Source organism: Myxococcus sp. MxC21-1 (assembly GCF_032612255.1).
Classification (GTDB): domain Bacteria; phylum Myxococcota; class Myxococcia; order Myxococcales; family Myxococcaceae; genus Myxococcus; species Myxococcus virescens.
In genome coordinates this window covers 5,928,186-5,985,856 of the sequence record NZ_CP123278.1, presented here as the reverse complement: position 1 = coordinate 5,985,856, position 57,671 = coordinate 5,928,186, and the positions used below count along the sequence as shown (strand labels likewise).

The window sequence follows — 57,671 nt, the reverse complement described above, 5'->3', positions numbered from 1 at the left end:
GCGGACCGGGGTTGGCTCGACGAGGCCATCAAGGAGTTCAAGAAGGCCATTGACCTCGACCCGAGCTCCGCGCACGCCCACGACAACCTGGCGACCGTCTACGCGGAGAAGAAGCTCTTCCGCGAGGCCCTGTCGGAGTACCTCACCGCCCTGAAGCTGGAGCCGGAGAGCGCCACGGCGCACTACAACCTGGCCTGCTTCCTCTCCACCCACGCGGGGGAGATGGCGGTGGAGGAGTACAAGGAAGCCATCGAGTTGGATCCGGAGTATCCGGATGCCCACCTCAACCTGGGCCTCACCTACGCGGACCAGGGCCGCGTGGAGGAGGCGATGCGCGAGCTCCAGACGGCCATCGAGCTGGACCCCCAGGATGCCTTCCCCCGTCACGAGCTGGCCGCGCTGATGATGGACGAGGGCGACTACCGCTCCGCCATCACCCAGCTGAAGGAAGTGGTGCGCCTGGAGCCGGACAACTTCGAGGCGCAGCTGGATTTGGGCATCTGCTACGCGCAGAAGGGCTTCTACGCAGAGGCGGAGCGCGCCTATGAGCGGGCGCGGGCGCTCAATCCGGAAGACCTGCTGCTCAACTACAACCTGTCCGCCCTGTTCGCGCTGTGGGGGCGTCCCAAGGACGCCGTGCAGTACCTGCAGAAGTCGCTCACCGCGGACCGGCCGAAGGTCATGGGGTGGCTCTCCACCGACCCCATGTTCGACGCCCTCAAGGGTGACCCGGACTTCGAAGCCTTGTTCTGAGCCATGGGCAACGAATGGTTGTTCCTGGGGTTGGCGATCCTCCTCGTATTCGCCAACGGCTTCTTCGTGGCGACCGAGTTCGCCATCGTGAAGATTCGGGCCACGCGGCTCCAGGCCCTGGTGGACGAAGGTGCGCCGGGCGCGCCCACGGCCATGAAGATGGTGGAGAAGCTGGACGCGTACCTCTCCGCCACGCAGTTCGGCATCACCCTGGCCTCCCTGGGCCTGGGCTGGCTGGGTGAACCGGCCTTCGCGCGTTTGTTGGAGCCGGTGCTGGTGCAGCTGGTGCCGGAGGGCGCCGCCACCACGTTGGCCCACTCCGCGGCGGTGGTGATTGGCTTCAGCATCATCACCTTCCTGCACATCGTCCTCGGTGAGCTGGCGCCCAAGAGCCTGGCGATTCAGCGGCCCGAGGACACGACGCTCGCGGTGGCGCTGCCCATGCGGGTGTTCTACGTCCTGTTCTATCCGGCCATCGTCCTGCTCAACGGGCTGGCGGCGTGGGTGCTGCGCGTCTTCGGCCTCCAGGCGGTGGGGGAGGCGCACGAGGCGCACAGCGAGGATGAGCTGCTGGTCATCCTCCACAGCTCGGCGCAGGCGGGCGCGATCACGACGGCGCGCGCGGAGCTGCTGGAGCGCGCACTGGAGATGGCGCAGAAGACGGCGCGGCAGGTGATGGTTCCGCGCAACCAGGTGAAGTTCCTGGACGTGGAAGAGCCGCTGGAGAAGTGCATCGCGGATGCTCGCGCGTCAGGCCACACGTGGCTGCCGGTGTGCCGGGGCAATCTCGATGAGGTCGAAGGCGTGGTGAACGCCAAGGACCTCTTCTTCCTGCTGTCCCGGGGCGAGCTGCGCAGCCTGGCGCAGGTGCAGCGGCCGGTGCTGTTCATCCCGGAGGGCGCCACGCTGGAGCAACTGCTGGCGGAGTTCCGGCGCCGGCGCCGGCAGACGGCGCTGGTGGTGGACGAGCACGGCGGCACGTCCGGGCTGGTGACGATTGCCGACGTGGTGGCGGAGGTGGTGGGCGACGTCGCGGAGCTGGGCCGCCGCATGGACGAGGTCCGCGCGCTGCCGGGCGGCCGCTTCGAGCTGCCGGGCACCGCGCAGCTCGATGACCTGGAGGAGCGGCTGGACGTCAGCTTCGACCTGGACGAGGACGAAGAGGGCGAAGTGACGACCATCGCCGGCTACCTCATGACGCGGCTGGGCCGTGTTCCCGTGAAGGGGACACGCTGCGGCTCGACATGTGGCGCATCGTCGTGGACGCGGTGGAAGGGCCACGCGTCGTGCGTGTCACCGTGGAGCCGCAGTCGCGGACGGCGCCCGCGCGCAACGTGTCGGACGGCTCCGGTGAGCCGCCCCCGAGCGGCTCGAACGAGTCCTGAGCCCGGAGGCGCTGGTTCCTGGCTGGGCTTCTTCGCTGCGGGCGACCCGCGTTTCACGACGCGGCGGTTCTGTCTCACCCTTCCCCTGGTCATGATGCGCGCGTGAGGCACTCCCGCACCGCGTCGGCACGCCTGCCTGTCAGGTGGGCATGGGCGGCGCGTTCGTGTGGGCTCGGGTGGGGCCATGCCGAGCGCATGTCAGACCGGAATGCTACGTCCCGCGGAAGGTCACGCGCTCGCGTGGCGCAACAGGACTCAACAGGGCTGAAGCAGCCACACCGGCGGGAGGACGTCATGGGAGCGTAGAAGCGCGGTGCACATGCCGCCGCCTCGCAGTGCGCGCGCTACAGCTACAGAGCACGTCTGCTCTGTCGCAGACCAGGCAACCGAACGTATGGCGATGCGTGGCATGGCCATGCTTGATCGCCCGGAAGGTGGCTGGTACTCCTTTCTGCTGAACGCTCCGAGGCCGATTTTTCGGCCTCGCGCGCGATTTTCTCCTCGTACCGAGCCCGCTCTAGGAGCCCGCTGGCATGCGAATCAAGCGGTTGGACATCACCGGCTTCAAGTCCTTCATGGAACGGAGCGTCTTCACGTTCGACGAAGGCGTGACGGGCATCGTCGGGCCCAACGGCTGTGGCAAGTCCAACGTCGTGGACGCCATCCGCTGGGTGATGGGTGAGCAGAGCGCGAAGAACCTCCGTGGCCGCGGCATGGAGGACGTCATCTTCAACGGCTCGGAGAACAAGCCGCCGCTGTCCATGGCGGAGGTGTCGCTTACGTTCATCGTGGATGACACGGACCAGCTCGCGCCCCAGTACCAGGGCTTCTCCGAAGTGACGGTGACGCGGCGCCTGTTCCGCAACGGCGACTCCGAGTACCTCATCAACAAGACGCTGTGCCGCCTGCTGGACATCACGGAGTTGTTCCTCGGCACCGGCGTGGGGACGAAGGCGTACTCCATCATCGAGCAGGGCCGCGTGGGCCTCATCGTGTCCAGCAAGCCGGAGGACCGGCGCCACCTGCTGGAGGAGGCCGCGGGCGTCACCAAGTACAAGGCCCGCCGCAAGGCCGCCGAGCGCAAGATGGAGGCGACCGACGCCAACCTGCTGCGCGTCACCGACATCACCAACGAGCTGGAGAAGCGGCTCGACGCGCTGTCGCGCCAGGCGAAGAAGGCGGAGAAGTACAAGAAGCTCAAGGCGCGCATGCGGGACATCGACCTGCACGCGGCCACGCACCGCCAGCTGGAGCTGATGGCGGAGAAGAAGATGCTCCAGTCGCGGCTGGAGAACCTGGGCTCCGAGGAACGGGAGAGCCTGGACCGGGTGAAGGAGCTGGAGGAGACCATCACCCGGCGCCGCACGGAGCTGGAGGCGGAAACCGCCGCGCTCCAGGCGCTGGCCGCGGAGGTGCACACGCTGGAGAGCTCCCTGCAGCGCGACACGCAGGAGATGACCTACGGCAAGCGCGACCTGGAGGAGACGCGGGCCCGCGTGGCTGCCGCCCAGGTGGAGCTGGACGGGCTCCTGGCGCGCAAGGCGGAGATGTCCGAGGCCATGGCCGCCCGCGAGGCGGAGCTGTCGGGCATCGCCGGCTCGTGGAAGGAGGACGAGGTCGCGATGCAGGTGGCGCAGGAGGAACTGCGCCGCGTGTCCCAGCTCCAGACGGAGGTGGCGCTGCGCCTGGAGCAGGAGCGCGCCGGCCTGGTGGCCGTGGCCACGCGTCTGGCCAACCACGAGAGCAACCTGGTCAACCTCGCCCGCCAGCGGGGGATTTGGGCGCCCGCCGCGCGAAGCTCCAGGGCGAGCTGGAGACCCTGCGCGCCCAGGAGCAGACGCTGGAGAACGTCCGGGGCGACGTGGCGAAGCGGGTGGAGGACACCCGGCACCTCGCCGCGGAGCTGGCCGAGCGCAAGGGCCAGGAAGAGGACGCGCTCACCCGCACCCGCGCGGCCTTCACGGAGAACGAAATCGAGGTCATCGCGCTGCGGGAGGAGCTGAGCGACAAGCGCAGCCGCCTCTCCACGCTGGAAGACATCCAGAAGAACTACGACGGCTTCGACCGCGGCGTGCGCGCCGTGATGACGCGCGCCGGTGTGCAGGCCCGTGAGCAGGGCATCTTCGGCCTGGTTGCGGACGTCATCAACGTCACCCCGCGCTACGAGCGCGCGGTGGAGGCCGCCCTGGGAGAGCGGCTCCAGCACGTCATCGTCGAGAGCCGCGACAAGGGCGTGGAGCTGGTGGACTACCTCAAGGGCCACGCCGAGGGCCGGGGCAGCTTCCTCCCGGTGCCCGCGCTGGACGCGCTGCCGGCCCCGCTGGAGCCGGACTTCAGCCAGCCCGGCGTGCTCGCGCATGCCCTGCGTGAGGTGACGTGTGAGGAGGCGCTGACGCCGCTCGTCCAGCTGCTGCTGGGGGACGTCGTCATCGTCCAGGACGTGGCCACGGCGCGCGCGTGGACCGAGTCGGGCGGCCCGAAATGCACGCTGGTGACCGTGGAGGGCGAGGTGTTCCGCCCGGACGGCACCATCGTCGGCGGTGAGAGCGAGGGCGCGGCGGTGGGCGCGCTCCAGAAGAAGCGCGAAATCGCCGAGCTGGCCACCGAGGTGGCCCGCGTGGAGGAGCGCTACAACGAGATTCTCACCCGGCACTACACGCTCCAGAAGCAGATGGGGCACGCGGAGGGCGTCCTCAAGGGGCTGGCGAAGAATCAGCACGCCGAGGAGCTGAACCTCGCCAGCCAGGAGAAGGACCTGCACAAGGCGGGCGAGGACCTGGCCCGCGTGCGCGAGCGGGTGCGGGCCCTGGAGGTGGAGGAGGGGCAGCTCGCCCAGAGCCACCAGCCCTGGAGCACGAGGAGGAGGCGAGCCGCGGCGAGGTGGCGCACGGCCAGGCGGACCGCGAGGGCCGCGAGGAGCGGGTGAAGCAGCTGGTGTCCGAACAGGAGTCTCTGCGCCTGCGCGCGGAGACGGCCAACGGCGAGCTGACGGGCCTGCGCATCAAGGTGGCCGCCGGCAGCGAGCGTGGCGAGTCGGCCCGCAAGGAGCTGGACAGCCTCGTCTCCCAGCGTCAGGACATGGAGACGCGCATCGCCCGGCTCCAGGCCACGGTGGTAGAGGGTGGGGCGCGCGTCGAGGAGCTGGCGCGGCGCACGACGGACACCGAGGGCGGCCTGTCCCAGCGCGCCGAGGAGCACCGGCTCGCCGCGGAAGGGCTGGAGGCGCGCCGCGCGGCGCATACCGCGGCCTCCGCGGAAGTGCGTGAGCAGGACGCGACGTTCCGCGAGCTGCGCGGCCGCGTGGACGAGCTGATGCAGGGCCTGTCGCAAATCTCGCTGCGGGAGCGCGAAATCGCCCTGGAGCTGGAGCACCTGGCGGCGGGCATCCGCGAGCGGCACCAGGTGGAGCTGGCGAACGAACTGCACAAGTACCACATGCTGGCCGCGCTGGCCCCGGAGACGGAGGCGGAGCTGAAGGACCTGCGCGCGCAGGTGGAGAAGATGGGGGAGATCAACCTCACCGCCATCGACGAGCACGCGGAGCTGTCCAAGCGCTACGACTTCCTCACCGCGCAGAAGAAGGACCTGCAGTCCTCCATCGAGCAGCTGAAGGAGGCCATCCAGCGCATCGACGCCACCAGCCGCGAGCGCTTCAAGCAGACCTTCGACGTGGTGAACGAGAAGTTCCAGGCCATCTTCCCGCGCCTGTTCGGCGGTGGCCGGGCCAGCCTCATCCTCACCAACGAGGGGCCGGGTGGGGAGCCGGGCGTGGAAATCGTCGCCCAGCCGCCCGGCAAGAAGCTGCAGAGCGTCAACCTGCTGTCGGGTGGCGAGAAGGCCCTCACCGCCGTGGGCCTCATCTTCGGCATCTTCCTCATCAAGCCGACGCCCTTCTGCCTCCTCGACGAGGTCGACGCGCCGTTGGATGAGGGCAACGTGGGCCGCTACAACGACATGGTGAAGGAGATGAGCAAGCAGTCGCAGTTCATCCTCATCACCCACAACAAGCGGACCATGGAGGTCTCCAACACCCTCTATGGCGTCACCATGGAGGAGCCGGGCATCTCCAAGCTCGTCAGCGTGCGCATGCGCGAGGCGGGCGCGGCCAACGACGACAAGGTGACGGCGGCGTAGGCCCGTCCCGGGCGGGAAGGGCACCGGGCCTCCGGTGTCCGCCCCGCGGCGACGGCTTCCCCCCAGAAACACAGAAGGCGCGGGCCCCGGCTTCCGGGCTCCCGCGCCTTCGTGTTTTCCGCCGTGGGGCGGGGGACTACTTGAAGTTCTTCTTCGGGCAGGCGGCCTTGTCCTGCGCGGCCATCTTCTCCGCGTCGGCCAGTTCCTTCACGGACTCGTCGACGTTCTTCTGGGTGGCGGTGACGACGTCACCCCAGTTCTCCGCGTCCTTCGCCGCCATCTCCGTGGCCAGCGCCAGCGCGGCCTGGTCCGTGGACTGGCGGGCCTTGATGGACTCGATGACGTCCGTGTCCGCCTTCACCAGCGCGTCGCACTTGCTGGACATCTCGTCGAACAGGCGCCAGTTCTTGGTCTTCTGGTAGCGGTCCACGACCTCGGCGTAGGCCAGGGCCGCCGGGGTGCGGGCGCCATCGGCGATGGCCGAGTCCGCCGCGCGCTGGGTGCGGTTGAGGTCCAACTGGAGGAAGCGCAGCTCGGGCGGCAGGGCGGCCGACGCGGCGTCCGGCGCGGACGAGTCGAAGTGGACGAAGCGGTAGGAGAAGCCCAGCTCGTCGGAGGTCAGCTTCGCCGGCAGCGCGGCAATCTTCGGCTGGAGGCAGGCGGCCAGCTGGTCCGCCTCGGTGTTGCCGGAGGGCGCGAAGGTGACCTCGGCCGGGGTGGGCTGCGCCTTCAGCAGCTTGATCTTCGCCGTCAGCGGCGGCGGGACCTGCTCCTTGAAGTTGGCGTAGCACTCACACCAGGTCGGCTGCGCCAGGCGCACCGCGCCGGTGAAGTCCGAGCCCTCGTTGATGTTGAAGGTGACGGAGTTGAGGCCGCTGGTGGTGTGCTCGAAGGGGATGGCCGCCTCCACCGGCTGCGCGCCCTTGGGCAGCGCGGACAGCTTCACCTGGCTGTCCACCACCTTCTGGATGCAGGCCTGGCCTTCCGGGGTGAGGTTCGTCCCGGTGACGGCGTGCGAGGCGCCCTGGTCCGTGACGGTCGTCTTGACCTCCACCGTGGTGCTCTTCTCCGCGCCCCGGTGCTTCGGGTCCACCAGGCACTCCATCACCTGGGGACGCGTGGTGAGCAGCGCGCCCAGCACGACGCCCTGGCTTGCCTGCTCCGGGAGCTGGAGCTCGCGCGGGAAGCAATTCACCAGGTCGAACGGGGGCTGGTTGGTGATGCGGACACGCTCCTCGGTCGACGTGGGCTGTCCGGCCTGGGCTGCGGGCTTCTGCTGGCCGGCGCAAGCGGCAGTGAAGACGACGGAGGCTACGGCAACACGACGCAACATGCGGTTGTTCTCCCTAGAGGTGGACCTGCTTGCGGACTTCTTTACTTCTCCAGGCCCTCGGCGTTCTTGAGGTCCTTGAGCCGAAGCCCGTTCTTTTTCAAAAGGCGATAAAGGCTCTGCATGGACAGGCCGGTGCGCTGCTCCGCGGCCTTCATGTCGAAGCCCACGGTTTTCATGACCTCGGCGAAATACAGGCGCTCGAAGTCGGCCAGCACCCTGTCCTTGGCCTCGTGGTAGGGCAGGGTGCCCACCAGCGTGGCCACCTGGGTGGTGGGGGGCTGTCCCTCCGCGCGTCGCGAGGGCTGGGCGAGGAAGTCCAGCCAGCTGCTGTTGCCCGTCTCCTCCATGAGGGCGCCGCGCTCCAGCACGTTGCGCAGCTCGCGCACGTTGCCCGGCCACTCATAGCCCTCGAAGAGGGCCAGCGTCTGGGGCGTGAGGGTGATGCTGGCGCGCAGCGTCTGGGCCAGGGCCTGGGCCAGCGCGGGCAAATCGTCCCGCCGGGTGCGCAGGGGCGGCAGGCGCACGCGCGCCACCGCGAGCCGGAAGTACAGGTCCGCGCGGAAGCGTCCCTGGCGCACGTCCTCTTCCAGGTTGCGGTGCGTGGAGGCGATGACGCGCACGTCCACCGCCACCGGCTGGCCGTCCAGCGACGGCACCTCGCGCGTCTCCAGCACGCGCAGCAGCTTGCCCTGCACGGGCAGCGGCAGCTCGCCCACCTCGTCCATGAAGAGGGTGCCGCCCCGGGCCGCCTCGAAGACGCCCCGCGCCTCGCGGTCCTCGCCGTCACCCGCGCGCAGGCCACCGAAGAGCTCGCGCTCGGCCTTCTCCTCGGAGATGAGGTTGCAGTCCACGACCTTGAAGGGGCCGTGGCGCCGCGCCGAGTGCTGGTGCACCGCGCGCGCCGCCAGCTCCTTGCCGGTGCCCGTCTCACCCTCCACGAGCAGGCTCATGTCCTCGCGGGCGATGCGGCGCAGCTCCGTGAAGACCCAGCGCATCTTCTCCGAGGCGCCCACCAGCGCGCCGAAGGACTCCGCCCCCGCCACATCCACCTCGGTGGGACGCGGGGCGACCTTCACGGAGAGCTTCGTCTTGCCCAGCTCGACCTTGTCGCCGCTGGTCAGGTAGGCCTGCAGCACCTGCCGGCCGTCCAGGAAGGTGCCGTTGCGGCTGCCGGTGTCGCGCAGCAGCAGCCCGCGCGAGGTGCGCTCCACCTCCAGGTGGCGGCGGCTCACCGTGGCGTCAGTGAGGACCAGGTCGCAGGCGCTGTCGGAGCCCACGCGGACCAGTCCGTCCTGCGTCTTCACCTTCTTGCCCTTGTCAGGTCCGGCAACCACCTCCACCGTCCATTCGGGGATGGGGATTCGGGTGGTGCGGCCTTCCTGCTCCGTCTGAGTGGTCTGGGTGACCTCGGGCCTATCCATATCGGGTCCTCTTTAGGTGCGAGTCGCATGGGCGGGCAAGCCCGACGCGAGCCTCTTCACATCGGGAAAACTCAAGGCAGTACGAGTGGAACAATCCTGCCTGAGGGTTGTTGAACGCGCGCTTCGACTGGCACGAGCGCCAGTCGTGCGCGGGCAAGTGTCTGGGGAAGTGCGGGGCGGCCGTCGAGCGTGAGCACCAGGTCCCCCGTGGAGAGCTTCGCGCCCTCGGGTGCGGCGCGCACATAGAGGCCGCCGGGGCGCCGCGCCAGTGTTTCCAGCAGCGCGGCGTCCGCGTGCGGGTTGGCGAAGCGCAGGCGCTGCATGCGCAGGCTTCGCGGGTCCTGCCCGGCTTCTGTGCGCAGCGGCGCTTCCAGGTCGGTCATGTCCTTGGGCATCCACGCCGCCGTGTCGAGCACGTCCCACGGCGCCCACGCCAGGGAGGTGGCCAGCGCGGGGGATGGCGCGCGGGGTGGCTTCAGGTGGCTCGACAGGCCGCGGAGTGCTTCGCGCGTGAGCTCCTCCATGAGGCTCGTCAGCGCCGGAGCCGGGTCCGCGTCCTCATCGAGGATGTCTGCGTAGGGATTCACGGTGGCCTCCCCGAAGACCTCCATCACCACCTCGTGCGTGGCGGGGTGGAGGACCTCGACACGGCCCACGTACATCACCACCTCGGTGGCGCTCTGGCCCACCGAGTAGCCCTCGGTGTCAATCAGTTCACGTTCACCGGACTGGATTCGTTTCTCCGCCGAGGGGCGGAGGACCATCAACCCGTCAGGCCGGACGCCGTAGGAGGCCAATGCCGCCACCACGGCGCGCGTCAGCCCATGACCGCCGTCCTCGCCGGGCCGCGCCACCTGCAACTCGGTGGGGCCGAAGAAGAGGGCCGCGTCACCCGTCTGCGCCAGGGCCACATTCACCAGCCGCTGTGACAACTCCACGGCGCGCCAGTCGGGCTCCGCCCACTGGAAGTCGAAGGGCTGGACGACCACCGCGGACGCGCCCAGCGATTCGGGCACGGCGCCCCGTACCTGGAACGGCGTGCTCCGGCAGGCCGCGGCCAGGATGGCCACCATGAGCAGCATCAGGCGCGGGCAAGGGAAGGGAGCGGTGTGTTTCACGACCCCCCATACAAGACGAACGTTCGGCCAGAATCCAGAGTCCTGCGTCACTCCCTCGCGGAAGGGCGCAGGAATCCGGATGGGGACTCAGTAGCGGGCCGGCGGGTCGCTTGCGGGAAAGCTCTCCAGCAGCTCCTCGTCCACGGCGTCGCGCGTCGTGTCATTGCCGCCCGATGCGACGCTCGCGTTGGTGGGTTGCTTCTCCACCGAGTCCGCGCCGCGCCTGCCCCCTTGGGCCGAACGCTTGCGGCCGGTGCCCGCCCTGGAGACGCCCGCCATGCGGGCGCCGAGCAGATTCTTGGCCCGCTCGGCGAGGTTTCGCTGCTCCTCCTGCCAATCGCGGAAGAACTGGGCGAGCTCGGGGTCGCCGATTTCCTCGGCATCCCGGATGTACGCCTCACTGGTCGAGGCCCCCTTGAGCAGGTGGTACAGGACGCTGATGAGGTTGTACTGCTCGTCCCGGGTCCCCGTCTGCCGCTCTTCGCCTGCCATGCCGCCTCCCGTGGATGAGTGAAGTGCCACGGAGAAAAAGCTATGCACGGCGAGCCGGGAGCCTTGGCGGGGGCGGCTGCCCGCCTGCCTGGGGTGCTCAGGCCTGGAGCATCGGCTCCAGGCGGCCCTCGGTGTCCAGGCGGGACAAGTCGGAGTAGCCGCCGACGTGCGTGTCGCCAATGAAGATTTGCGGCACGGTGCGCTGGCCACCGCTCATCTCCACGAGCTTCGCGCGCAGGTCGTCGTCTCCGGTGACGTCCACCTCTTCGAAATCCACGCCCTTGCGCTTGAGCAGGTCCTTGGCGCGGACGCAGTAGCCACAGTAGGTGGTCGTAAAAATCTTCACGGGCTTCACGGGTGTCTCCTCCCTCGTATTCACCAAAGTAAGGGCCAGGAGGGCGTGCCGCCACCCAGCCCGCAAAGACGACGGCCCCCGGATCCCCATGAGGGAGCCGGAGGCCGCGTTCAGGACGTCACCCCGGACGGATGCCGGGGTGAGGGGCGCACTACATGCCCATGCCGCCCATACCGCCCATGCCACCCATCCCGCCCATGCCACCGCCGGCGGGGAGGTCCTTCTCCTCCTTCGGACGCTCCGCCACCATGGCCTCGGTGGTGAGCATCAGCGAGGACACGGACGCCGCGTTCTGCAGCGCGGTGCGGCTGACCTTGGCCGGGTCGATGACGCCGGCGGCCAGCAGGTCCTCGTAGGTGCCCGTGGCGGCGTTGAAGCCGAACGGACCGGAGGACTCCTTGACCTTGTTCACCACCACGCTGCCCTCCAGGCCGCCGTTGCCGACGATCTGGCGGAGGGGCTCCTCGACGGCGCGGCGGATGATGTCCACGCCGAACTTCTCACCGCCGGTCAGCTGCAGGCCGTCCAGCGCCTTGAGGCAGCGGATGTAGGCCACGCCGCCGCCAGGGACGACGCCCTCTTCCACGGCCGCGCGGGTCGCGTTGAGCGCGTCCTCGACGCGGGCCTTCTTCTCCTTCATCTCCGTCTCGGTGGCCGCGCCGACGTTGATGACGGCCACGCCGCCCACGAGCTTCGCCAGGCGCTCCTGGAGCTTCTCGCGGTCGTAGTCGCTGGAGGTCTCCTCGATCTGGGCGCGGATCTGCTTCACGCGCGCTTCGATCTCCTGCTGGCCACCGGCACCGTCGACGATGGTGGTGTTGTCCTTGTCCACCGTGATGCGCTTCGCGCGGCCCAGGTCCTGGAGGGTGATGGTGTCCAGCTTGATGCCCAGGTCCTCGGCGATCATCCGGCCGCCCGTCAGGGTGGCGATGTCCTCGAGCATGGCCTTGCGGCGGTCACCGAAGCCCGGGGCCTTCACCGCGCACACGTTCAGCACGCCGCGGATCTTGTTGACCACCAGGGTGGCCAGGGCCTCGCCCTCGATGTCCTCGGCGATGATGAGCAGGGGCTTACCGGCGCGGGCGACCTGCTCCAGGATGGGCAGGAGGTCCTTCATCGAGGAGATCTTCTTCTCGTTGATGAGGATGAGCGCGTCGTTGAGCGCCGCCTCCATGCGCTCCGGGTCCGTCACGAAGTACGGGGACAGGTAGCCGCGGTCGAACTGCATGCCTTCGACCACGTCCAGCGTCGTCTCCAGGCCCTTGGCCTCTTCGACGGTGATGACGCCTTCCTTGCCCACCTTCTCCATCGCGTCCGCGATGATGGTGCCGATGGTCTCGTCACCGTTGGCGGAGATGGTACCGACCTGGGCAATCTCCTTCTTGTCCTTGGTCGGCTTGGCCAGCTTCTTCAGCTCGGCGACGATGGCGCCCACGGCCTTGTCGATGCCGCGCTTGATGTCCATCGGGTTGTGGCCCGCGGCGACCAGCTTCGCGCCCTCGCGGAAGATGGCCTGCGCCAGCACGGTGGCCGTGGTGGTGCCGTCACCGGCGACGTCAGACGTCTTGGAGGCAACCTCCTTGACCATCTGCGCGCCCATGTTCTCGAACTTGTTCTCGAGCTCGATCTCCTTGGCGACCGTCACACCGTCCTTGGTGATGGTCGGGGAGCCGAAGCTCTTCTCGATGACGACGTTGCGGCCCTTGGGGCCCAGGGTGACCTTGACCGCATCGGCCAGGATGTTGACGCCGCGGAGGATGGCCTCACGCGCGCGCACGTCGAAAAGAATGTCCTTCGCCATTTGGATGGTTCCTTGAAGGAAGAGTGGGGGAAGCCGGATTACTTCTCGATCACGCCGAGCACATCCTCTTCACGGAGGATGAGGTGCTCCTCGCCGTCGAGCTTGATCTCGGTGCCCGCGTACTTGCTGAACAGGATGGTGTCGCCGGCCTTGATGTCCAGCGGACGGACCTTGCCGTCCTCCTGCACCTTGCCGTTGCCCACGGCGATGACCTTGCCCTCGAGGGGCTTCTCCTTCGCCGTGTCGGGGATGAAGAGGCCGCCCTTGGTCTTGTTCTCCTCGGCGACGCGCTTGACGATGAGCCGATCCTGCAGGGGACGAATCTTCATGGCCTGCTCCTTACGTGTCGCTTCCGGCGCCGTTTCCGTTGGCAACCGAAAGCTGCTTGGGGGTTGAAAAAGGGCCTCGCGACCCATGGGGTTAGCACTCGCACCTCATGAGTGCTAACGCCCAGGCGCGGCGGATAATAACCACCGAAGTCGACCCGTCAAGCGACGCTGGCTGACCGCTCCCGAACGTGCCAACTGCGCGGCATTGCTGGGGTTTTTCCGTGACGTCCTCGACCCGTGGCTTCATGCCCGGCGGGCTGCCGTGGGCGCTGGATTGGCACTCTCGATAGGAGAGTGCTAACGCAAGTGCCTGGAATCACTGAGAGTGGCTTTTGCCGCATCCGCACCCGATTGCTACGCTTCCCAGGTCTCCTCCGGGCGACGTCCGCCCGGGGAATGACGGGAGGTGTCCATGAGTGGACTGGTGGCGTCCCTGTCTCTGAAGGAGTTCTTCAAGTCTCTTCTGGGCGAGGTCACGGGGCGGCAGCGGGTAGAACTGGCGGAGGTGACGGAGTTCTACCTGGTGAACCTGCTGTCCGAGTTCGCCGTCACCGACAAGCTGTTCACCCGCGAGGAGGACGGGCGCAAGGACCACGAGCCCCTGGCCATCCTCTACCACCAGGCCTTGCAGCAGGAGCGCGCCGAGCGCATCCGCACGCTGCGCCGGCTGGGCGACGTGTCGCTGTACACCGTGGGCTTCTTCTCCGGCGCGCTGGAGGGCGGCGTGGTGGGGCCGGACTACTACATCCAGATGGGTGGCACGGCGTATGGCCACGTGGCGGAGCTGACACCGGCGGCGGGCTTCGCGCAGGTGTACCGGGAGCTGTGCGAGAAGTTCCGCAAGGTGGTGGAGGTGCTGGAGGAGATCTCCGCGCGGGGCATGGTGAGGGCCGGCCCCAGCGGCGTGCTGAAAGTCTATGAGGCGTGGGTCCGCACCGGAAGTGACCGGCTGGAGCGCGTGCTGCTCGACGCTGGGATGATGCCGCGGCCCAAGGGACAGCTCGCCAACTAGCCGGAGGTGGGGATGATTGGCCGCGTTCAGGACCACCTGGAGGCCATCTACGGCTTCACGTGCGAGGCAAGGGCGGAGGTCTTCGTGGTGGACACGGAGGCCGCCGCCCAACTGGGAGGCACCGGCCGCGCCGACGAGGAGCTGCTGGTGCACGAGGCAGGCGACGCGCTGGAGCTGGCCCTCTACCTGTCACCGGCGCTGCTCGACAGGCTCAAGCCCTACGAATCCGGTCCGCTGGGTTACGTGCTGGACAGCGACCTGGCCGGTTACTGCCAGCTGGCCGAAGGCGTGAGCCACTTCCTCTACGTGGCCCACACGGCGGCCCACGGCCGGACGGTGTCGCTGCTGGAGCTGGAGGCGCAGGCGGAGGTGGACAAGTTCGCGGTGTGCCTGCTGCACAGGTGGGGCGAAGGCGTGGGGGCCTGGGCGCGGGAGCTGCTCCAGCGTCTCTTCGACCGGGTGTCCTACCGCAAGCAGCTCTCCGTCCAGGAGCGGTGGCGCTACGAGGAGGCGAACCGGCTGTCACGCCGCTTCTGCTCGCGGCTGATGGGGCACGTCGCCGCCCGGCGGTTGGACCGGCTGCTGGGGGACCTGCGTTACGCCTACCGGCTGGGGGCGGAGGCCAAGCTTCGCCATTTCGCGCATGGCGGGTGAGCACCTTTCCTTCCGCATCGGGTAGGGTGGGCGGGTATGCCACGCGAGGCGTCCGCAGGAGGTGTCGTCATCCGGGAGAGCGCCGGCCACTGGGAGGTGGCCGTCATCCGTCCCCATGGCCGCACCTTGTGGGCGCTCCCCAAGGGGCACGTGGACCCAGGTGAGTCGCCGGAACAGACGGCGAGCCGCGAGGTGCGTGAGGAGACGGGGCTGTCCGTGTCGCTCATGGCCCCGCTGGGCGAGATTCGCTACGTGTACCAGTTCCGCGGACAGCGCATCTTCAAGCGCGTCCACTTCTTCCTGTTCCGCTATCAGGAGGGAGAGCTGGGGCCGCTGCCGGGACCGCGCATCGAGGTGGACGAGGTGCGCTGGGTGCCGGTGGTCCAACTGGTGCCACTGCTGGGCTACAAAGGAGAGAAGGCCGTTGCCTCGCGGGCGGTGCGCTGGTTGCGCTCCCAGGGCCTGCTCCCCGAGGCCCCCTCCCCGGCGAGCATTGCCGGGAAGGAAGGGGGCTGAAGGGAACGGCGGGGGCTACTTGGGCTCGTCGCCCGTGTACTTGCCGGACAGCGCCTCGCGCACGTCACGGTCGAACTTCACGCGGCCGGTGGCCACCTCGCGCAGGGACAGCACGGGGGCTTGTTCTTGGACTGCTCGAGGATGGGGCGGGCACCCGCCATCAGCTGCCGCGCGCGCTTGGCGCCGAGCAGCACCAGCGCGAACCGGTTGTCGACGAGGGGGAGGCAGTCTTCGACGGTAACGCGAGCCATGGAACGTCCTTCGGATTTCGGTGGGGCTACTGGAAGCCTCTGAAATTAAAGAGCACCCCCCTGCGAGTCAAGGAAGGACGCACCGGAGGGCAGCCGGGCGGGCGGCCCGGCTCAGGTGTACCACCAGGCCCAGAGGATCAGGACGGCCTGCAGGGGCAGCCGCAGCCAGAGCAGGGCCGGGGGGATTTTCCGGAACCGCTCCGGGTGCTGCGCCATGTAGAGGTTGGCCGGAAGGACGGCGATGAACAGGGCGATGAGGCCCCTGGCGGCCAGCGGGCTCGTCTGGGGGATGACCAGGCCCACGCCCAGCAGCACCTCCGCCACGCCGCTCCAGAACACCAACGGTCCGTGGAAGGGCAGGTACGGGGGCATGATGCGCTCGTACATGCGCGGGGCGCGGAAGTGGTTCAGCCCCGCGCCCACCATCAGCAGGGCGAGCACGTACAGAAGGACGAGCTTCACGCCGCTCAAGTCGACGCGAACGCCTCGCCGACGATGGCGCGCGCCTCCTGGAGGATGTCTTGGAGGTGGGCTTCGTCGCGGAAGCTCTCCGCGTAGATTTTGTAGACGTCCTCGGTGCCGGAGGGACGCGCGGCGAACCAGCCGTTCTCCGCCACCACCTTGAGCCCGCCGATGTCCGCGTCGTTGCCGGGCGCGCGGGTGAGGCGCTGGAGGATGGGCTCACCGGCCAGCGTGGTGGCCTTCACCGCCTCCGGGGACAGCTTCTTCAGCGCGGCCTTCTGCGCGGCGGTGGCCGGCTGGTCGATGCGCGTGTAGTGCGGCGCGCCGAACTTCGCCGCCAGGGATTGGTAGTGCTCACCAGGGTCCTTCCCAGTGCGCGCGAGGATTTCCACCGACAGCAGGTCCAGGATGATGCCGTCCTTGTCCGTGGTCCACACCGTGCCGTCTCGGCGGAGGAACGACGCGCCAGCGCTCTCCTCGCCGCCGAAGCCGAGCGAGCCGTCCAGCAGCCCGTCCACGAACCACTTGAAGCCCACCGGCACCTCGACGACGCGGCGGCCCAGGTCCTTCGCCACGCGGTCGATGAGGCTGCTGCTCACCAGCGTCTTGCCCACCGCGGTGCCGGGCTTCCAGCCGGGCCGGTTGCGATAGAGGTAGTCGATGGCGACCGCCAGGTAGTGGTTCGGGTTCATCAGCCCCATGCTTCGGGTGACGATGCCGTGCCGGTCTGAGTCCGCGTCGTTGCCGAACGCGATGTCATACGCGTCCTTCAGGCGCACCAGGTTCGCCATGGCATGAGGGGACGAGCAGTCCATGCGAATCTTCCCGTCGTGGTCCAGCGGCATGAACCGGAACGTCGGGTCCACCGTGGGGTTCACCACGTGCAGGTTCAGCCCGTAGCGCGTGGCGATGGGCTCCCAGTACGCGACGTTGGAGCCGCCGAGCGGGTCCGCGCCGATGCGCAGCTTCGCGCCGCGCAGGGCCTCCATGTCGATGACGGTGCCCAGGTCCTCCACGTACGGGGTGATGAAGTCGTACGGCTTCACCGTGGCCGCGGTGCGCGCGCGCTCGTGGGGGATGCGCTGCACGCCCACGTTGCCCGCGCCGAGCAGCGCGTTGGCGCGCTTCTCGATGACGGAGGTGACGTTCGTGTCCGCGGGGCCGCCGTTGGGCGGGTTGTACTTGATGCCACCATCTTCCGGCGGGTTGTGGGACGGGGTGATGACGATGCCGTCCGCGAGCCCCGCCGTGCGGCCGCGGTTGTACGTGAGGATGGCGTGGGAGATGACCGGCGTGGGCGTGGCGCCGTCGGTGAAGCGCACCTGGACGCCGTTCGCCGCCAGCACCTCCAGCGCCGTCTGCTGCGCGGGGGAGGAGAGGGCGTGGGTGTCCATTCCCAGGAAGAGCGGCCCGTCGATGCCCTGCTGCTGGCGGTACTCGCAGATGGCCTGCGTCACCGCGAGGATGTGGCCTTCGTTGAAGCTGTTGCGCGCGGAGGAGCCGCGGTGCCCGGAGGTGCCGAAGGCGACGCGCTGCTCGGCCACGCCCACGTCGGGCCGGCCGGAGAAGTAGGCGGCGCGCAGCTTCTCGGGGTCGATGAGGAAGTCTTCCGGTGGGGGCTTGCCAGCGAGCGGGTGTGCCATGGCCGCGGAACATAGTCATGCCGCAAGGAGGACGGCTCAACGATTCTGGCGAGCGTGCACCGCGTTACATCCGGGCCGTGCCGGCCCCGGGATTCAGGTGGCGATTCAACGGGCCACGGCCGCCGCGCTGGATGAGGACTCGCCTTGGGGCGCGGGCTCCGGGGCTCCTCGGCCGGGGTGGCGGCGTTCTCCGGGAGGAACGCGAGCAGCACCAGCGCGGGCACGGCGAGCAGCACGGTGCCGGCGAAGAAAGTGGGCCAGCCCAGCCACTCAGCCAGGTAGCCGGAGGAGGCGGAGATGAGACGATTGGCCACCGTGCCCAGCGCGGACAGGAGCGCGTACTGCGTGGCGCTGAAGCTCTTGTGGCACAGCGACATCAGGTAGGCGGCGAAGGCCGTTACCGCCAGACCGCCGCAGAGGTTGTCCACGGTGATGGTGGCCGCCAGCATCAGGTCGTTCTTCCCCACCAGCGCCAGCCCCATGAACATCAGGTTGGTGAGGGCCTGTGCCGCGCCGAAGACGAAGAGGCTGCGCCGCGTGCCCAGCTTCACCATCAGCACGCCGGCCAGCAGTCCACCCGCGATGGTGGACACCATGCCCAGGCCCTTGCTGAGCGCGCCAATCTCCGTGTTGGAGAAGCCCAGCTCTTTGTAGAAGGGCGTCACCATTCCGGCGGCGATGGCGTCTCCCAGCTTGTAGAGCACCAGGAAGAGGATGACGGCGACTGCGCCCTTGCGCGTGAAGTACTCCACGAAGGGCTTCACCACGGCGTCCGTCAGGTTGCGCGGCGGCTTCGAGCCCTGGGGCTCCGGGGCCAGGAGCGTGGCCACCACACCCACGGCCATCAGCAGGCCCATGATGAAGTACGTCTGGGACCAGCCGGCGATGTCCGACAGCGTCAGGGCCAGGGCGCCCGCGGTGAGCATGCCCAGGCGGTAGCCGGTGATGTACGTGGAGTTGCCGAGGCCGCGCTCCTCCACGGTGAGGATGTCCGTGCGCCACGCGTCCGCGACGATGTCCTGACTGGCGGACAGGAACGTCACCAGCACCGCCATGGCGGCCATGGTCACCGGCGCGTCCTTGGGATTCACCAGACCCATGGCGGCAATGGCGCCCATGAGCAGCACCTGCGTCACCAGCATCCACCCGCGCCGCCGGCCCAGGAAGGGCAGGGTGTAGCGGTCCATCAATGGAGCCCAGAGCACCTTGAAGGTGTACGGCATGCTCACGAGGCCGAAGACGCCAATCGTCTTCAAGTTGACGCCTTCGTCCTTCATCCACGCCGACAGCGTGACGCCCGTCAGCCACAGGGGCAGGCCCGAGGCGAAACCAACGGCCACGAGCAGCCAGATGCGCGGGCTCTTGAGAACTTCGAGGATGGAGGGCTTGGACATGGAGGGCGCGGGAGAACAGCGGCCAGCATAGAGAATCCACCCCGCGCGTCACCATTCATGCGCGGGAATGTCCGCTCGGCTGCCCTCCTGGCCGTCCGGCGCGGAGAAGTCTGGCCAGGTGGCGCGCTCACCCTCGGTGGGATTGAAGAAATCCCAGCTCCGAGCCGTGGCGGAGCAGGAGCGGGTGCATTCTCCGGGCGTCGTCCCGAGCGAAGCGCGGCGGACGCGTGTCGGCGCCGCCCTGGTCATTGCCGGCCACCAGCGCGAAGCAGCGCAGCGTGTCCGCGTCCGCGGCGGACGCGGACAGGGCGAGCACCCGCGCCAGGGCGCGCGTGGGGCAGGGCAGACGGCTCATGGCTTCTGCAGCACCCAGTGCGTCTGCGCTCCGGGGACTTCCAGTTCGGCCATCCGGCCGACGTCGCCATCCGCCTGGGCAAAGGCGCGCCGGGCGGCTTCCACCAGCGTCTCCTGGGGCAGGGGCTCGTCACTCAGCACGACGATGACGCGCTCAGCTCCGGAGCCGGTGAACTCCCATCCTCCGGGCAGCCAGTGCTGTCCGCTGCCGGGTGCCACGGGGGCGCTGGCTCCCGCCTCCGGAAATAGCGGCGTCACCTCGCCAATGGCGTCCACCGACAGCGCCGCCACGTAGCGGTGCGTCCCCGCCTTGTAGCCCACCGTCACCCGCTCACCCAGGTCGAGCGCCTCGGGCCTGCCCGGAATGGCCTCCCGCTGTGGCCCCAGCCCCCGCCGATGAGCAACTCCGCCGTCGCGCCGCCCTTGAGGCGGTTGAGTCCCTCGATGGCGCCCGACTCCGCGCTGGAGCCCAGCAGCGGGCGCACCAGCACCACCACCAGCAGCGACGCGGCGATGGCCACCGTCGTCGCCACCCAGCGTCGCGGCGGTGGCCGGGCGGAGTCCTGCTGCCGCCGCAGGGCCTGCTCCACGCCGGCCTCGAAGCGCCCGAAGGGGCCTTCCGCTTCGAGCCGTGTCTGGGCTGCCTGGATGCCGCGCAGGGCCTGGGCGCAGGACTCGCACGAGGCCGCATGGGCCTGGACGCGGGCGGCCTCGGTGGTGGTCAGCTCTCCGGCGCTCAGGCGGCGCAGCGTCCATTCCGATTCGTGCGCGCTCATGGGACCTTCAGCTCCTCTCTGCCCAGCGCCGCGAAGTGCTCCAACTGCTTGCGGCTGGTGGGCACCGAGCGGCTCCGCAGCGCGGCTACTTCATCCAGCGTCATTCCATCGACGTGGTGGTGGATGGCGGCGGCCTGTGTCTCCACGTCCACGCGCACCAGTTCCCGCGTCTCCATGGCCTCCTGCCCGCCATGGCCTGCAGGATGGTACCCGGCCCGTTGGCCTTCACCGTAGGAGGCCGTCAGCCCCTGCCCGTTGTTCCTGGAGGGCGAGCGCATCTCCACCATCGCCTTGGAGGGCAGTCCTTCCCGGAAGGTGTCTTGGTCGCTCGTCGCGTTGTCACAGCCCGTCACCAGCAGGGCGGCACATAGCAGGCTCATGGTCCACGATCCCTTCGAACGGCCCCCGGCGGGCCGTGCAGCAGCGTGTCTGCCTGTATGGACACAGCTCGGCCGGAAAACGGAAAAGGCGCCTGCAGGGTGCGTGAAACGTCCGGAATCACGATGCTTGTAGGTTGGCTGCCCGCTCCCCAGGCATCTATTCCGCACCGGCGGACGGCTGAAATTCTCAGTCCTACCTTTCGGCCATGGAAAAGAGACACCCCAACCATCCCGGCGAGATGGGTACGGACGCGCAGCTGGCAGAGCGTGAGCGGGCCCCGGACGAACTCAACGCCCGGGCCAGGGCCGTCGGGTTGCTGATCGACGCCGGGGTGCCCTTCGTCGTGGGCGGTGCCTACGCCTATGCGACGTACACCGGCATCTACCGCGACACGAAGGACCTGGACCTCTTCCCCCGCAAGGCGGACGCGCTCCGCGCGCTGCAAGTCCTGGAGAAGGATGGCTGGCGCACCGAGCGCGCGGACGAGGTCTGGCTCTACAAGGCCTTCAAGGGCGACTACTTCGTCGACTTCATCTTCTCCTCCGGCAACGGCGTGGCGGTGGTGGACGACGAGTGGTTCGAACACGCCCCGCGCGCCACCATCTTCGGGCACGAGTGTCTGGTGGCTCCCGCCGAGGAGATGATCTGGTCCAAGGCGTTCGTGAACGAGCGCGAGCGCTATGACGGCGCGGACGTGAACCACCTGCTGCTGAAGGCGGGCCGGAACATGGACTGGGAACGGATGATGCGCCGGTTCGACCGGTACTGGGAGGTCCTGCTCAGTCACCTGATGATGTTCCGCTTCGCCTATCCGTCCGAGCGGGACGCCATTCCCGAATGGGTGATGGCGGAGCTGATGAGCCGCACGCTGCACACCCTGCGCGAGGGGTGCTGGGAAGAGAAGCTGTGCCGCGGCAACCTGATTTCCCGCGTGAACTATCACGTGGACATCCACCACTGGGGCTTCAGTGACGGGAGGTCCTGGGACGAGAACGAACGACAGCGAGGGGACGAGAGTGGCGCGCGATCCGGGCTCGAAAATTCGGTTGGCGGCGGTCGGTGACCTGCACTGCCGCGAGGACCACCACGGTCGCTTCCGGCAACTGGTCAAGCAGGTGAACGCCACGGCGGACCTGCTCGTGTTGTGCGGCGACCTCACCGACCGCGGAATGATTGAAGAGGGCAAGGTGCTGGCGGAGGAGCTGTCCGCGCTCCGCGTTCCCTGCGCCGCGGTGCTCGGCAACCACGACTATGAGCACAACCAGGTGAAGGAGATTTGCGGCGAGCTGGCCAAGGTCGGCGTCCACGTGTTGGACGGGGACCACTTCATCTTCGAGAAGGTGCTGGGCGTGGCGGGCGTGAAGGGCTTTGGCGGCGGTTTCGGCAACGCGACACTCCAGGCCTTTGGCGAGGGTCAGACGAAGGCCTTCGTGCAGGAGGCCGTCACGGAGTCGCTCAAGCTGGAGGCCGCGCTGAGCCACCTCGACGTGGAGAAGAAGGTGGTCATCATGCACTACGCCCCGGTGCCGGACACGCTGGAGGGGGAGAACATCGAGATTCGCCCCTTCCTGGGCACCAGCCGCCTGTCCATGCCCATTGACCACTACGGCGCGGAGGCGGTGTTCCACGGGCACGCGCACCACGGCGCTCGCAACGGAAAGACGAAGAGCGGCATCCCCGTCTACAACGTGGCCATGCCCCTGTTGGCGAAGCACACCCCGGACCAGCGGTATGTGTTGCTGGAGGTGTAGCCACCCCTCGGGGCAGCACAGTGTCGCGTAGCCGATATTGTGCGACGTGTCTGGCGGGTGGGCGCCTGAGGACCCAGCGCGGCCTGTGGTACGCGGTGACCTGCTGCGTCGACCCCCGCTACCGGACGCGTCTCAACATGACAGGTGTTCCTCAGTGCCTCAACAGCGACCTGGCTGGCCGTTCGTGCCGTCGCGGAAGTGAGCGCGCCCTCTCGACCGTGCGGGAGGTTCGATGAGCTCCTCCACCCCTCGCGTCAATCGTTTTGGACCGCCGCTGCCGCCGCCGACGCTCGCTGGCTACGTGGTGGCGGCGCTGGCGGTGTTGCTCATCGCCGTCCTGACCTACCAGGCGCTGGAGACGCGGACGAACGCAGTGGAGATGGTCCGCCACACCATGGGGGTGGTCGAACGTCTCAAGACGCTCCTCTCTTCGGTGAAAGATGCGGAGAGCAGCCAGCGCGGCTTCCTGCTGACGAGCGAGGACAGCTACCTGGAGCCGTACACCAACGCCAACCGGCTGCTGCCGACTCAACTGGCGGAGCTCCAGACGTTGATGGGCGACAACGCGCTTCAGCAGCGGCGGCTGGTGACGCTCAACGCCCTCATCACCGAGAAGCTGGCGGAGATTCAGCGGACGGTGGAGCTGAAGCAGACGGGCCAGCCGGATGCCGCGCTGGCCCTGGTCCGGACCGATGAAGGCATCGAGCTGATGACCCGCATCCGAGCCCTGGTGGAGCAGATGGAGACGGAGGAGCGGCGGCTGCTCGAGCTGCGCGATGGCGACTTCCAGCGCGCGGCCACCACGTCGCTGACCGTCACCTGGCTGGGGTCGGCGTTGCTGCTGGTGCTCATCTTCATCGCAGCGTACATGACGTCGCGCGAGTTCCGGGCGCGCTCCATCCAGGCTTGGATGCAGCAGGGACAGTCGCTGCTGAGCGCGGCGATGCAGGGCGAGCAGCGCCTGGAGCAGCTGGGCGACAACGTCCTGCGCCTGCTGGCGGAGTACCTGGATGCGCAGGTGGGCGCCCTCTACCTGGCGGATGAGGCGGAGCGCTTCCGCCGCTTCGCGGGCTATGCGCTGCCCGCGACCTTCCCGAGCTCGGGCGCGGTGCTCCAGCCAGGAGAGGGGCTGGTTGGACAGGCGCTCAAGCACCGTCGCGTCTTCCACGTCCAGGACGTGCCCGAAGGCTACCTGCCCGTCAGCTCCAGCCTGGGACAGGGGACGCCGCGGCACCTGCTGGTGGTACCCGCGCAGGTGGACGGCAAGGTCAACGCGGTGTTGGAGCTGGGCTTCCTCCACCCCATCCACCCCTCCGACCTGGCGCTGCTCGAACGGGTGGCGGAGTTGGTGGCCATCGCCGTGCGGACCTCCCATGACCGCACGCGGCTGGAGGAGCTGCTGGAGGAGACGCAGCGCCAGTCCGAGGAGCTCCAGGCCCAGCAGGAGGAGCTGCGCGTCTCCAACGAAGAGATTGAAGAGCAGAGCCGCATCCTGAAGGAGTCCCAGGCCCGGCTGGAGGAGCAGCAGGCGGAGCTGGAGCAGACCAACTCCCAACTGGAGGCGCAGACGCAGCTGCTGGAGAAGCAGAAGGACGTCCTCACCCGGGCCCAGGCGGAGCTGACGGAGAAGGCCGAGGAGTTGGAGCGCACCGGCCGCTACAAGTCCGAGTTCCTGGCCAACATGAGCCACGAACTGCGCACGCCGCTCAACAGCTCGCTCATCCTGGCCAAGCTGCTGGCCGACAACAAGGATGGGAATCTCACCGAGGAGCAGGTGAAGTTCGCGCAGACTATCTCCGCGGCGGGCAACGACTTGCTCGCGCTCATCAACGACATCCTGGACCTGTCCCGCATCGAGGCGGGGAAGGTGGAGCTCCTGCCGGAGGCGGTGAGCCTGCCGCGCTTCGTGGAGAACCTGTCGCGCACCTTCGAGGTGCTGGCGCAGGAGAAGGGCATCGGCTTCACCGCGCAGGTGGAGCCGGGAGCGCCGGCCACGGTGGAGACGGACCCCCAGCGGTTGGGCCAGGTGCTGAAGAACCTGCTCTCCAACGCGCTCAAGTTCACGGAGAAGGGCGCGGTGTCCCTGCGCGTCCTTCCCGCCGGTCCGGGCCGGGTGGCGTTCGCGGTCACGGACACCGGCATCGGCATTCCCGCTCACCTCCAGGGCCTCATCTTCGAGGCCTTCCGGCAGGCGGATGGCAGCACCCATCGCAAGTACGGCGGCTCGGGGCTGGGCCTCTCCATCTCCCGCGACCTGGCGCGGCTGCTGGGCGGCGACGTGTCGGTGGAGAGCACGCCCGGTCAGGGAAGCACCTTCACCGTGACGCTGCCGGTGGCGCTCGGCGACCGGACGCTGGTGGCTCGCGAGTCTCCTGGCGCGGTGGCCTCCTTCCGTGCGCCGGTGGCCCCGCCGCCCGCGCCCGTTCCCGCGTCGTGGGTGGAGACCGCGCCGCGCCCGCTGGCCGCCAGCGCGGTGGAGGACGACCGCGAGCAGTTGGCTCCGGACGCGCGCGTCATCCTCGTCGTCGAGGATGACCGGCGCTTCGCCCTCATCCTCCGGGACCTGGCGCGGGAGCTGGGCTTCCTGGCCATCGTCACCGACAACGGTAGTGACGCCTACCAGGCCGCCGTGCGGTACCAGCCGAGCGCCATCCTGCTGGACATGAACCTGCCGGACCATTCGGGCCTGGCGGTGCTGGACCAGCTCAAGCGCAACGCGAAGACGCGGCACATCCCCGTGCACGTCATCTCGGTGGCGGACCACTCGCGCGAGGCGCTGGAGCTGGGGGCCGTGGGCTATGCCTTCAAGCCGGTGCAGCGCGAGCAGCTCATGGATGCCGTGCGCAAGCTGGAGACGAAGTTCTCCCCCGGCGTGCGGCGCGTGCTGGTGGTGGAGGACGACGCCCGCCAGCGCGAGAGCATCCAGCACCTGCTGGAGAGCGACGAGGTGGGCATCGTCGGCGTGGCCACTGCGGGGCAGGCGCTGGAGAAGCTGCGTGAGCGCACCTTCGACTGCATGGTGATGGACCTCAACCTGCCGGACCTCAGCGGCTACGAGCTGCTGGAACAGATGGCCGCGCTGGAGAACGTCTCCTTCCCGCCCGTCATCGTCTACACGGGCCGCTCGATGACGCGCGACGAGGAGCAGCGGCTGCGGCGCTTCTCCAAGTCCATCATCATCAAGGGCGCGCGCTCGCCCGAGCGCCTGTTGGACGAAGTCACGCTCTTCCTCCATCAGGTGGAGGCGCGGATGCCCCCGGAGCGGCAGCGCATGCTGCAGGTGGCGCGCGACCGGGAGGCGGCGCTAGAGGGCCGGCGCATCCTGGTGGTGGAGGACGACGTGCGAAACATCTTCGCCCTGTCCAGCGTCCTGGAGCCGCGGGGCGCCAAGGTGGAGATTGCCCGCAATGGAAAGGAAGCGCTGGAGCGTCTGACGCGCAGCCTCGCCCAACCGTCGCAGACGGTGGACCTGGTGCTGATGGACATCATGATGCCGGAGATGGATGGGCTGACGGCCATGCGCGAAATCCGCAAGCGCACCGAATGGCACAAGCTGCCCATCATCGCCCTGACTGCGAAGGCCATGCGGGATGACCAGGAGAAGTGCCTGGCCGCTGGCGCCAATGACTACATCGCCAAGCCTCTGGATGTGGAGAAGCTGTTGTCGCTCATCCGCGTCTGGATGCCCAAGGCCTAGGGACGGGCGGGCGGCATGAGGGCATCCAAGGACCTGGACATCGAGTTGAGGCTGCTGCTGGACGCCATCTACTTGAAGTACCACTACGACTTCCGTGGCTATGCCATGGCGTCGCTCAAGCGGCGCATGACGCTGGCCGCGGACCACTTCGGCTGCCGCACCTTGTCACAGCTCCAGGGCCGCCTCATTCACGAGCCGGACCTGTTCCCGGAGTTGCTCAACTACCTCACCGTGCAGGTGAGCGAGATGTTCCGGGATCCGTCCTACTTCCGCTCGCTGCGTGAGAGTGTCGTCCCGCTGCTCAGGACGTACCCGTCCCTCAAGGTCTGGGTGGCGGGGTGCAGCACGGGCGAGGAGGTCTACTCGCTGGCCATCCTGCTGCGCGAAGAGGGGCTGCTGGAGCGCACGCTCATCTACGCCACGGACATCAACACCCAGGCACTCCAGAAGGCGGAGGCGGGCGTCTACGCCGTGGACCGCATCGCCGCCTTCACCCAGAACCACAGCCAGTCCGGGGCTTCGGCCTCGCTCTCCGACTACTACACGGCGGCCTACGGGAACGCGGTGTTCGACCGCACCTTGAAGAAGCACATCGTCTTCTCGGACCACAGCCTGGCCACCGACAGTGTCTTCGCGGAGGTCCAGCTGCTGTCCTGCCGCAACGTCCTCATCTACTTCAACCGCGAACTGCAGGAGCGCGCGCTCGGGCTGTTCAAGGACTCTCTCTGTCGCAGGGGATTCCTGGGCCTGGGGGCCCGTGAGTCCTTGCGATTCTCTCAACACGCGTCGGCTTTCTCCTCCCTCGTCTGGGAGGACCGCCTCTTCCAGAAAGTGTAGGGCGCTCGTGGACTTTGAAAGCCTCCGGGGCCGCATCGACGCCGTGGTGGTGGGCGCTTCCGCCGGGGGCGTGGAAGCGCTGGTCACGGTGTTGCCCTCGCTTCCCCGCGCGTTCCGCCCCTCGGTGCTCGTCGTCATCCACCAACCCCGGGAGCGACGCAGCATGCTGGTGGACATCTTCTCCGCGCGCTGCGCGCTCCCCGTGCGGGAAGCGCAGGACAAGGAGTCCGTCCAGCCAGGGACCATCTACTTCGCGCCGCCCGACTACCACCTGCTCGTGGATGAAGGACCTTCGCTGGCCCTCTCCGCGGATGACCCCGTGCTCTTCTCCCGGCCGTCCATCGACGTGCTCTTCGAGTCGGCCGCGGACGTTTACGGTCACCGCCTGGCGGGACTCATCCTCACGGGCGCGAATTCGGACGGTGCGCGCGGGCTTGCGGCCGTGCGGGACGCAGGCGGCGTGACATTGGTGCAGCGCCCCGACACGGCCCACGTCGCCACCATGCCCGCCGCGGCGCTGGCGCGTGGCCCCGCGGATTTCGTGCTCTCGCTCGAACAGCTGGCCGACCTGTTGCGGAGGGTAGGAGGTGGACATGAAGGTTGACGGTATCGGGAAGGACTCCGTTCCCATGACGCCCCGGGTGAAATGCCTCCTCGTCGATGACCTCGAGGAGAACCTCATCGCGCTCGCTGCCCTGCTGCGCCGTGAGGACGTCGAGGTGCTCCAGGCCCGCTCGGGCGCGGATGCACTGGAGCTGCTGCTGGAGCACGACGACGTCGCGCTCGCGTTCCTCGACGTGCAGATGCCGGAGATGGATGGCTTCGAGCTGGCGGAGTTGATGCGCGGCTCGGAGCGCACGCGCGACATTCCCATCATCTTCGTCACCGCGGGGGCACACGACCAGCGTCGGCGCTTCAAGGGCTATGACGCGGGCGCGGTGGACTTCCTCTACAAGCCGCTGGAGCCGCACGTCCTGCGGAACAAGGCGGAGGTCTTCTTCCAGCTCCACCGGCAGAAGCAGCAGCTGGCCCACCAGTTGGAGGAGCTGACGGAGACGCTTCGCCTCAACGAGATGTTCACCGCCGTGCTGGGCCATGACCTGCGCAACCCGTTGAGCGCCATCCTCACGGCCGCGGACCTGCTCTTCCGCCGCACGGAGGACCCCGCTGTCCGCAAGAGCGCCAGCCGCATGCTGACGAGCGGCAAGCGCATGGGCCGGATGATTGAGGACGTTCTCGACCTGGCGCGGGCCCGGCTCGCGGGTGGCATCCCGCTGCGCCGGAGTGAGACGGACTTCGGTCTGCTCGTCCAGCGAATCGTCCAGGAGCACCACGCGGCGTTCCCCCAGCACTCCCTCGACGTGCGGAAGGAAGGGGACCTGGTGGGGGACTGGGATTCGGACCGGCTCGCGCAGGTGGCCTCGAACCTGATTGGCAACGCGCTTCAGCACGGGGACACCAGCGAGCCGGTGCAGCTCCGGCTGGATGGCAGCCACGCGGACTCCATCACCTTCTCCGTGTCCAACGTGGGCGTGATTCCCGCCGAGCAGCAGCCCTACCTCTTCGACCCGTTCCGGGGATGCTCACAACAGCGGGCTCGCACCGGAGGCCTGGGGCTGGGGCTCTACATCGTCCAGCAAATCATTCACGCGCATCACGGCAGCGTGGACGTGGAGTCCGGCTCCGGCCGTCACACCGTGTTCCGCGTCGTCCTGCCCCGGCGAGGGACGGAGGTCATCAAGCTGTGAGCTGCGCCAGGTCCTTGTTCCGCGCCGGCGCTCGTGAAGGGATGCCGGTGACGGGCGCTGACCTGGCGTGAATGGGCGCTGTCTGATGGTGAGTCGGGGACGGGGTGCTCAGGGAGCTTGCTCCGTCTTCGCGGGCGGCTTCGGTGCGTCGGGGGCCTTCGGGGCTTCCTGCAAGTCCTCGGGCCTGGTGGGCAACGTCAGTCGTGACTCGGGCACCTCGAGGACGTCGGGGCCGGAGCCGCGGGCGTAGAGCGTGCCGGGCTCGTCGGGGACTTCAGCGCCGAGCCAGAGCCGCGCCAGTTCGCGTCCGTCCGCGCCTAGCAGCACGGCGCCGGGGGAGTCCTCCGTCACGCCATACCGGGCCCAATTCTTGGGGTTCGTCTCGCCGTAGCCCGTGGCCTTCAGACCTTCCAGCGCGCGCAGCAGCGAGGCGAGCTTGAAATGCTGTGCCTTGCCCCGCTGCGGGGACTCCATGTCCCAGTGCCCGGCGCCTTCGTTGGCTTCCGACGTGCTCACCACGGTGATGGCGGGCGCGCCACCGCCCGGATGGAACACGATGCGACGGACGTCCTGGCGCCGGAACTCCAGCACGCGCCGGTCCTTCAGTTCCCGGACGCTCACGTCCAGCACGCCGAGGGCGTCCTCGGGCACCTCACCCAGCACGGCTTGCGTTCCCTGCTCGCGCAACGCATAGGCGCGCACGGCGCCATCTTCCGTCACGCGGGACATCCGCACGCGCACCGGCTCGCCCGGGCCACCGGTGAAGCGGGCGTCCACCACCGGGGCCTCCAGACCCAACCGCTTCCGGGACTCCGGCGTGTCTTCGGGGAAGGACAGTGCCCGCTGCTCCACCAGGGCCTTCAGCAGCTCCGCGACACGCGTCGCGTTCGCGTTGGCGGCCACCGGCGCGACCAGCCGCCAGCCCGCGCCGTCCGCGTCCCGCGCCAGTTGATACGCACCCTGCGGCGCCTTCACCTCGATGCCCTTCAGCGCACGCTCGTCCAGGGGGGCAGGAGGTCCTTGGCGCGCAGGGCGAAGGTGTCCCGGTCCAGGGCCCAGCGCACCGTCCCCGCGGCGGCGTGGACCGCCGGCTCCGCGTCCCGGCGTACGTAGACGGAGCCGTCGTAGGTGTTCTCCTTGCCACAGTGCAGCGTCACCGTGCGCTGGCGAGCGGGGTCCTGCGCCCCCTGGCCTTGGGCATCTGGCACGAAGGCCCGGGCCGTGACGGTGAAGAGGGGCGGTTTCAGGCCGTACGCTTCCAGGTCAGCGTCGGTGGGCGCCTCCTTCACGGTGGCGCTGAAGCTCGAAGACGCCAGCGTGCCGAGGAGGGTCTCCACCACGGCCGCCTCCGCGCGAGCGGACACGGGCGCCGTCAGCTTCCAGGTACCGTCCTGCTCACGAACCAGCTCGGTGGTGTCGCCCCGGGCCCGCACCGTCAAGTGTGTGAAGACAGGCTTCTCGGCAGGTACCCCGTCGTCCTGTCCGCGCGTCTCCTCCGTCCCCGTGATGAAGAGGCGCTGCTGGGCGTCGGCTTTCCGCCGGGCCTCGTTCGCTTCGGATGCCTTCTCACCGGTGCATGCGGTGAGCCCCAGGCCCGCCGTGACGACGGTCAGGATGCTCCACCGCCACCTTCCGCGGGCCGGCGTCACTTGTTGCGCCTCGACAGCCAGATGGCCAGGCCCACGCCCAGCAGCGACAGTGGCATGAGGTCCGTGGCGAAGAATCGGATGCGGCTGAGCGTCGCCGCGTCCAGCTCCAGCGTGGACACCTCGCGGTCCGGCGGGCGGATGGTGATTTTCGTGAGCTGGTTGGACGCCCAGCCCAGCGCGTTCATCACCAGGTTGCGGTTGGGCTCATGGCCCCAGTTCGGGTCCAGGAGAAGCTCCGAGTCCCCCATCACCACCAGGCGCGCTTCATCAAAGCGCTTGCCCGGCGAGGCCTGGGTATCACGCGTCACGGCGGCCACCAGCACCAACTGGCCCGCCTTCTCGCCATCCGAAGGCACCGCGTTCTCTTCTGGCGTGCTCTCCACCCAGCCGTACTGGGACGTGAGGACCACCGGCTGCACCTGGACGCCCGGCGCCATCCCCATGCGCAGCAGGGTCAGGCTGCGCGGGGTGGGGAACTCCACGTTGAGTCCCCGCTGGTGCAGTGGCTTGCCAATCTCGTGGTCGCTGTAGAAGAGCGACAGCACCACGAAGGGATTGCCGCTGTTGTACTGCGCGTCCGCGACGATGCCCTCGTCCACCTGCACGCCGTGCTCCGCCAGCAGTCCGTCCAGGCCATCACGGAGACCGGCGTCAGCGAAGTAGAGCATGCGTCCTCCGGAGGCGAGATAGCGCTGGAGCAGCTCCTTCTCCGGCGCGGTGTAGGGCCCCCGGGCCCCCGCGATGATGACCAGCGCGGCGTCCCGTGGCACGTCTTGGACACCCGCGAGGTTCAGCGGTTCCGCGGTGTAGCCCTCCTGGAGCAACTGCCTCCGGAATTCGGACAGGCTGGCGCCCGGGTCATGGGGCGGCGCCTGCTCCTTGTCCAGGGGCCACTCCCCGTGGCCGGTGACGAAATAGACCTTCTGGGTGCCCACCGCGTTCAGCTTGAGGACCGCGTGTGTCAGCTCCTGCTCGGATACGGTGGCGAGCAGCGTGTGCGTGGCGTGCTCGCCCTCGCCGCGTACCAGCACCACCGCCGTCTGGCCCTCACGCACCTGGTACTTCGCGGCCAGGTCCGGGCTTCGGCGCGGGTCCTTGAAGGTGTACTCGAACTTCCCCGGCGCTTCGGCATGGTAGAGCGCGAAGAGCGCTTCCAACTGGCCGTACTGGGCATGCGCCGGGGTGATGAAGGCGATGGCGCGCACCGGGTCGGGAATGGCGGCCAGCGTGGACACCGTCTGCGGCGCCAGCGTGTGGATGCGCGCCTGCGTCAAATCCCAGCGCCGGTTCTGCTTGAAGGCCAGGGAGTTCACCGCCACCAGGACGGCGAACACGCCCAGCGTGGTGAGCACCGTGGTGGCGAAGAAGCTGCTGGAGCGGCGCGTGGCGAACTGGCCGAACTGCCGGTAGTTCGTCGCGCCGTAGATGCCCACCAGCACCAGCCCCGCGCCCGCCTTCACGGCGGCGGCGACGGCGCTGTCCGAGGTGATGAACAGGGTGAACGGACTCGACAGCAACAGCAGCAGTCCGAACGCGCCCAGGACCTTGCCGACATGCGCCGCCTTCATGTCAGGCCCACCGCTGCGCATCCACCGTGCGGTGGGTGAGGAAGAGGGAGAAGCCGATGACGGAGGCGAAGAACACCAGCGACTGCGCGTCCAGCACGCCCTTGATCATCCCCTGCAACTGGAGGTCGCAGGCGACGTAGGACAGCGCGGAGCGCAGCGGCTCCTCCGCGCGGCGGGCCACCTGGCCCAGCAGCATCCACGCCAGCAGGGCACAGAAGGTGAGGAAGGCCGCCAGCATCTGGCTCTCCGTCAGCGCGGAGATGAACAGACCCACGGCCATGCAGGTGGCGCCCCACAGCAGCAGCGCGCCGTAGCCCAGCAGGACGGTGGACCACTCCAGCACGAGCCCGGACTCGCTGTGGCCCAGCGCGGACAGCAGCAGCGGGAAGACGAGCGTGAGCGCGAGCGTGGCGGAGATGATGCCCAGGCCGCCCAGGTACTTGCCCAGCACGATTTCAATGGGCCGCACCGGGGCCGTCATCAGCAGCTCGAAGGTGCGGTTGCGCTTCTCCTCCGCGAACAGCCGCATGGACAGGAACGGCGTGACGACCAGGGTGATGACCAGGACGCTGCCCCACAGCTCCACCACCACCCCGTCCGTGAGGTTGCGGTACATGTTGAAGTCCGGGGACATCTGCGCCCAGCCCACCCGGCGCGCCACGCCCTGGACGTCGTTGAACGCCTGCAGCAGGTCCATGAAGTAGAAGGCCGTCAGCGCCGCCATCGCCGTGAAGACGGCGTAGGCCCACGGCGTGGTGAAGTAGATGGACAGTTCCTTGCGGGCAATCGCCAGGGCGGTGCGCATGGAGGCGGGGTCCTCGAAAAGGGGCCGCGCTCAGGCGGCGGTCAGCTTGATGAAGACTTCTTCCAGCGATGCGTTCTCCGCCTGCCCGTGGATGCGGGCCAGCTGGGAGATGTCGTCGTACGCGGCCATCTTTCCCTGGTGGATGATGAGCACCTTCTGGCACGTCATCGTGACCTCCGGGAGGATGTGCGTGGAGAGGATGACGGTGTGCTTGCCGGCCAGGCCCTTGATGAGGGCGCGCAGCTCGGCGCGCTGTGCGGGGTCCAGGCCTTCGGTGGGTTCGTCCAGGATGAGCACCGGCGGGGAGCCGAGCAGCGCCTGGGCGATTCCCACACGCTGCTTGTAGCCCTTGGACAGGTTCTGGATGACGCGGTCCATGACGTGCGTCACGCCCATGAGGGCGGCCACCCGCTCCAACTCGGCCTTGAGGGCGCTCCCCGACAGCCCCTTCAGCGAGGCGACGAAGCGCAGGTAGCCTCGCACCGTCATCTCCACGTAGAGCGGCGGCATCTCCGGCAGGTAGCCGATGCGGCGCTTCACCTCGAGCGGCTGGGCCTCCACGTCATAGCCCCCGACGCGGACCACCCCCTCCGACGGCGGGAGGAAGCCGGTGAGGATTTTCATGGTGGTGGACTTGCCCGCCCCGTTGGGGCCCAGGAACCCGAGAATCTCACCCGCCTCGACCTGGAAGGTGAGGTCGTCCACGGCCACCCGGTCTCGGTATCGCTTCGTGAGGTGCTGGACCTCGATCATCGGCATGGGCGCGGCATTAAACCCGACATTGGCGTGTCAAGGCGACACCGACTCCGGGTGTGGGCGTCGTTCAGCGGCTGGCCAGACTTCTGCAGGGAGGCCTGCCAGTGTGGTTTTCCGGACACGCCGAACAAGGGTAGTGAGTCGAATCATGCCAATCGTGGTCCAGAAGTACGGCGGCTCGTCGGTCGCCGGCGTGGAGAAGCTCCGCAAGGTCGCCCAGCGGGTGAAGGACAAGCGCGAGGCGGGCTATCAGGTGGTGGTGGTGGTGAGCGCCATGGGCGACACCACGGATGAACTGCTGGCGCTGGCGAAGGGCGTTTCGGTGGACCCGCCCCGTCGTGAACTGGACATGCTGCTCACGTGTGGCGAGCGCATCTCCATGGCGCTGCTCTCCATGGCGCTCCAGGAGATGGACGTGCCGGCCATCAGCTTCACCGGCAGCCAGAGCGGCATCATCACCACGGACGCGCACGCGCAGGCCCGCATCGTGGAGGTGCGGCCGTACCGCATCCACGACGAGCTGGCGCGCGGCAAGGTCGTCATCGTCGCGGGCTACCAGGGCGTCTCCTTCAAGAAGGAAGTGACGACGCTGGGGCGCGGCGGCTCGGACACGACGGCGGTGGCGCTGGCGGCGGCGCTGGACGCGGAGGCGTGTGAAATCTACTCGGACGTGGACGGCGTCTTCAGCGCGGACCCCGGGTGGTGCCGGACGCGCGCAAGCTGGAGTCGCTGAGCTACGATGAGATGCAGGAGCTGGCGAGCGCGGGCGCCAAGGTGCTCAACGCGCAGGCGGTGGAGTGGGCCAAGGCGCGGGGCATCACCATCCTCGCCCGCACCGCGCACGGCCAGGGAACGGGCACCGCGGTCCAGGAGCTGGCCGTCCCCACGGACCACCGCCTCAAGGGTGTCACCGCCGACGCGGAGATGGCCGTGCTTGCCGCCTCGGAGCCGGTCCGCCTGGCGGAGCTGCTGGAGTTCCTGGATGCGCGCGCCGTGCGCGGGCGGACGCTGGACTTCGAGGGCCCGGTGGGTGGGGCACGCAGGACGGTCATCACCGTGCCCCTGGCGGACATCCACGGCGCGGACGCGCTGCGCCGGGAGCTGGCCACGCGCTTCGGTGACGCCGTGTCCTGGCGCGAGGACCTGGGCACCGTCACCTGTGTGGGCGTGGGGTTGAACGCGGACTGGGCGCCGCTGCGCCGCGCGCTGGCTGCCGCCGAGGAGCTGGGGGCTCACGTCCACGCGGCCCGTACGTCGCCTTTGCAACTGACGCTGCTGGTGGACAAAGCACATCTGAAGGCGCTGACGGCCCGGCTGCACCGAGAGCTCCTGGGAGGTTAGGCCTTTTCCTACCCTGGGCTTTTGTCCGGGTGATCCATCCCAATCATTGCTCCAGGAGGGCACCCGCTTCCCTCCTGAGTGTTCGTGGCTACCCTCCGGTCGAAGCGCCGTGGCTTGGAGGAACGGGATGGCTCAAGCAGGCCGTTGGGCGGGCTGGGTGTGTGGGCTTGCGCTCATGTTCGGTGGCATTGGCTGTGAGGAGGCGGCCTTGCGCCCGGTGATACCGGGTGACAAACACGACACGCCTCCCCTGAACGACGGCTATGACGGCGGCGACGGCGAGCCGCATCCGGGCCTCATTGATGCGGGTGTGCCGGACGCCGGCACCGGGCAGCCCGAGCCTCCGGACGCGGGCCCGGTGGAGCTGCCCGCGCGAGACGCGGACGCCGTGCGCAAGGAGAACCGCCGCCCGGGGACCACGGCGTGGCGCATCACCCGCAACGCCCACAGCCGCGAAATCGAAGGCTATGCGCTGAAGGCCACGCTGACGCAGGGCGAGACGCTGCGCGTCGCCGTGTCGGTGTCCGAGGCCCGGACCTTCCGCTGGTACGTGTACCGGATGGGGCACTACGGCGGCACGGGCGCCCGTGAGCTGGCACGCGGAGGCCCGGTGGCCGGCGTGCGCCAGGGCGACTGTCCCGCGGACCGGTCCACGGGCCTCGTCGCCTGTCGCTGGGCGCCCACGCTGGAGATACCCATTGGTGAACACTGGGTGCGCGGCGTGTACGTGGTGAAGCTGGTGCGTGAGGACAACCACCAGCGGTACGTGCCCTTCTTCGTGCGCGACGCGAATCCGCGCGCCGAGGTTGCCGTCCTCATCCCCACCGCCACCTGGGCCGCCTACAACACCTGGGGGGGCACCAGCCTCTATGACGACCGCGACCGGGTGATGCGCGAGCACGGCGTCAGCCGCGCCTTCCGGGTGTCCTATGACCGGCCCCACTATCGGGGCCATGGCAGTGGCCACCTGCTGACGGACGACCTGAGCCTGGTTCAGTGGCTGGAGTCGCAGGACCTGGACGTGGGCTACTTCACCGACGAGGACCTGGACGCCAGCTACGACTTCCTGGCCGGCGCCAAGGCCTTCATCATGTCGGGCCACGACGAGTACTGGAGCCCGCGCATCCGCGAGCACGCGGACCGGGCGGTGGCGGAAGGCCGGTCGCTGCTCAACCTGGGCGCGAACAATGCGTACTGGCAGGCGCAGATGGAGCCGTCCCAGGACGGCCGGCCGCGGCGCATCATCGCCTGCTACAAGGGCCACGCGAACGACCCGTACACGGGCGCCCAGCGCACGGTGAAGTTCCGCGAGCGCGTCGTGGGCCGTCCGGAGAACGCGCTCCTGGGCGTGCAGTTCTCCTCCCGCTGGCACCAGTTCGGCTTCCCCGCCGTCATCACCAACCCGGGGCACTGGGCACTGGCGGGCTCGGGGCTGAAGGCCGGTGACACGCTGTGGATGGCCAACGGCTACGAAGTGGACCAGTTGGTGAGCAACGGCAACTCGCCGGAGGGCCTGGAGGTGCTGGCCGAGTCCCCGTTGCTGTCGCTTCAGGGCGCCTTCGGCTTCGGCCACATGGTGCTGCGCAAGCAGGGCAGCGCCTACATCTTCTCCGCGGGCGGCATCGACTTCGTGCGCACGCTGGCCTCCGAGGACATGGCGGACCCGCGCGCGGCCCGCATCGTCGCGAACGTGCTCTACAAGGCGCTGGGCCGGCCGGTACCCGACACGCTGGTGCGCTTCGAGCGGCAGAACGCGTCGAGCCCCCAGGGGCCCTCCGCGGCCGACGTGCGCACGGTGGCGGGCGTGCCCGGAAAGCGTGTCCGCGCCGGTGTCCCCGTGGCGGGCAACTCGCTGGGGGCGCCCACCGCGGTGGCCCTGCTTCCGGATGGAGGCCTCGTGGTCGCGGACGGCCTGGGCAACACGGTGAAGCGCGTGACGCCGGGGGCGAGGTGAAGACGGTGGCCTCCGGCCTCAATGGCCCCATGGGCATCGCCGCGGACGCCGCGGGCAACGTGTACGTGGCCGACACGGACCACTACGTCATCCGCCGCATCGACCCGGAAGGGAAGGTGGAGGTGTTCGCGGGCGGGACGCCGGGCCTGATGGACGGCCCCGCGAAGCAGGCGGCCTTCAACCAGCCCACGGGGCTGGCGGTGACGCCGGATGGCACCGCGTTGCTGGTGGCGGACATGAACAACGGCGTGATTCGCCGCATCGACCTGGTGGCGGAGGGCCACCCGGTGACGACGCTGCAGGGTGACTGGCTCTACCGGCCCTCGGGCGTGGCGGTGAGCGCGGATGGGAACACGCTGTTCGTCGTCGAGTCCGGCATGTCCCGGGTGGTGCGCATCCGCGACGGCCTCACGTCGGTGGTGGCGGGCACGACGCCGGGCTTCCGTGACGGCGCGCCGGAGTCGTCCCAGTTCCTGCCGTACCTGGGCATCGCGGTGCTGAAGGATGGCTCGCTCGCGGTGTCGGACCCGGGCAACTACCGCGTGCGCCGCGTCGTCCTGAACGCGGACGGCAGCGCGCGGAAGGTGACGACGCTGGCCGGCAGCGGGCGCTACGGCCACTCGGACGGGCCGGGCGACGCGGCGGACCTCGTCCTCCCGGCCGGTCTGACGGTGGGGCCGGACGGCCGCCTCTACGTGGCGGACGCCGGCAATTCGCTGGTGCGCGCGATTACTCCATGAGCGCGGCGGCGGTGGCCTCGGGGCAGTCCGACTCTACCGCGCCGATGTCCGGCGCGGCGCCGCAGTAGGGCAGCCCCAGGTCCATGCCCCGGTCCACCGCGCGCTCGCCGGGCATCAGCGTGTCCAGGTCCACCAGCGGCTCGCCGCTCTCATCCGAGTCCAGCTCCACGCCGTTCGACAGCCAGTGGGCGAGCGTGCTGCCCACCCACCCGCTCTGCGGGGCGACGAAGATGCCCGTGTTGAACGCGGCGTCGGCCAGGTAGAGGTTGGACGTCATGCTGAGGCCGGGAGCGGACAGGCCCATGCTGACGGCGTTGCGCGTGGCGAACAGGTTGTTGCGCACCGCGATGTTGGTGGACGGCCCACCGGTGCCGTGGCCCACCACGAAGGCGAAGCCGTCCGTTCCCACCACGGTGTTGTGCAGCACGCGCACGTCGCTGCCATTCTCGATGCGGATGCCGGAGCCCTCGGGCGTCTTCAAGTCGTGGATGCGGTTACGGCGGATGGAGATGTTGGTGGGCGGCGCGCCCACGCGGTTGCCACCCACGGCGATGCCCAGCGAGGAGTCCGAGATGTCGTTGTCTTCGATGACGACGTTGCGTGCGGAGTAGTGCACGACCACGGCCTCTCCGCGGGACGAGGTGGACTTCCCGAAGCCGTACATGCGGTTGCCGCGCACGACGACGTCGTGGCACGTCTTGAGGTCCACCGCGTTCTCCCGGTTGTCGTACATGTCGTTGTCCTCGATGAGGACGCCGCGCGCCGGGGCGTTGTTGCTGAAGCCCTCGGGGCCCAGGCACTGCACCGAGTCGCCCGAGTTGTCGTGGATGTCGTTGCCCCGCACAGTGATGTCCACCGACGTGGGCGCGATGACGACGCCATGCGAGTCGTCGTTGCCTCGCGCGAAGTGGTGGATGTGGTTGTTCTCGATGGTGATGCCGTTGGCGCCCGCGTCGGTGCTGATGCCGCTGCCGAACGCGCCGTGGTGCAGCTCGTTGCCCGCGAGCACGGTGCCCGTGGTGTTCCCAGAGAACGTCACGGCGACCTGGCGCTGACCCCGGACGTCGAACTCGAAGCCCTCGATGCGCCAGTGGGGACGCTGCACGTGGGCCATGAACCAGCCGCTGTGAGTGGGGACGAGCTTGGGCAGGCCCTCGCCAAGCAGGGTGATGGGGGCCTCGGCGGTGCCGGCCTTGGCGCTGGCGTCGATGATGAGCTTCTCTGCGTAGGTGCCCTTCTGGACGCGGATGATTTCCCCCGGGCCCACCCGCGTCAGGGCCTTGGAGATGGTGCGCAGCGGCTTTTCACGCGAGCCATTCGCCGAGTCGTTGCCAGACGGGCTGACGTACCACTCCCGTGTGTAGGCGGGCGGCTCCGGTGCCTGCGGCGCAGGGACGGGAGGCGGCTGCTGCACCACGGGCGTGTCGTCTTCGTCATCGCCGTCGTGGCCAGAAACGTCGTCGTTGTCGTTCCGCGGCGGGGGCGTCGGCATGTTGGGGGCCGAGGGCCGCCGCGAGCCAGGGTAGCTGGGAAGGGGGCTCGAATCGGACGCTGGAGCAGGTGCCTGCGCGCCGTTGGAGCAGGCGACGCCACCCACGGACACGAGTCCGAGGAGGCACAAACTGCGCAGTCGGGACATGGGGGTCGGCTCCTGGGGGAAGAGGGCGAGCCGACAACGCTCCTTTCGCCGTGCCGTATTCTGTCGGAGGCCGCGCACGAGCCCTTCCCTGGAGCCGCTCCCTCACTGTTCCAGCCGCAGGCGGGGCGCTGGCTGCGCCCGTCAGCCGAGCAGGGGAGCAGGACTTCAGTCCGGCGCGCGGGTGCTGCCCAGAATCCAGGAAAGGTACGGCGCGTGCCCCTCCGCGATGTCCACGCGCAGCACCTCCGGGACGTCGTAGGGATGCAGCTCGACGATGCGCGCGCGCAGCGGCTCGAAGAGGGCCGCGCGCGTCTTGAGGATGAGCAGGACCTCGGGCTCGTCCTGGACCTTCCCCTCCCACCGGTAGATGGAGCGCAAGCCGGGGACGATGTTGCCGCACGCGGCGAGCTGCGCTTCCACCAGCGCGCGGGCCAGCTCGGCGGCCTTGTCCGCGGTGGGCGCGGTGACGAGGACGATGATGGCGTCAGTCATGGGGGCAGGATGCGCGAAGCCTCCGCCGGCCGTCGAGCGGGATGGCGCAGACCGCCGTCCCGCGTGTCTACCGTCCCAGCGTGCGTCCGCCGCCCGTCGCATGGTGCATGGGCGCGTCCATCTCCTGCCGGGTGCGGCGCCGGTCCGGCGTGTCCTTCGGAAACTCTACGAATGTGCACAGCTCGCACAGCCGGCTGTAGATGCGCTCACCCACGCGCTCTCGGAGCAGCTCCGTGTCGCGGACCGCGCTGCGTGAGTCCTCGGTGGTGCGGTAGCCTGTCGGCGCCGTGCTTCGGATGGCGCGCTTCTCCGGCTCCAGGGAGTAGTTCGACGCGAACAGCGTGGTGCGGCCCGCGTTGTAGCGGCGGGCGATCAGCTCATCGAGCGTCTCCATCTCGAAGGGGCTGCCGCGGCCCTTGCCCATCTCGTCGATGGCCAGCACCTCCACCTCCGACAGGGGCCCGATGATTTCGCCGCCGCTCTTGCCCTCCTGGAATCCACGCCGGATGGTCGCGTAGAGGAGGGAGATTTCGACGTAGCGCCCACGCACGCCCAACTCCAGAGCCAGGTGCGCCAGCGTCGCCGCCAGGAGGTGTGTCTTCCCGGTGCCCACGGGCCCGCTGAGGATGAAGCCCTTGGACGAACCACCCGGCACATACTGGAAGGCGAACTGCATGGCCACGTTGCGGCCCCTGTCCTGTTCCTCCTTGGATGCGCGGTAGTTTTCAAAGGTCGCATGCGCTGCTGAGGCAGGCAGCCCCAGCGCATCGAAGCGTGCAATGCGCTGTCGCAGCTTGGTGCACGTGCACGTCTCCATCACCTCATAGCGCCGGGGGCCCATCTTCTGGCTGAACTCGCCCTCGCGCTCGACCAGCACGTGCCCGCGCCCGCCGCACACCGAGCAGTGCTCGGAGCACGCGCAGATGCGCGCCTGGGCCTGGTCCCCTCGGCGCTCGATGACATAGGTCCGCCCGCCGCACACGCCACACGCCTCGCCATTCGCCTTTGGAGCCATCTCACGCACCGCCATACCAGAGCCTCTCCTCGGCCGTCAGTCCACTGAACGGGCAGTCAGGCGTCCCACCCACCTACATCTCCTTCACGCCCAGCCGCCGGCGCACCGTCGCCAGCACCCGGAAGCGCCGGGACACCTTGCGGGCGCGCGGCGACATCACCTGTTGTTCAGCGGACGCCGCCAGGGCCTCACGCCACACGGCGCACCGATCCAGGAAGGGCAGGGCGCGCAGCACCAGCAGGAACGCCAGCGCTTCCTGGGCATCCATGGCCGCCGGTTCTTCCGGGACATGTGCCAGGACGGTGATGCGCAGGTTGCGCACACGGTGCGACAGCGCTTCGTTCCGCCCCGCCAGGTCCTCGAGTGCCGCGCACAGCCGCGCGTGCCGCGTCTCTTCCCAGGAACGGGCCCGCTTGCGCTTGGGGCTGGAGGAGGGTTCCTCACCCGCGCCCGCCGCCAGCTCCCGGTACTTCTTGATCTCCGACTCCACCTGCCGCCGGCACGCGCGCAGCGAGCGCAGCACCGGCTCTCCGGGCCGCGCGTCCCAGAGGGCCTTCTCCGCCGAGCGGGAGATGCCGCGCGCCACCACCTCGAAGGGAACGCCTTCCCGGGCCCAGGTCGTCAAAAGCTCGGTGTCCAGCGCAGAGAGCATCAGCCCCGCACCACGCACAGCGAGGAAGTAGTCCTGCACCAGCTCTTCGAAGCTGGCGCTTTCGGGGAGGAGACTCATGATCCGACGCGTACTCCAGTGCAGGGAGGCCGGGCAACCGACCGTCCGTTCCCCCATACCTGGCAGGTCCGACATGGCAACTCCAGGGCGCCGATTTTCACAGCGAATCTGGAAGATTTTGAACCGACGCTCCCCGAGGAAAGCAGGCGGCCAGTCAGTGTTGACCCGCCGCGCGGAAACCGCGCATAGTGAGGGTCCCCGAATGGAAATTCCCGAAGATTCCCGGACACTTGCCTACCAAGCAAGCAACTGGGGACGCCGGTGCCCCTCTCCTAGGAAGACCATGCGCCGTTCGCTTCTCGTCTGCCTCGTCCTCCTGGCCACGGCCTCCGCCGCCCAGGAGAAGAAAGCCCCGCGCGATGCCGATCTCGGCCGGAAGTCCGCCACCGCGGTGGACAAGTCCCTGGCTGGCGACATCACCCGTGAAAAGAAGAAAGAAGAGGTCGCCCCCGCGCTCCAGTACGACCAGTTCCGGCTGGGCGTCGAGCTGCAGGTGGCCTCCAAGCGGCGCGAGCAGATCCAGTCGCTGAAGAAGATCATCTCCCTGTCGCCGGATCCGAAGGAGGCCCCCAGCCTCCTGTTCCGCCTGGGCGAGTTCTACTGGGAGGAGTCCAAGTTCTTCTTCTTCGAGGCCAACCGGAAGGATGACGACCTCATCCAGGCCATGAACCGCAACGACGCCGCGGGCCAGCAGCGGGCCAAGGCGGAGAAGGCGGAGTTCATCGCGAAGCAGAAGGAGTACGGCAAGCTCGCGGTGGAGCAGTACACGAAGATCGTCCAGGAGTACCCGAAGTTCGAGCGCACCGACGAGGTGCTCTTCTTCCTCGGCCAGTACCTCATGGAGGATGGCCAGGACCGCAAGGCGCTGGTGGCCTTCAAGCGCCTGGTGGAGAAGCACCCGCAGTCGAAGTACATCCCGGACGCCTACTTCGCCTTCGGCGAGTACTACTTCAACAACTCCAAGGGGAAGCGCCCGGAGCTGGAGAAGGCGCTGGCGGCGTACAAGAAGGCCGCCGAGTTCCCCGAGAGCCAGGTGTACGCCTTCGCCCTCTACAAGCAGGGCTGGTGCCACTACAACATGGGCGACTTCGAGTCGGCCAAGGACAAGTTCAAGACGGTGGTGCTCTACGGTGAGCTCGCTGGCGCCAACGCCCTGGAGAAGGACGGCGGCAAGGGCGGCGGCCGAAGCTCGCTGCTGCGCGAGGCGCGCGCCGACTACGTGCGGGCGTTCGCGCACCAGGGTGACGTGGCGCAGGCCCGGGCGGAGTTCGGCAAGGTGGCCACCAACCCGGATGATCGCTTCACGATGCTGAAGCAGCTGGCCAACCTGTACTACGGCGATGGCAAGGACCGCGAGGCGGCCATCACCTACAACGGCCTCATCAAGGAGAAGCCGCTGTCCCCCGAGGCGCCTGGCTTCCAGGGCCGCATCGTCGACTGCATCCTCCGCATGGGCAACAAGGAGCGCACCGTGGTCCAGGTGCGCCGGCTCGTGAAGATCATGAAGGAGGTCGAGGGCTCCGGCGTCATCAAGGAGGACAAGGACAAGAAGCTGCTGGCGGAGGCGAAGGAGCTGTCCGAGCGCACGCTGTCCAACCTCGCCGTCACCTGGCACAACGAGGGCAAGAAGACGCGCAACGAGGAGACGTTCCGCTACGCGGACGCGGTGTACAGCGACTACCTCACGCTCTTCCCGGAGAACCCCAAGGCGTACGACCTGCGCTTCTTCTGGGCCGAACTGCTCAACGACAACCTGCAGAACTTCGACAAGGCCGCCGCCAACTACACGCTCGTCGTGCTCCAGGACGCCAAGGTGCTGGAGGCCAAGGACGACAAGGGCAAGCCGAAGCCGGGCAAGCCGGGCAAGTGGCTGCAGAACGCCGCCTACAACGCGGTGCTGGCCTACGACGAGGTCGTCAAGGCGGGCGAGGCGCGGGGCGAGGGCAAGAGCGAGGCGGTGGGCTCGGACATCACCAAGAAGGCCGCCATCCCCACGCTGAAGAAGGCGCTGCTCGACGCGTGTGAGCGCTACCTCAAGTACGTGCCCAAGGGCGAGAAGCGGGTGGAGATCGCCTTCAAGGCGGCCAACATCTACTACCGCCACAACCACTTCGACGAGGCGGTGCTGCGCTTCAGCGAGATCGCGCTCGGCTACCCCGAGTACAAGTTCGAGAACGGCGAGCGCGCGGCGGAGATCTCCGCCAACCTCATCCTCGACTCGTACCACCTGCTGCAGGACTACGCGAAGGTGAACGAGTGGGCGCGGCGCTTCTACGCCAACGACAAGCTGGCGGTGGGCAAGTTCCGCGACGACCTGGCGAAGCTCATCGAGCAGTCGTCCTTCAAGCTCGTCAGCCAGCTGGAGGAGAAGAAGGAGTTCGAGAAGGCCGCCGAGGCGTACCTCGCCTTCGTGAAGGACTTCCCGCAGACGGAGATCGCCGACCTGGCGCTCTACAACGCGTCCGTCGACTACTACAAGGCGAAGCGCCTGGATAAGGCCATCGAGGTGCGCAAGCGCCTGTTCGCCGAGTACCCGCGCTCCAAGCACGTGCCGGACTCCATCTACGCGAACGCGGAGGCGCTGGAGGCCATTGGCGACTTCGAGGACGCGGCGGCGACGTACGAGGCCTACGTGCGCGGCTACGAGCGCAGCCTGGGTGAGAAGGGCAACGCCAAGGCGCGTGGTGGCGGCAAGAAGAAGCGGGGCGCGGCGGACGACAACAAGCCCGCGGTGGTGCAGAAGTGGGACGAGTCCAAGGCGCAGGTGGCGCTCTTCAACGCCGCCACCTACCGCGAGGGCCTGGGCCAGGTGAAGGCGGCGCTGCGCAACCGCGAGCACTACCTGACGCTGTGGCCGCGCGCGAAGGACGCCGACGAAATCCGCCTCTCCATCATCGACCTGACGGCCAAGAGCGGCGCTGCGTTCAAGGCCATCAAGATGCTGGAGGAATACGAGCGCGACAACATGCGCTCCCCCAGCCGGTTCCTGGCCGCCGAGGGCCGCATCGTCGACCTGTACAAGAAGATGGGCAAGACGCGTGATGTGGCCCGCATGCAGAAGCGCATCTTCGAGCACTTCGACCAGCTGCCCCGCCGCGTGCAGGGCTCGCTGGAGAAGCCGGCGCTCGCCACGGCCGCGCAGGCGCAGTTCCTGTCGGTGGACCTGGACTGGAACGAGTACCGGCGCCTGAAGCTGTACTGGGGTGTCCCGCCGTCGCCGGACCGCTTCAAGGCGAGCATCCAGGACAAGAGCCGCGCGCTCCAGGTGGTGGAGAAGAAGTACGTGCAGACGGTGACGCTGGGCGCGCCCGAGCCCGCCATCTGCGCGCTGCACCGCATTGGCCTGGCGTATGACCACTTCGCCGACCGCCTCATCAACGCGCCCATGCCGCGCGGCCTGGACGAGGAGTCGGAGCAGGCGCTGCGCGACGAGTTCGCCAACCAGGCGCAGCCGCTCAAGGACAAGGCGACCGAGGCGTTCTCCGCCACGGTGGCCAAGAGCCGGGAGCTGGACGTCTACAACGATTGCGCCGCGGAGAGCCTGAAGCTGCTGCGCACCACGTACCAGCCGGACCGCTACCCCGACATGCCCGAAGAGAAGGTGGCGCTGAAGGGCCGCGTGCAGCTCATTGGCGGCGACCTGCTGGCCACCATCCAGGACGTGCCGCCGCCGGCGCCCAAGGCGGCGTCGGACGCGCAGCAGGCCCGAGCGGAGACGCTGCAGGAGGACTTGACGGACCTCACCGCGCAGCTGCGCTCGCAGACCGAGACTCAGGTGGACGCCCGCCCGGCGGCCACCACCGACGGCGCCACTCCCGCGAAGCAGGGCGGGAATGACGAGGAGCCGGAGGACTTCCTCTAATGAACCGGACGACCCGCACCATGCGCCTGTTCCCCCTGTTGGCGGCTGTCTCGCTGGCCGCCGCCGGTTGTACTTCCTCCAAGGCCACCGGCCCCGGCACGGCCAAGACGGCGGATCCGAACGCCGGCAAGACGGAGGCCGTGCAGCCCATCTCCAACACGGCCAAGGCCCGCTTCGAGGACGCGCTGAAGGCGTTCGACACGCAGAAGAAGGCCAAGGCCATCGACTACCCGTCGCTGGAGCGGAAGTTCCAGTCCGCCCTGGAGGCGGACGGGAACCTCGCCGAGGCCGACTACAACCTGGGCGTGCTCGCCGAGCGCCAGGGCAAGCTGACCGAGGCGCGCAACCACTACAAGACGGCGCTCACGAAGAAGCCCTCGCTGCGTCAGGCCTCTGAGAACCTGGCGGTGATGGAGCAGAACGCGGGCAACGTCGCCGGCGCGGTGGCGCTGTACCAGGAGGTGCTCCAGCGCTACCCGGATGACGCGCAGTCCCGCGCGCGGCTGGCGGAGATCTTCCGGCAGCAGGGGGACCACACCAAGGCCATGGACCTGACGCGCGCCGCGCTGATGCGCGACCCGCAGTCCACCACCGCGCTGAAGGTGATGATCCGCAGCTACCTGGATCGCAAGCAGCTCGCCATGGCGAAGCTGGTGGCCCTGCGCGGCGTGAAGCTGGACGCGGCGGACCCGGAGCTCCACCACGCCGTGGGCCTCATCCTCCTGCAGGAAGGGGACGTGGATGACGCGCGCCTGTCCTTCAAGAAGGCGCTGGAGGTCCGCGAGGACTACGTGCCGTCGCACGTGGAGCTGGCGCAGCTGGCCCTGGCCGCGGAGAACTACCCCGCCGCCGAGCAGCACCTGCGCCGCATCCTCCAGGCGGACGGGAAGAACGCCGCCGCGCACCTGGACCTGGGCGTCGCCTACAAGGGCATGGGCCAGTTCGACAAGGCCATGCAGGAGTACGACGAGGCGGAGAAGCTCGACCCCGAGCTGGCGGCCGTGAACCTCAACCGCGCCATCATCCTCCACAAGGTGAAGGACGCGCCTGAGCGCGCCTCGGAGCTGTACCGCAAGTACATCGCCATGGCCGGCGGTGAGGTGGCGCTGCCCGCCGAGGCCCCCGTGTTCGCCCTGCTGCGCGAGGTGGAGGTCGTCGTCAACGCGAAGCGCGAGGCCAAGTTCGCCGAGGAGCAGGCGAAGCAGATGGAGGAGCTGCAGAAGCAGCAGCAGGCCCAGATGCAGGCCGCGGAGAAGGCGGCCGGGGCGGCGAACCCGCCCACCACCGCCGCGACGCCGGCCTCCGGCACGGGCCCCGCGCCGCAGGTCACCCCCGCCAGCGGCAGCACGCCGCCAGCGCCCGCCCCCGCGAACGGAAACTCCGACCAGAAGAATGCAGGCTCGGCGGAACCCGGGGAGCCGGAAGACGACCTGCTGTGAAAGTTGGGACGCCCCCGAGTGCCTTCGCTGTGGCGGGGGCACGGGGGATGATGCGAACCTTGTGTTTCCCCCTCATCCGGGGATTCGGTGTGCGAAGGGGCCTTCGGGTCCCTTCCGGGAGGCAGTGATGCGTAAGGCGTTGATGCTGTGTGCGGTGCTCGCGGTGACGCCCGCCCTGGCCCAGGACGAGGGCTCCAACCCGGGTGGTCCAGGGGAGGGCAATGTGCGCTACTCCAAGACGACCAACATCGACTTCGAGGACGACACCATCGAGGGCGACCTCACGAAGCCGGATGGCGAGTACATCGATGCGCGTGAGCGGGTGAAGCACTCGAACCTCATCCGCATCCGCGAGGACTTCGAGGACAAGGTGATGCAGTCCGTGGGCGAGCTGTAGCCAGCGCCACAACGCGGCGGGAACCCACCGCCGCGCGCGTTGTCTGACGCCGTACCCACTTTACGTTGGAGCCCCCATGGCCGTTCCTCTGACACTCAAGGTCTTCAAGGGCGACTCGCTGGTCGCCTCCAAGGACTACGAGCGCGACATCATCAAGATTGGCCGTCTCTCCTCGGCGCACCTGTGCCTGGAGGACGAGAAGGTCAGCCGCATCCACTCCGTCATCGAGGTCGCCAGCGACGGCACCATGTCCATCATCGACATGGGCAGCGTCGAGGGCACGTACGTCAACGGCAAGCGCGTCACCAAGGGGCTCCTCTCCTTCGGTGATGAAATCCGCGTGGGTGGCACCACCATTCGTCTGGAGAACCCGGCCGCGGTGGCCGCGGTGAACCTGGCGGCCGCGGCGGCCAGCTCGGAGGTGGTGACGGAGAAGAATCCGGTCATCGCCGCGCCGGCGCCGGCCGAGGGCCGGCGCAGGCCGCGGTGGCCGCTCCGGCCGCGGGTGCCATCGACCCGTCCTTCGCCGCCACCCAGCAGAACCCGGTGGCCGCTCCCGTCGCGCCCGCTCCAGCCCCCGTCGAGGCAGCGCCGGAGGAAGCCGCGCCGCGCGTGCGGAGGGTTCGCCGTACGAAGTCCAGCGGTCCGTTGGGCGTGGGCCTGCGCTTCGCGTGGGGTGACCAGCGCGTGGGTGAGTTCTTCCTGGCTCCCGGCAGGAAGGGGGCCTTCGTCGTCGGCAGCGCCGCGGGCGTGGACTTCGTCATGGGGGACGCCCGCCTGGGCGCCCCGAGGTTCGACGTGGTTCGTTCGGACGGTCAGTCCTTCACCATTCGCTTCACCGCGAAGATGAAGGGCGAGCTCACCCGCAAGGGCGAGACGCTGGACCTGAAGGCCGTCATCGAGTCCGGCAAGGCCTCGCATGAGGGCGAGGCGTACTCGCTCACGCTGGACGCTGAGGACTTCATCTGGGTGGACCTGGGCGGCGTGACGCTCGAGGTGGCCTTCCAGCCCGTGCCCAAGCGCGTCGTGGTGCCGCTGGGCGAGTCCATGGACTACACCGCGCTCAACATCTTCCTGGTGCTGTTCTTCATCGCGACGGCGTTCGTCATCACCGCGATGAACCGCACTGTCGCGGGGGACGAATACGCGGACGAGCTGTCGGCGGACAACGCCCGTATCGCCAAGCTCATCATCAAGCCGCCGGAGGCGCAGAAGAACAAGTTCCTCGAGCGCCTCAACCAGCAGAAGGAGCAGAAGAAGAGCGGGGAGATGGCGGCGAAGAAGAGCGGCGACGAAGGTCAGATGGGCAAGAAGGACGCGCCCAAGACCAACAATCGCACCGCGCCCAAGGGTGACCCGAACAAGAAGGACGAGGCGCGCGCGCTGACGGCGAAGATCTTCGGCGGCGGCAAGGGCGGCATCTCCACGGTGTTCGGCAAGAGCGGCCTGGGCGGCGACCTGAAGAGCGCCATGGGCAACATGTTCGGCGCCAAGGCGGGCAACTCCGGCGGCTTCGGTGGCATGGGCCTGCGCGGCACGAGCGGCGGCGGCGGCGGCACGGGTGACACCATCGGCATTGGCGGCATTGGCACCAAGGGCCGTGGCGGCGGCACCGGCACCTACGGCAGCGGCGTGGGCGTGCTGGGCGGCAAGCAGAGCGTCGACGTGGGCATCACCTCGTCCGACCCGGAGGTCATGGGCTCGCTGGACAAGGAGCTCATCCGCCAGGTCATCCATCGCAACCGCGGACAGATCCGCTATTGCTTCGAGAGCCTCCTCAACCGCTTCCCGAAGCTGGGCGGCAAGGTGGCGGTGAAGTTCGTCATCGCGGGGAATGGCTCGGTCGCCTCGTCGTCGGTGGCGCAGTCCACGGCGGCCAACGCGGAGTTGGAGACGTGCGTGGCCGGACGCGTTCGCACCTGGAAGTTCCCCGAGCCGAAGGGCGGCGGCGTGGTGGTCGTCACGTATCCGTTCATTTTCAAGCAGTCCGGCGAATAGCGCCGGGTGGCCTTTCTCCGGGTGGGCAGGCCTGACGCAGGTCTGCCCACCGCGCCTTTCCCCGGCTCCCACTCCCCCGAGGGGGCCGGGCCAACGTCAGGACCGCATGAAAGCCCTCGCCTCACTTGCCCTGTGCGCCTCGTTCGTTCTCCCCACGGTCGCGAGCGCCCAGCAGCCCACCACTGCCCAGGGCGACCGCCCGGCTGTCACGTTCGATGAAATCGAGCGAGGCATCTACTTCGCGGTGCTCGGTGGTCCCCTGTTCATCACCAACCCGCCGGCGGCCGAAGGCACGCCGCGTCCGTTCTCCTCCGGGCCCATGGCGCAGGTGGAGGTGGGCGTGGACCTGGGCGAGCACGTATCCGTCGGCTTGTTCCTCATGGGCTCGAGCGTGCGGACGGGCGCTCAGTACGTGGGCAACTCTGGCGGCGCGGTGTCGGGTGACTTCTCCACCCTGATTCCCGGCGCGGTGTTGCGTGCTCGCCTGGTGGGGTTCGCTGACAGTCAGGAAGTGAAGCGCACCTGGTTCTATCTCCGTGCAGGTGCTGGCTATGCGATGTTCTCGCCGCAGCGGCTCCTCCCCGATTCCGACATTCTTGTGTTTGCCGGGCCCGGAGTGGAGTACTACACACGGCTGCGCCACTTTTCCGTAGGGCTCGAGGTGACGGGGCAGTACCTCGTCTCCGGGGGCTCGTTCGGGTTCGCGGTGGCGCCGAACATTCGCTACGCGTTCTAGCGGGAGAAAGACGTGCCTCAGGAGAATGGAAGCGGTGGGCCGCGCCCGGGTGGGCGTGGTCGTGACGGGGGTGCACCGGGCCAAGGTCCTCGCCGTGACGGACCGGGTGGTTTTGGTGGCCGTGGCGGGCCCGGACGCGGTGACGGCCGTGGGCGTGGAGATGGCCGTGGACGCGGGCGCGATCGCGAAGAGGGCCCCGTGGGCCCTGGCCAGCGTGTCATCTCCGAGCTGAGCATCCTGGAGAAGGCGCTCTCCAAGACGGATTTCGGGGCGGAGAAGGCGCCGCTGCAGGCCATTGTCCGCTCGCTTCGGCCCATGCGGCTGAAGTCGCTGGACGACCTGGACCTGAACACGCGTGGCCGCCTCATCACCACGCTGCTGCGCGTGCAGCGTCAACCGAAGCCGGCCGCTCCCGAGGCGCCCGCCGCCGCGGAGGCCGCTGCTCCCTCCGAGGCGCCGGCTCCCGTGGAGGCCGCCGCGCCCGCCGAGGGTGAGGCTCCCGCCGAGGGTGGGGCGCCCGCCGAGGCACCAGCCACCGCCGAGGGGGAGGCCGCCGCGCCCGCCGAGGCCGCTGCTCCCGCCGTGGACCCGGCGCGGGAGAAGTTCGATGCGTGGACGGACGTCATCTTCCTCGTCGGTCAGGCCTGGCGTGCCGCGGGTGATGCCGAGCGCGCGGAGGCGGCCTTCGCGGCCAGCGGCCGCCAGCCCGGTCCCGAGGTCGAGGAGCCCGTCGCGGCGCCTCGCTCCGAGGAGCGCCGTGAGCGGGGCGAGCGTCCCGAGCGTGGGGAGCGCCGTGAGCGTGGCCCTCGGCCCGAGCGCGGTGAGCGTGCCGCTTCGGGTGAGCGCCGGGAGCGTCCGGAGCGCCGCGAGCGCCCTGCCCGGGGTGAGCGTCCGGAGCGTGGCGAGCGTCCGCTGCCGGAGCTGACGGGCACCTGGGACGAGCAGGCGAAGCAGCTCGAGACCATGGGCCGTACCCGCGACGCGGGCCGGCTGCACGAGCGCAACAACTCCTTCGCGGAGGCGGCTCGCCTCTTCGAGGCGGGTGGCGACCTCAAGAGCGCCCTGCGCAACGCCCTGGCCGGGAGCGACAACGACACGGCCCGCCGTCTGGTGGGTACGCTGCCGCCGGATCAGCTCGCGCCCACGCTGGAGAAGGCCGGCGCCTACGAGCTCCTCATGGAGCACTTCGTCGGCAAGGGTGACTTCGAGAACGTGGCCCGCCTCTATGAGCGCGCCCGTCAGTTCGACCAGGCGGCGCTCGCCTACGAGCGCTCCGGGAAGCTCACCCTGGCGCGCAAGTCGTACGAGCGCGCCCGGGACATCGCCAGCGCCAACCGCATCCGCGGGCTCGAGGTGAAGAGCCTGGTGGAGCGGGGTGACCGGCTCGGTGCCGCCACCCTGCTGGCGGCCGTGGGCCAGCGCCGCGAGGCGGTGGAGGTCCTCAGCCCGCTGCCTCCGCCCAAGGCGTTCCACTTCATGCAGCGTCTGAAGCTGGACGACGAGGCGAAGGAGCTGGCGCAGAAGGAGCTGGCCCGGGCCGAGCAGGAGCAGAAGCCGGCCGGCCGCGCCCGGTGGCTGGAGCTGCTGGGTGACACCGCCGCCGCCGCCGAGGCGTGGGAGGGCGCTGGCCGCAAGGACAAGGCGCTCCCGCTCCACGAGAAGCTTGGCAACCTGCCTCGCGCCGCTCAGCTCGCGGAGGAGCTGCAGCAGCGTGACAAGGCCCTTGCCCTCTACACCCAGCTGAACGACAGCGCGGGTGTGGAGCGTGCGAAGGCGCTTCCGGAGACGACCGCACCTGCCCAGGCCCCCGCGGCGGATGCGGCGGACGGAAGCGAGGGTGGCGAAGGTGGCGAGACGCCGCCGGACGCTCCCTCGGCCGGGTAGCAAGAAGGCCAATGATTCCCGCCGTTTGGCGGGTTTTGCACGATTGCTCGGGGGCGCTGGCGACCGGTAGAGTTCCGGTCTCTGGCGCCCTCGCTGCTTTTTCTTTCCATTCCAAGGCCCGCCCCTCCATGCAACAGCCCACGCCCTCGTCGCGTCCCACGCTGCGCGTGTCCGATGACCGCACCTTCGTCGAAACCGAAGCGGCACTCGACAAGGCCGGCCGTGTCGAGGATTTGATTCGCCTCTACGAGGGGCGCTCGCGCGATGTCGTCTCCGATGAAGCGGTGCGCCTGCTGTGCCGCGCCGCGGAGCTCGCGCATGATCGGCAGCGCAACACGCAGCGCGCGGAGGAACTGCTCAAGCGCGCGTTGCTGGTGGCGAAGGATCCGCTTCCCGCGCTCCGAGGCCTGAAGCGGTTGCACGAGTCGCGGCAGGATGGCGCCGCGCTGGCGGACGTCCTGGAGCGGCTGGGTGGCGTCACGCAGGGTGAGGAGTGCGCGGGCCACTACCTGAAGGCGGCCGACGTCTACGAGCAGAAGCTGTTCCGGCGCGACCGCGCCGTGCTGTGCCTGCAGCGTGCGGCGCGCGCGAAGCCGGACCGCGCCATCTTCCGGCGCGTGCGTCAGTTGCTGTTGTCGGAGGAGCGCTTCCAGCCGGCCTTCGAGGCCTTGGAGCGCGAACGCGCGGCGCTGGGGGACGCGGGCATGGCGGAGGAGTACGCCGCGCTCGCCGAGCGGCTGGTGGACGACCCCACCGAGCATGAACTGGCGCAGCGGGTGGTGGATGTCGCCCAGGCGTTGGAGCCGCAGAACGCGCGGCTGGAGAAGGCCGCGCGCGCGTTGCAGCGCTTCGAGCAGACGTGGCGTGACCGCGTGCGGATGCTGCGCAGCATGTCGCTGGAGGAGCGCGACCGGAAGAGCGCGGCGCGCCTGTCGCTGCTCGTGGCGAAGCTCTTCGCCTGGTACGACCCGGGCGCGGCTGCGAAGGTGAAGGAGGCGCTGGACCGCTGCTTCCTGCTGTGGCCGGGCATGCCCGAAGGGCTGTCGCTCATCGAGAAGCTGACGGCGCGCTCGGGCGGTGATTTCGCGCCGGCGATCGAGCAGATCGAGGCGATGGCGGGCGAGGTGAAGGACCGCACCGCGCAGGTGGACCTGTGGCTGCGCGTGGGCACGCTGCGCCTTGGCCGGATGAATGACGCGGACGGCGCGCTGGCGGCCTTCGAGAAGGCCGTGGCGGCGGACCCGTCCCGCGCGGACGCGGCCAGCCTGACGGCCGAGCAACTCCTGGAGAAGGGCCGGGCTCCGGAAGCCGTCGCGGTGCTGGAGCGCTACCTGGGCACGGTGAAGGACCGCTCCACCCAGGCGGGCATGCGGCTGCGGCTGGCGGACCTGTTCCTGACGCAGCTCAAGGACGCGGACGCCGCGCGTGAGCACCTGGAAGCGGCGCTGAAGCTGGACCCCACGCAGGCGCTGGCGGCCTTCCAACTGGCGCGGCTGTTGGCCGAGGACGACGAGTTGGACGCCGTGGTGCCGCTGCTGGACCTGGCCCTGCTGGCGCCGCGTCCGCGCCCGGAGCGGGTGGCCTTCTGCGAAGCGCTCGCGCTGATGTTCGAGGAGAAGGACGACGCGCGCGGGGCCTTCGAGGTGCTGTCGCGCGCCCTGGAGCTGGAGCCGGGCCGTCCGTTGCTGTTGGGCACGGTGGTGGAGCACGCGGAGAAGGCCCAGGCGCAGCCCGCGCTGGCGCTGGCGCTGCAACGCGCGGCGGAGGCGGCGCCGGTGGCGGAGGTGGCGGCCACGATCTGGCGGCAGCTGGCCCAGTTGCTCCAGGGCCCGCTGGCGGATCCGTCGCGCGCGGAGGCCGCATGGCGGGAAGTGCTGGCGCGCGCGCCGGGTGACGCGGCCGCCGTGGAGGCGGTGAAGTCGCTGCAGGCGGCCGCGGCGCTCGCGGACGACCCGAAGGCGCGGCTGGAGGCGGACGTGGCCCGGCGCGAGGCGGCCGGCGCGGCGCCCGAGGAGCTGGAGCCCTTGGTGCGTCAGTTGGTGCAGCTCGCGCCAGAGGATGCGGCGGGCGTGCAGCGACTGCAGGCGCTGTGCGTGGCCCTGTCGAAGTTCGACGAGGCGGCGGCGCTCGCGGGGCGGTTGGCGGGCCTGGCGGAGACGCAGCTGGAGCGCAACGAGTGGACGGCGCGCCAGGCGAAGCTGTACGCCGAGCGGCTGGGGCGTCAGGAGGACGCGACGGACCTGTTCCTTGGCCTCCTCTCCGAGAACGTCTCCACCGGCGTGGTGGTGGGCGGACTGGAGCGGTTGGCCGCGGCGGGCATTCGCACGGCGGAGGTGACGGAGGCGCTGGCGGCGCACTACGGACGCAGCGGCGACCACCAGCGGCAGGTGGCGGCGCTCCAGCAGCAGCTGGAGGTGACGACGGAGCCCGCGGCCCGCAAGCGCCTCTTCTCGTTGCTGGCCAGCATCCATGAGAAGCAGCTCGCGGACAGCCGCGCGGCCTTCGACGTCCAGGTGCGCGCGCTGCGCGAGGACGCGAAGGACGAGGGCTCCCGCGCGGAGGCGCTGCGGCTGGCCAGGGACTTGTCCGCGCACGCGGAGCTGGGGCGTGTGTTGCGCACGCTGGCCTCCGAGTCAGAGGACCCCGCGGTGGCCGTGCCGTTGCTGCTCGAGGCCGCGAGCCTGGCGGAAGAGGGCGCGCTGGCCGCGGAGGCCATCGCGGCGCTGGAAGCGGCGGTGACCCGTGCGCCCGAGTCGAACGCGGTGCTGCAGCGGCTGGTGCGTCTGTACGGGCGCGCGGGCCGGTCCGCGGACGCGGAAGGTCTGCTGCGCAAGCGCATCCAGGGCGCGCGTGGGCAGGAGCGGCTGGAGCTGCTGCTTCAGCTGGTGGACCTCAACTCGGAGCTGGGACGCGATGCGCAGGCGGCCGAGGCGCTGCAGTCCGCGCTTTCGCACGGCGCCGAGGAAGGCCGGCATCTGCCGCGCCTGGCGGAGCTGTACGAGAAGGCGGGCCGGACGCGCGAGCTGGGAGACACGCTGGCGCGGATGATTGCGCTGGCCGAGTCCGCGGGTGACGCGGACAGAGTGGCGCGGCTGAAGCTGCGTCGTGCGCACCTGCTGCAGGAGTCGCAGGACGGCAGCGCGGAGGCGGTGCAGAGCTTCGCGGACATCCTGCTTCAGCGCCCCACGGACCCGGATGCGCTGGCGGCGCTGGAGGCCATGCTTGCCTCGGGCCCGGCGCGCGAGGCCGCTGCGCGTGTGTTGGTGCCTGCCTTCGAGCGCACCAAGGACCACCGCAAGCTGGTGGCCACGTTGGATGTTCTGGCGGAAGTGGCGAAGGACGACGCCGCGCGAGTGCAGGCGCTGCGACACGCGGCGCAGGTGCACCTGACGCACCTGCGGCAGCCGGAGCTGGCCTTCGCGGCGTTGGCGCGCGCACTGCGCCTGGCGCCCGGTGACGCGGGGCTGCGCTCGTCGGCACGGCAGGCGGCGGAGGACGCGGACTCGCTCGACAGCTACGCGGAGATCATCGCGGAGCTGGCGGAGGAAGGGGACGTCGGCCCCGCGCGACTGGCGCTGCTGCGCGAGCTGGCCGAGGTGCAGGAGAAGAAGCTGGACGACAAGGCCGGCGCGGTGAAGGCGCTGCGCGATCTGCTGGCCATCGAGCCGGGCAACCTGGACTGCCTGCGCGCCCTTCAGCGGTTGCATCGCGCGGGGAGGAATGGGCGGCGCTCGCCGAGGTGCTGGAGAAGCTGGCCGCGGCGTCGCCGGAGCCCGCCGAGCAGCTGGCCTTCTTGCGCGAGGCGGCGCTGCTGCATGAGACGAAGTTGATGGACAAGGAGAGCGCCGCGGACGCCTGGCGCGTCATCGCGGAGCGCGACCCTGCGAGCCGTGAAGCCGCGGCGACCCTGGACCGGCTCTACACCGAGAGTGGCCGTCACTCCGACCGGCCTGGGCGCTGGCGCTGCGCCGCAACCAGGAAGGGCAGAGCCCGCAGGGGCGTGAAGTCTCCTTCCGTCTGGCGGAACTCCAGCGCACGGTCCTGGATGACCCGAACGCGGCGCTAGGCCTCTACCGGAAGATTCTGGCCGAGGACTCGGGCCATCCAGGTGCGCGCGCGGCGCTCGAGGCCTGGGTGAAGGCAGCGGTGCCCGCGAGCGGCGCGGCGCTGGATGTGCTCGACCCGGTGCTGGTGCAGGTGGGCGACCACGCCCGCCGTGTGGCGCTGCGTGAAGCGCGGATGACTTCCGCGCTCACCGTGGAGAAGATCCTCCTCTCGGGAGAGGTTCGCCGCATCTACGAGCGCGACATGCTCCAGCCTTCGCTGGCGTTCATGTCCGCGGTGAAGTCCTTCGCGCAGGGGTTGGACCGGGAAGGCGTGCAGCCGGACCTGGAGCGGCTGGCGCGCGAGACGGGCTCGCACGAGGTGCTGGCCGAAATCTACGAGACGGCGGCGACGGAGCTGAACGCGGGAGACCCCGCGGCGCTGGAGTTGCTGCGGCGCTCGGCGGAGCTGCGCGAGTCGCTGGACCAGCCCGAAGAGGCCGCGCGGCTGTGGAAGAGCCTGCTGGCGGACGCGCCCCAGGACCGGCAGGCGCTGGAGGCCCTCTCCCGCCTGTACGAGAAGGGGCAGAACGCCAAGAGCCTGTCGGAGGTCTACACGCGTCAGGCGCAGCTCTCCACCGACCCGGAGGAGCGCGTGGGCCTGCTCCTCAAGGCGGGCGAGGCGTACGCGAACGCGGGTGAAGACGCGAAGGCCATCGAGACGTATCGCTCCGCGCTGGCGCTCCGGAAGGTGCCCGAGGGCCTGCTCGCGCTGGAGAAGCTCTACGCGAAGTCTCGGCGCTTCGTGGAGCAGGCGGACGTGCTGGACCAGCTCGCGGATGGCGCCGCGGATGAAGGCGCACGGCGCAACTGGCTGCTGAAGCGCGCCCAGCTCCTGGAGAAGGAAGTGGGGCCGGCGGAGTCGCTGCCGGTGTACCGGCGTCTGCTGGAGCTGGCGCCTGGAGACGGACAGGTGGTGGCGGGCCTGGAGCGGCTGATGGCGCACGAGGCGCCTCGCTCCGAAGCGGCGCGCCTGCTGGAGCCTGTCTACCGTGGCGTCAACGACACCCGGAAGCTGGTGGACGTGCTCGAGGTGCTGCTGCCGGGCGTGGCGCCCGAGCGGCGGCTGGAGCACCTCCAGGAGATCGCCACCCTGCGCGAGGCGCTGGGGCAGACGTCGCTCGCCTTCGTCGCACGCCTGCGCGCCTTCAACGAGGCACCGCAGGAAGCCGCGGTGCGCGACGAGCTGGAGCGGCTCGCGGCCGACTCCGGTGCGTTCGAGGAAGTGGCGGCGGCCTACGAAGACCAGCTGGAGCGCGGCGCGCAGGATCCGCTCGCCGGTGACTTGTGGCGGCGCCTGGCGGGCATCTACGACAACCGCCTCAAGCGTTATGACCTGGCCGTCCGTGCGATGGAGGAGATGTCGCGCAGGGACCCGAAGAACAAGTCGGTGTTGGACGCCATCGCCCGGGTCCACCGCCGCACAGGCGCGCACCGCGAGCTGGCGCTCGTCATGCGCCGTCAGGTGGCGGCCGAGGCGAACCCGTCCTCGCAGGTGAACCTGCTCTTCGAGCTGGCGCACCGGCCGAGGAGACGCTGGCGGACAAGTCGCTGGCGGCGCAGTCGTACCGGGAAATCCTCGGCCTGCGGCCGGAGAACGCCAACGCGCTGAAGCTGCTGGGGCGGGTGCTCGCGGAGATGGAGCGCTGGCCGGAGCTGGCGCAGCACATCGAGCGGGAAATCCAGCTCGCGGACGAGCGCGGCGCCCAGGAAGAGGCGTCCGACCTTCGAGTGCGCTTGGGCCGGCTGAAGGTGTCGCGTCTGGACGACCCGCGCGGCGCACTGGAGCTGTACCAGGCCGTGCTGGCGCGCCGGGAGGGGCATGCCGGTGCGGTGGGCGCGCTGGAGGAGATGGCGCGCTCGGAGAGCCCGCTGCGTGGCGCCGCGGCCAGCGCGCTGGAGCCCGTCTTCGCCTCGGTGGGCAACCACCTGAAGCAGGTGGAGATGCTGGAGTCCCGTGCCTCGG

The 57,671-nt window shown here is 69.2% G+C and carries 38 protein-coding genes and 8 pseudogenes (2 of these 46 cut by a window edge); 23 read left to right on the top strand and 23 right to left on the bottom strand.

Translation table 11 applies throughout. From position 1 onward, the window contains the following. The 3 genes and pseudogenes from QEG98_RS26285 to smc all read left to right on the top strand — a co-directional run. Positions 1-753, top strand: the 3' portion of a protein-coding gene (locus tag QEG98_RS26285; RefSeq protein WP_090493140.1) for a tetratricopeptide repeat protein. 63 nt of this gene lie to the left of the window's left edge; only the last 753 of its 816 coding nucleotides appear in the window; the start codon falls outside the window, past its left edge; its stop codon occupies positions 751-753. 3 nt (positions 754-756) lie between these two features. Further along, a pseudogene (locus QEG98_RS26280) lies at positions 757-2,138 on the top strand (hemolysin family protein). Positions 2,139-2,671: 533 nt separating this feature from the next. Beyond that, positions 2,672-6,272, top strand: a pseudogene (gene smc, locus QEG98_RS26275) (chromosome segregation protein SMC). A 136-nt stretch (positions 6,273-6,408) separates the two neighbouring features. Here smc and QEG98_RS26270 read toward each other — a convergent pair. The 7 genes from QEG98_RS26270 to groES form a co-directional block, all read right to left on the bottom strand. Next, a complete protein-coding gene (locus tag QEG98_RS26270; RefSeq protein ID WP_090493134.1) occupies positions 6,409-7,605 on the bottom strand; it encodes a hypothetical protein in 1,197 nt (398 codons plus the stop codon). A 41-nt stretch (positions 7,606-7,646) separates the two neighbouring features. Then, a complete protein-coding gene (locus QEG98_RS26265; protein ID WP_090493132.1) occupies positions 7,647-9,026 on the bottom strand; it encodes a sigma 54-interacting transcriptional regulator in 1,380 nt (459 codons plus the stop codon). A 71-nt stretch (positions 9,027-9,097) separates the two neighbouring features. Continuing rightward, the gene (locus QEG98_RS26260; RefSeq protein ID WP_316563232.1) at positions 9,098-10,099 is read right to left on the bottom strand and encodes a hypothetical protein; all 1,002 of its coding nucleotides are present in this window, start codon (positions 10,097-10,099) and stop codon (positions 9,098-9,100) included. Between the two features lie 132 nt (positions 10,100-10,231). Further along, positions 10,232-10,636: a hypothetical protein gene (locus QEG98_RS26255; RefSeq protein WP_194863020.1), complete on the bottom strand. Its 405-nt coding sequence runs from the start codon at positions 10,634-10,636 to the stop codon at positions 10,232-10,234. Between the two features lie 97 nt (positions 10,637-10,733). Then, entirely contained in the window at positions 10,734-10,991 is a 258-nt protein-coding gene (grxC, locus tag QEG98_RS26250) for a glutaredoxin 3 (RefSeq protein WP_090493126.1), read from the bottom strand. 151 nt (positions 10,992-11,142) lie between these two features. Beyond that, the gene (gene groL / locus QEG98_RS26245; protein ID WP_201421379.1) at positions 11,143-12,792 is read right to left on the bottom strand and encodes a chaperonin GroEL; all 1,650 of its coding nucleotides are present in this window, start codon (positions 12,790-12,792) and stop codon (positions 11,143-11,145) included. A 38-nt stretch (positions 12,793-12,830) separates the two neighbouring features. After that, complete coding sequence (gene groES, locus QEG98_RS26240; RefSeq protein ID WP_002640434.1) at positions 12,831-13,121, bottom strand: co-chaperone GroES; 291 nt, start codon at positions 13,119-13,121, stop codon at positions 12,831-12,833. 412 nt (positions 13,122-13,533) lie between these two features. Between groES and QEG98_RS26235 the strand changes: the two genes are divergently transcribed. From QEG98_RS26235 to QEG98_RS26225, 3 genes are read left to right on the top strand one after another with little or no spacing between them, the layout of a single operon-like run. After that, positions 13,534-14,133, top strand: coding sequence for a hypothetical protein (locus tag QEG98_RS26235; RefSeq protein WP_186817857.1), 600 nt, complete (start codon positions 13,534-13,536; stop codon positions 14,131-14,133). A 12-nt stretch (positions 14,134-14,145) separates the two neighbouring features. Beyond that, entirely contained in the window at positions 14,146-14,787 is a 642-nt protein-coding gene (locus tag QEG98_RS26230; protein ID WP_090493120.1) for a hypothetical protein, read from the top strand. Positions 14,788-14,823: 36 nt separating this feature from the next. Further along, complete coding sequence (locus QEG98_RS26225) at positions 14,824-15,303, top strand: NUDIX hydrolase (protein WP_090493118.1); 480 nt, start codon at positions 14,824-14,826, stop codon at positions 15,301-15,303. 15 nt (positions 15,304-15,318) lie between these two features. On the opposite strand, the pseudogene rpoZ reads toward QEG98_RS26225, so the two are convergent. The 7 genes and pseudogenes from rpoZ to QEG98_RS26190 form a co-directional block, all read right to left on the bottom strand. Then, positions 15,319-15,554 (bottom strand): annotated as a pseudogene (gene rpoZ, locus QEG98_RS26220) (DNA-directed RNA polymerase subunit omega). A gap of 111 nt (positions 15,555-15,665) precedes the next feature. Further along, entirely contained in the window at positions 15,666-16,016 is a 351-nt protein-coding gene (locus QEG98_RS26215) for a DoxX family protein (RefSeq protein ID WP_279627375.1), read from the bottom strand. Positions 16,017-16,021: 5 nt separating this feature from the next. Further along, complete coding sequence (pgm, locus tag QEG98_RS26210; RefSeq protein WP_316563231.1) at positions 16,022-17,659, bottom strand: phosphoglucomutase (alpha-D-glucose-1,6-bisphosphate-dependent); 1,638 nt, start codon at positions 17,657-17,659, stop codon at positions 16,022-16,024. Positions 17,660-17,916: 257 nt separating this feature from the next. Further along, a pseudogene (locus QEG98_RS26205) lies at positions 17,917-19,053 on the bottom strand (AmpG family muropeptide MFS transporter); the annotation flags it as partial. Between the two features lie 127 nt (positions 19,054-19,180). Beyond that, positions 19,181-19,408, bottom strand: coding sequence for a hypothetical protein (locus QEG98_RS26200; RefSeq protein WP_316563230.1), 228 nt, complete (start codon positions 19,406-19,408; stop codon positions 19,181-19,183). Further along, positions 19,405-20,183: pseudogene (locus QEG98_RS26195) on the bottom strand (zf-HC2 domain-containing protein). Before QEG98_RS26195 ends, QEG98_RS26200 begins: the two are co-directional and overlap by 4 nt. After that, positions 20,180-20,563, bottom strand: a complete 384-nt coding sequence (locus tag QEG98_RS26190) for a hypothetical protein (RefSeq protein ID WP_316563229.1) — start codon at positions 20,561-20,563, stop codon at positions 20,180-20,182. Before QEG98_RS26190 ends, QEG98_RS26195 begins: the two are co-directional and overlap by 4 nt. A 206-nt stretch (positions 20,564-20,769) precedes the next feature. Here QEG98_RS26190 and QEG98_RS26185 point away from each other — a divergent pair, with 206 nt between their 5' ends. From QEG98_RS26185 to QEG98_RS26160, 6 genes are all read left to right on the top strand, one after another. Then, the gene (locus QEG98_RS26185) at positions 20,770-21,627 is read left to right on the top strand and encodes a nucleotidyltransferase (RefSeq protein WP_373284025.1); all 858 of its coding nucleotides are present in this window, start codon (positions 20,770-20,772) and stop codon (positions 21,625-21,627) included. After that, entirely contained in the window at positions 21,611-22,315 is a 705-nt protein-coding gene (locus QEG98_RS26180) for a metallophosphoesterase (RefSeq protein ID WP_090493104.1), read from the top strand. The genes QEG98_RS26185 and QEG98_RS26180 overlap by 17 nt, the downstream gene beginning before the upstream one ends. Before the next feature lie 232 nt (positions 22,316-22,547). Then, on the top strand, positions 22,548-26,012 hold the full coding sequence (locus QEG98_RS26175) for a response regulator (RefSeq protein ID WP_316563228.1): 3,465 nt from the start codon (positions 22,548-22,550) through the stop codon (positions 26,010-26,012). Between the two features lie 15 nt (positions 26,013-26,027). Beyond that, positions 26,028-26,849 carry a CheR family methyltransferase gene (locus QEG98_RS26170; protein ID WP_141591367.1) on the top strand — a complete coding sequence of 274 codons (822 nt, stop codon included), beginning with the start codon at positions 26,028-26,030 and terminating at the stop codon, positions 26,847-26,849. Positions 26,850-26,856: 7 nt separating this feature from the next. Beyond that, positions 26,857-27,453 (top strand): chemotaxis protein CheB, encoded by a 597-nt coding sequence (locus tag QEG98_RS26165; protein WP_316563227.1) that lies wholly within the window; start codon positions 26,857-26,859, stop codon positions 27,451-27,453. Next, positions 27,443-28,597, top strand: coding sequence for a sensor histidine kinase (locus tag QEG98_RS26160; protein WP_090493096.1), 1,155 nt, complete (start codon positions 27,443-27,445; stop codon positions 28,595-28,597). The genes QEG98_RS26165 and QEG98_RS26160 overlap by 11 nt, the downstream gene beginning before the upstream one ends. A gap of 108 nt (positions 28,598-28,705) precedes the next feature. On the opposite strand, the gene QEG98_RS26155 is transcribed toward QEG98_RS26160, so the two are convergent. From QEG98_RS26155 to QEG98_RS26135, 5 genes are read right to left on the bottom strand one after another with little or no spacing between them, the layout of a single operon-like run. Further along, positions 28,706-29,572, bottom strand: a complete 867-nt coding sequence (locus tag QEG98_RS26155) for a DUF4340 domain-containing protein (RefSeq protein ID WP_316563226.1) — start codon at positions 29,570-29,572, stop codon at positions 28,706-28,708. 11 nt (positions 29,573-29,583) lie between these two features. Further along, the gene (locus tag QEG98_RS26150) at positions 29,584-30,246 is read right to left on the bottom strand and encodes a DUF4340 domain-containing protein (protein ID WP_316563225.1); all 663 of its coding nucleotides are present in this window, start codon (positions 30,244-30,246) and stop codon (positions 29,584-29,586) included. Then, a complete protein-coding gene (locus tag QEG98_RS26145; RefSeq protein ID WP_316563224.1) occupies positions 30,243-31,814 on the bottom strand; it encodes a GldG family protein in 1,572 nt (523 codons plus the stop codon). Before QEG98_RS26145 ends, QEG98_RS26150 begins: the two co-directional genes overlap by 4 nt. A gap of 1 nt (position 31,815) precedes the next feature. Further along, positions 31,816-32,619, bottom strand: a complete 804-nt coding sequence (locus QEG98_RS26140; RefSeq protein ID WP_316563223.1) for an ABC transporter permease — start codon at positions 32,617-32,619, stop codon at positions 31,816-31,818. A 30-nt stretch (positions 32,620-32,649) separates the two neighbouring features. Then, entirely contained in the window at positions 32,650-33,372 is a 723-nt protein-coding gene (locus QEG98_RS26135; protein WP_011554860.1) for an ABC transporter ATP-binding protein, read from the bottom strand. Positions 33,373-33,523: 151 nt separating this feature from the next. On the opposite strand from QEG98_RS26135, the pseudogene QEG98_RS26130 reads away from it, so the two are divergent. The 3 genes and pseudogenes from QEG98_RS26130 to QEG98_RS26120 all read left to right on the top strand — a co-directional run bounded on the left by QEG98_RS26130 (position 33,524) and on the right by QEG98_RS26120 (position 37,410). Next, a pseudogene (locus tag QEG98_RS26130) lies at positions 33,524-34,716 on the top strand (aspartate kinase). Between the two features lie 127 nt (positions 34,717-34,843). Then, positions 34,844-36,670 (top strand): N,N-dimethylformamidase beta subunit family domain-containing protein, encoded by a 1,827-nt coding sequence (locus QEG98_RS26125; protein WP_316563222.1) that lies wholly within the window; start codon positions 34,844-34,846, stop codon positions 36,668-36,670. Continuing rightward, the gene (locus QEG98_RS26120) at positions 36,667-37,410 is read left to right on the top strand and encodes a hypothetical protein (protein ID WP_316563221.1); all 744 of its coding nucleotides are present in this window, start codon (positions 36,667-36,669) and stop codon (positions 37,408-37,410) included. The genes QEG98_RS26125 and QEG98_RS26120 overlap by 4 nt, the downstream gene beginning before the upstream one ends. On the opposite strand, the gene QEG98_RS26115 is transcribed toward QEG98_RS26120, so the two are convergent. The 4 genes from QEG98_RS26115 to QEG98_RS26100 all read right to left on the bottom strand — a co-directional run bounded on the left by QEG98_RS26115 (position 37,400) and on the right by QEG98_RS26100 (position 41,286). Next, positions 37,400-38,902, bottom strand: coding sequence for a right-handed parallel beta-helix repeat-containing protein (locus tag QEG98_RS26115; RefSeq protein ID WP_316563220.1), 1,503 nt, complete (start codon positions 38,900-38,902; stop codon positions 37,400-37,402). The genes QEG98_RS26120 and QEG98_RS26115 overlap by 11 nt on opposite strands. Before the next feature lie 312 nt (positions 38,903-39,214). Further along, positions 39,215-39,541: a divalent-cation tolerance protein CutA gene (cutA, locus tag QEG98_RS26110; protein ID WP_090493083.1), complete on the bottom strand. Its 327-nt coding sequence runs from the start codon at positions 39,539-39,541 to the stop codon at positions 39,215-39,217. 67 nt (positions 39,542-39,608) lie between these two features. Next, the gene (locus QEG98_RS26105; RefSeq protein WP_090493081.1) at positions 39,609-40,571 is read right to left on the bottom strand and encodes an ATP-binding protein; all 963 of its coding nucleotides are present in this window, start codon (positions 40,569-40,571) and stop codon (positions 39,609-39,611) included. Between the two features lie 58 nt (positions 40,572-40,629). Beyond that, on the bottom strand, positions 40,630-41,286 hold the full coding sequence (locus tag QEG98_RS26100) for a hypothetical protein (protein WP_171443714.1): 657 nt from the start codon (positions 41,284-41,286) through the stop codon (positions 40,630-40,632). A gap of 283 nt (positions 41,287-41,569) precedes the next feature. Here QEG98_RS26100 and QEG98_RS26095 point away from each other — a divergent pair, with 283 nt between their 5' ends. The 8 genes and pseudogenes from QEG98_RS26095 to QEG98_RS26060 form a co-directional block, all read left to right on the top strand. Then, positions 41,570-45,148 (top strand): tetratricopeptide repeat protein, encoded by a 3,579-nt coding sequence (locus tag QEG98_RS26095; RefSeq protein ID WP_186817856.1) that lies wholly within the window; start codon positions 41,570-41,572, stop codon positions 45,146-45,148. Next, positions 45,148-46,587 carry an adventurous gliding motility TPR repeat lipoprotein GltE gene (gene gltE, locus QEG98_RS26090; protein ID WP_316563219.1) on the top strand — a complete coding sequence of 480 codons (1,440 nt, stop codon included), beginning with the start codon at positions 45,148-45,150 and terminating at the stop codon, positions 46,585-46,587. Before QEG98_RS26095 ends, gltE begins: the two co-directional genes overlap by 1 nt. A gap of 127 nt (positions 46,588-46,714) precedes the next feature. Then, positions 46,715-46,984, top strand: a complete 270-nt coding sequence (gene cglF / locus QEG98_RS26085; protein WP_020478881.1) for an adventurous gliding motility protein CglF — start codon at positions 46,715-46,717, stop codon at positions 46,982-46,984. Positions 46,985-47,060: 76 nt separating this feature from the next. Then, positions 47,061-48,982, top strand: a pseudogene (gene gltG, locus QEG98_RS26080) (adventurous gliding motility protein GltG). 106 nt (positions 48,983-49,088) lie between these two features. Next, the gene (gene cglE, locus QEG98_RS26075) at positions 49,089-49,718 is read left to right on the top strand and encodes an adventurous gliding motility protein CglE (RefSeq protein ID WP_011554849.1); all 630 of its coding nucleotides are present in this window, start codon (positions 49,089-49,091) and stop codon (positions 49,716-49,718) included. A gap of 25 nt (positions 49,719-49,743) precedes the next feature. Next, positions 49,744-49,950 (top strand): hypothetical protein, encoded by a 207-nt coding sequence (locus tag QEG98_RS26070; RefSeq protein WP_194858433.1) that lies wholly within the window; start codon positions 49,744-49,746, stop codon positions 49,948-49,950. Next, on the top strand, positions 49,917-51,602 hold the full coding sequence (locus QEG98_RS26065; RefSeq protein ID WP_316563218.1) for a DEAD/DEAH box helicase: 1,686 nt from the start codon (positions 49,917-49,919) through the stop codon (positions 51,600-51,602). The genes QEG98_RS26070 and QEG98_RS26065 overlap by 34 nt, the downstream gene beginning before the upstream one ends. 128 nt (positions 51,603-51,730) lie before the next feature. Beyond that, positions 51,731-57,671 (top strand): annotated as a pseudogene (locus QEG98_RS26060) (tetratricopeptide repeat protein); it runs 6,337 nt beyond the window's last position.

What these genes read in the sequence shown, in the direction of transcription:
- QEG98_RS26270 (WP_090493134.1), bottom strand. Translation starts at nt 7,605, where the DNA reads ATGTTGCGTCGTGTTGCCGTAGCCTCCGTCGTCTTCACTGCCGCTTGC.
- QEG98_RS26265 (WP_090493132.1), bottom strand. Translation starts at nt 9,026, where the DNA reads ATGGATAGGCCCGAGGTCACCCAGACCACTCAGACGGAGCAGGAAGGC.
- QEG98_RS26260 (WP_316563232.1), bottom strand. Translation starts at nt 10,099, where the DNA reads ATGGTGGCCATCCTGGCCGCGGCCTGCCGGAGCACGCCGTTCCAGGTA.
- QEG98_RS26255 (WP_194863020.1), bottom strand. Translation starts at nt 10,636, where the DNA reads ATGGCAGGCGAAGAGCGGCAGACGGGGACCCGGGACGAGCAGTACAAC.
- groL (WP_201421379.1), bottom strand. Translation starts at nt 12,792, where the DNA reads ATGGCGAAGGACATTCTTTTCGACGTGCGCGCGCGTGAGGCCATCCTC.
- groES (WP_002640434.1), bottom strand. Translation starts at nt 13,121, where the DNA reads ATGAAGATTCGTCCCCTGCAGGATCGGCTCATCGTCAAGCGCGTCGCC.
- QEG98_RS26235 (WP_186817857.1), top strand. Translation starts at nt 13,534, where the DNA reads ATGAGTGGACTGGTGGCGTCCCTGTCTCTGAAGGAGTTCTTCAAGTCT.
- QEG98_RS26230 (WP_090493120.1), top strand. Translation starts at nt 14,146, where the DNA reads ATGATTGGCCGCGTTCAGGACCACCTGGAGGCCATCTACGGCTTCACG.
- QEG98_RS26225 (WP_090493118.1), top strand. Translation starts at nt 14,824, where the DNA reads ATGCCACGCGAGGCGTCCGCAGGAGGTGTCGTCATCCGGGAGAGCGCC.
- pgm (WP_316563231.1), bottom strand. Translation starts at nt 17,659, where the DNA reads ATGGCACACCCGCTCGCTGGCAAGCCCCCACCGGAAGACTTCCTCATC.
- QEG98_RS26200 (WP_316563230.1), bottom strand. Translation starts at nt 19,408, where the DNA reads ATGAGCCGTCTGCCCTGCCCCACGCGCGCCCTGGCGCGGGTGCTCGCC.
- QEG98_RS26190 (WP_316563229.1), bottom strand. Translation starts at nt 20,563, where the DNA reads ATGAGCCTGCTATGTGCCGCCCTGCTGGTGACGGGCTGTGACAACGCG.
- QEG98_RS26185 (WP_373284025.1), top strand. Translation starts at nt 20,770, where the DNA reads ATGGAAAAGAGACACCCCAACCATCCCGGCGAGATGGGTACGGACGCG.
- QEG98_RS26175 (WP_316563228.1), top strand. Translation starts at nt 22,548, where the DNA reads ATGAGCTCCTCCACCCCTCGCGTCAATCGTTTTGGACCGCCGCTGCCG.
- QEG98_RS26170 (WP_141591367.1), top strand. Translation starts at nt 26,028, where the DNA reads ATGAGGGCATCCAAGGACCTGGACATCGAGTTGAGGCTGCTGCTGGAC.
- QEG98_RS26160 (WP_090493096.1), top strand. Translation starts at nt 27,443, where the DNA reads ATGAAGGTTGACGGTATCGGGAAGGACTCCGTTCCCATGACGCCCCGG.
- QEG98_RS26145 (WP_316563224.1), bottom strand. Translation starts at nt 31,814, where the DNA reads ATGAAGGCGGCGCATGTCGGCAAGGTCCTGGGCGCGTTCGGACTGCTG.
- QEG98_RS26140 (WP_316563223.1), bottom strand. Translation starts at nt 32,619, where the DNA reads ATGCGCACCGCCCTGGCGATTGCCCGCAAGGAACTGTCCATCTACTTC.
- QEG98_RS26135 (WP_011554860.1), bottom strand. Translation starts at nt 33,372, where the DNA reads ATGATCGAGGTCCAGCACCTCACGAAGCGATACCGAGACCGGGTGGCC.
- QEG98_RS26125 (WP_316563222.1), top strand. Translation starts at nt 34,844, where the DNA reads ATGGCTCAAGCAGGCCGTTGGGCGGGCTGGGTGTGTGGGCTTGCGCTC.
- QEG98_RS26115 (WP_316563220.1), bottom strand. Translation starts at nt 38,902, where the DNA reads ATGCCGACGCCCCCGCCGCGGAACGACAACGACGACGTTTCTGGCCAC.
- cutA (WP_090493083.1), bottom strand. Translation starts at nt 39,541, where the DNA reads ATGACTGACGCCATCATCGTCCTCGTCACCGCGCCCACCGCGGACAAG.
- QEG98_RS26105 (WP_090493081.1), bottom strand. Translation starts at nt 40,571, where the DNA reads ATGGCGGTGCGTGAGATGGCTCCAAAGGCGAATGGCGAGGCGTGTGGC.
- QEG98_RS26100 (WP_171443714.1), bottom strand. Translation starts at nt 41,286, where the DNA reads ATGAGTCTCCTCCCCGAAAGCGCCAGCTTCGAAGAGCTGGTGCAGGAC.
- QEG98_RS26095 (WP_186817856.1), top strand. Translation starts at nt 41,570, where the DNA reads ATGCGCCGTTCGCTTCTCGTCTGCCTCGTCCTCCTGGCCACGGCCTCC.
- gltE (WP_316563219.1), top strand. Translation starts at nt 45,148, where the DNA reads ATGAACCGGACGACCCGCACCATGCGCCTGTTCCCCCTGTTGGCGGCT.
- cglF (WP_020478881.1), top strand. Translation starts at nt 46,715, where the DNA reads ATGCGTAAGGCGTTGATGCTGTGTGCGGTGCTCGCGGTGACGCCCGCC.
- cglE (WP_011554849.1), top strand. Translation starts at nt 49,089, where the DNA reads ATGAAAGCCCTCGCCTCACTTGCCCTGTGCGCCTCGTTCGTTCTCCCC.
- QEG98_RS26070 (WP_194858433.1), top strand. Translation starts at nt 49,744, where the DNA reads ATGGAAGCGGTGGGCCGCGCCCGGGTGGGCGTGGTCGTGACGGGGGTG.